The organism is Streptomyces sp. NPDC029169, assembly GCF_055563935.1.
In genome coordinates, this window is sequence record NZ_JBVHXA010000002.1 from 111,183 (window position 1) to 166,702 (window position 55,520).

General features: G+C 70.5%; 55 protein-coding genes and 4 tRNA genes (2 of these 59 cut by a window edge). 23 read left to right on the forward strand and 36 right to left on the reverse strand.

What is annotated here, in order from left to right; genetic code table 11:
* From ACZ4VI_RS04225 to ACZ4VI_RS04265, 9 genes are all read left to right on the forward strand, one after another.
* Window positions 1–592 carry the end of a hypothetical protein gene (locus ACZ4VI_RS04225; RefSeq protein ID WP_467996455.1) on the forward strand. It extends 602 nt beyond the left edge of the window, so 592 of the gene's 1,194 nt are visible here — the last part of the coding sequence; the start codon falls outside the window, past its left edge; the stop codon is at window positions 590–592.
* A 31-nt stretch (window positions 593–623) separates the two neighbouring features.
* Window positions 624–1,811 (forward strand): hypothetical protein, encoded by a 1,188-nt coding sequence (locus ACZ4VI_RS04230; RefSeq protein WP_467996457.1) that lies wholly within the window; start codon window positions 624–626, stop codon window positions 1,809–1,811.
* Between the two features lie 24 nt (window positions 1,812–1,835).
* Window positions 1,836–2,978 carry a hypothetical protein gene (locus tag ACZ4VI_RS04235; protein WP_467996458.1) on the forward strand — a complete coding sequence of 381 codons (1,143 nt, stop codon included), beginning with the start codon at window positions 1,836–1,838 and terminating at the stop codon, window positions 2,976–2,978.
* Window positions 2,979–2,985: 7 nt separating this feature from the next.
* Window positions 2,986–4,089 carry a hypothetical protein gene (locus tag ACZ4VI_RS04240; protein WP_467996460.1) on the forward strand — a complete coding sequence of 368 codons (1,104 nt, stop codon included), beginning with the start codon at window positions 2,986–2,988 and terminating at the stop codon, window positions 4,087–4,089.
* On the forward strand, window positions 4,089–4,781 hold the full coding sequence (locus ACZ4VI_RS04245) for a hypothetical protein (protein WP_467996462.1): 693 nt from the start codon (window positions 4,089–4,091) through the stop codon (window positions 4,779–4,781). Before ACZ4VI_RS04240 ends, ACZ4VI_RS04245 begins: the two co-directional genes overlap by 1 nt.
* 24 nt (window positions 4,782–4,805) lie before the next feature.
* A complete protein-coding gene (locus ACZ4VI_RS04250) occupies window positions 4,806–5,177 on the forward strand; it encodes an ATP-binding protein (protein ID WP_467996463.1) in 372 nt (123 codons plus the stop codon).
* Window positions 5,178–5,246: 69 nt separating this feature from the next.
* A complete protein-coding gene (locus ACZ4VI_RS04255) occupies window positions 5,247–6,158 on the forward strand; it encodes a peptidoglycan-binding protein (protein WP_467996464.1) in 912 nt (303 codons plus the stop codon).
* Window positions 6,159–6,187: 29 nt separating this feature from the next.
* A complete protein-coding gene (locus tag ACZ4VI_RS04260) occupies window positions 6,188–6,421 on the forward strand; it encodes a hypothetical protein (protein WP_467996466.1) in 234 nt (77 codons plus the stop codon).
* Window positions 6,408–6,671 (forward strand): hypothetical protein, encoded by a 264-nt coding sequence (locus ACZ4VI_RS04265; RefSeq protein ID WP_467996468.1) that lies wholly within the window; start codon window positions 6,408–6,410, stop codon window positions 6,669–6,671. The genes ACZ4VI_RS04260 and ACZ4VI_RS04265 overlap by 14 nt, the downstream gene beginning before the upstream one ends.
* Window positions 6,672–6,724: 53 nt before the next feature.
* Here the strand turns inward: ACZ4VI_RS04265 and ACZ4VI_RS04270 are convergent, their stop codons facing one another.
* The 10 genes from ACZ4VI_RS04270 to ACZ4VI_RS04315 form a co-directional block, all read right to left on the reverse strand.
* Window positions 6,725–10,624, reverse strand: a complete 3,900-nt coding sequence (locus tag ACZ4VI_RS04270) for a DNA-directed RNA polymerase subunit beta' (RefSeq protein WP_467996469.1) — start codon at window positions 10,622–10,624, stop codon at window positions 6,725–6,727.
* A gap of 97 nt (window positions 10,625–10,721) precedes the next feature.
* Complete coding sequence (gene rpoB / locus ACZ4VI_RS04275) at window positions 10,722–14,204, reverse strand: DNA-directed RNA polymerase subunit beta (RefSeq protein ID WP_467996471.1); 3,483 nt, start codon at window positions 14,202–14,204, stop codon at window positions 10,722–10,724.
* Between the two features lie 542 nt (window positions 14,205–14,746).
* Window positions 14,747–15,130 (reverse strand): 50S ribosomal protein L7/L12, encoded by a 384-nt coding sequence (gene rplL, locus ACZ4VI_RS04280; protein ID WP_329117219.1) that lies wholly within the window; start codon window positions 15,128–15,130, stop codon window positions 14,747–14,749.
* Window positions 15,131–15,241: 111 nt separating this feature from the next.
* The gene (gene rplJ, locus ACZ4VI_RS04285) at window positions 15,242–15,772 is read right to left on the reverse strand and encodes a 50S ribosomal protein L10 (RefSeq protein WP_403287872.1); all 531 of its coding nucleotides are present in this window, start codon (window positions 15,770–15,772) and stop codon (window positions 15,242–15,244) included.
* Between the two features lie 275 nt (window positions 15,773–16,047).
* Window positions 16,048–17,001, reverse strand: coding sequence for an SCO4651 family lipoprotein (locus tag ACZ4VI_RS04290; RefSeq protein ID WP_467996474.1), 954 nt, complete (start codon window positions 16,999–17,001; stop codon window positions 16,048–16,050).
* Between the two features lie 152 nt (window positions 17,002–17,153).
* The gene (rplA, locus tag ACZ4VI_RS04295) at window positions 17,154–17,882 is read right to left on the reverse strand and encodes a 50S ribosomal protein L1 (protein ID WP_467996475.1); all 729 of its coding nucleotides are present in this window, start codon (window positions 17,880–17,882) and stop codon (window positions 17,154–17,156) included.
* Window positions 17,883–17,964: 82 nt separating this feature from the next.
* Window positions 17,965–18,399: a 50S ribosomal protein L11 gene (rplK, locus tag ACZ4VI_RS04300; RefSeq protein WP_137993976.1), complete on the reverse strand. Its 435-nt coding sequence runs from the start codon at window positions 18,397–18,399 to the stop codon at window positions 17,965–17,967.
* Window positions 18,400–18,557: 158 nt separating this feature from the next.
* The gene (gene nusG / locus ACZ4VI_RS04305; protein WP_467996476.1) at window positions 18,558–19,457 is read right to left on the reverse strand and encodes a transcription termination/antitermination protein NusG; all 900 of its coding nucleotides are present in this window, start codon (window positions 19,455–19,457) and stop codon (window positions 18,558–18,560) included.
* A 43-nt stretch (window positions 19,458–19,500) separates the two neighbouring features.
* The gene (secE, locus tag ACZ4VI_RS04310) at window positions 19,501–19,788 is read right to left on the reverse strand and encodes a preprotein translocase subunit SecE (RefSeq protein ID WP_137993978.1); all 288 of its coding nucleotides are present in this window, start codon (window positions 19,786–19,788) and stop codon (window positions 19,501–19,503) included.
* Between the two features lie 103 nt (window positions 19,789–19,891).
* A tRNA-Trp gene (locus tag ACZ4VI_RS04315) sits at window positions 19,892–19,964 on the reverse strand.
* A gap of 203 nt (window positions 19,965–20,167) precedes the next feature.
* Here ACZ4VI_RS04315 and ACZ4VI_RS04320 point away from each other — a divergent pair.
* Both ACZ4VI_RS04320 and ACZ4VI_RS04325 read left to right on the forward strand, forming a co-directional pair.
* Window positions 20,168–21,394 carry a pyridoxal phosphate-dependent aminotransferase gene (locus ACZ4VI_RS04320; RefSeq protein ID WP_467996478.1) on the forward strand — a complete coding sequence of 409 codons (1,227 nt, stop codon included), beginning with the start codon at window positions 20,168–20,170 and terminating at the stop codon, window positions 21,392–21,394.
* A 138-nt stretch (window positions 21,395–21,532) separates the two neighbouring features.
* Window positions 21,533–22,597: an adenosine deaminase gene (locus tag ACZ4VI_RS04325; protein ID WP_467996479.1), complete on the forward strand. Its 1,065-nt coding sequence runs from the start codon at window positions 21,533–21,535 to the stop codon at window positions 22,595–22,597.
* Here the strand turns inward: ACZ4VI_RS04325 and ACZ4VI_RS04330 are convergent.
* The gene (locus ACZ4VI_RS04330; RefSeq protein ID WP_467996481.1) at window positions 22,594–23,193 is read right to left on the reverse strand and encodes a TetR/AcrR family transcriptional regulator; all 600 of its coding nucleotides are present in this window, start codon (window positions 23,191–23,193) and stop codon (window positions 22,594–22,596) included. The genes ACZ4VI_RS04325 and ACZ4VI_RS04330 overlap by 4 nt on opposite strands.
* A 97-nt stretch (window positions 23,194–23,290) precedes the next feature.
* Here ACZ4VI_RS04330 and ACZ4VI_RS04335 point away from each other — a divergent pair, with 97 nt between their 5' ends.
* Window positions 23,291–23,923: an NAD(P)-dependent oxidoreductase gene (locus ACZ4VI_RS04335; protein ID WP_467996482.1), complete on the forward strand. Its 633-nt coding sequence runs from the start codon at window positions 23,291–23,293 to the stop codon at window positions 23,921–23,923.
* Here ACZ4VI_RS04335 and ACZ4VI_RS04340 read toward each other — a convergent pair.
* The 8 genes from ACZ4VI_RS04340 to ACZ4VI_RS04375 form a co-directional block, all read right to left on the reverse strand.
* Window positions 23,920–24,825 (reverse strand): hypothetical protein, encoded by a 906-nt coding sequence (locus ACZ4VI_RS04340; RefSeq protein WP_467996483.1) that lies wholly within the window; start codon window positions 24,823–24,825, stop codon window positions 23,920–23,922. The two genes, ACZ4VI_RS04335 and ACZ4VI_RS04340, sit on opposite strands and share 4 nt — an antisense overlap.
* Window positions 24,825–25,361 (reverse strand): SigE family RNA polymerase sigma factor, encoded by a 537-nt coding sequence (locus ACZ4VI_RS04345; RefSeq protein WP_467996485.1) that lies wholly within the window; start codon window positions 25,359–25,361, stop codon window positions 24,825–24,827. The genes ACZ4VI_RS04340 and ACZ4VI_RS04345 overlap by 1 nt, the downstream gene beginning before the upstream one ends.
* Before the next feature lie 84 nt (window positions 25,362–25,445).
* Window positions 25,446–26,543, reverse strand: a complete 1,098-nt coding sequence (locus tag ACZ4VI_RS04350; protein ID WP_467996486.1) for a UDP-N-acetylmuramate dehydrogenase — start codon at window positions 26,541–26,543, stop codon at window positions 25,446–25,448.
* A 134-nt stretch (window positions 26,544–26,677) separates the two neighbouring features.
* Window positions 26,678–27,106, reverse strand: a complete 429-nt coding sequence (locus ACZ4VI_RS04355) for a MaoC family dehydratase (protein WP_467996488.1) — start codon at window positions 27,104–27,106, stop codon at window positions 26,678–26,680.
* A 2-nt stretch (window positions 27,107–27,108) separates the two neighbouring features.
* The gene (locus tag ACZ4VI_RS04360) at window positions 27,109–27,561 is read right to left on the reverse strand and encodes an FAS1-like dehydratase domain-containing protein (protein WP_467996490.1); all 453 of its coding nucleotides are present in this window, start codon (window positions 27,559–27,561) and stop codon (window positions 27,109–27,111) included.
* A gap of 82 nt (window positions 27,562–27,643) precedes the next feature.
* Window positions 27,644–27,808 carry a 50S ribosomal protein L33 gene (gene rpmG / locus ACZ4VI_RS04365; protein ID WP_007265873.1) on the reverse strand — a complete coding sequence of 55 codons (165 nt, stop codon included), beginning with the start codon at window positions 27,806–27,808 and terminating at the stop codon, window positions 27,644–27,646.
* A gap of 89 nt (window positions 27,809–27,897) precedes the next feature.
* Window positions 27,898–27,970: transfer RNA gene (locus ACZ4VI_RS04370), tRNA-Met, on the reverse strand.
* Window positions 27,971–28,014: 44 nt separating this feature from the next.
* A tRNA-Thr gene (locus tag ACZ4VI_RS04375) sits at window positions 28,015–28,087 on the reverse strand.
* A 287-nt stretch (window positions 28,088–28,374) separates the two neighbouring features.
* Between ACZ4VI_RS04375 and ACZ4VI_RS04380 the strand changes: the two genes are divergently transcribed.
* Both ACZ4VI_RS04380 and ACZ4VI_RS04385 read left to right on the forward strand, forming a co-directional pair.
* Window positions 28,375–29,652, forward strand: a complete 1,278-nt coding sequence (locus ACZ4VI_RS04380) for an amidohydrolase family protein (protein ID WP_467996492.1) — start codon at window positions 28,375–28,377, stop codon at window positions 29,650–29,652.
* Between the two features lie 2 nt (window positions 29,653–29,654).
* Window positions 29,655–30,311 carry an SDR family oxidoreductase gene (locus ACZ4VI_RS04385; RefSeq protein ID WP_467996494.1) on the forward strand — a complete coding sequence of 219 codons (657 nt, stop codon included), beginning with the start codon at window positions 29,655–29,657 and terminating at the stop codon, window positions 30,309–30,311.
* 75 nt (window positions 30,312–30,386) lie between these two features.
* On the opposite strand, the gene ACZ4VI_RS04390 is transcribed toward ACZ4VI_RS04385, so the two are convergent.
* Window positions 30,387–30,468: transfer RNA gene (locus tag ACZ4VI_RS04390), tRNA-Tyr, on the reverse strand.
* Between the two features lie 181 nt (window positions 30,469–30,649).
* Here ACZ4VI_RS04390 and ACZ4VI_RS04395 point away from each other — a divergent pair.
* The 3 genes from ACZ4VI_RS04395 to ACZ4VI_RS04405 all read left to right on the forward strand — a co-directional run bounded on the left by ACZ4VI_RS04395 (window position 30,650) and on the right by ACZ4VI_RS04405 (window position 32,354).
* A complete protein-coding gene (locus ACZ4VI_RS04395) occupies window positions 30,650–31,138 on the forward strand; it encodes a YajQ family cyclic di-GMP-binding protein (protein WP_389169189.1) in 489 nt (162 codons plus the stop codon).
* A gap of 89 nt (window positions 31,139–31,227) precedes the next feature.
* Window positions 31,228–31,728, forward strand: a complete 501-nt coding sequence (locus tag ACZ4VI_RS04400; RefSeq protein ID WP_467996496.1) for a methylated-DNA--[protein]-cysteine S-methyltransferase — start codon at window positions 31,228–31,230, stop codon at window positions 31,726–31,728.
* Window positions 31,728–32,354 (forward strand): alpha-ketoglutarate-dependent dioxygenase AlkB family protein, encoded by a 627-nt coding sequence (locus ACZ4VI_RS04405; RefSeq protein WP_467997251.1) that lies wholly within the window; start codon window positions 31,728–31,730, stop codon window positions 32,352–32,354. Before ACZ4VI_RS04400 ends, ACZ4VI_RS04405 begins: the two co-directional genes overlap by 1 nt.
* Here ACZ4VI_RS04405 and ACZ4VI_RS04410 read toward each other — a convergent pair.
* Complete coding sequence (locus ACZ4VI_RS04410; protein ID WP_467996498.1) at window positions 32,351–32,620, reverse strand: GlsB/YeaQ/YmgE family stress response membrane protein; 270 nt, start codon at window positions 32,618–32,620, stop codon at window positions 32,351–32,353. The two genes, ACZ4VI_RS04405 and ACZ4VI_RS04410, sit on opposite strands and share 4 nt — an antisense overlap.
* Window positions 32,621–32,677: 57 nt before the next feature.
* Between ACZ4VI_RS04410 and ACZ4VI_RS04415 the strand changes: the two genes are divergently transcribed.
* Window positions 32,678–33,964: an APC family permease gene (locus ACZ4VI_RS04415; protein WP_467996499.1), complete on the forward strand. Its 1,287-nt coding sequence runs from the start codon at window positions 32,678–32,680 to the stop codon at window positions 33,962–33,964.
* A 4-nt stretch (window positions 33,965–33,968) separates the two neighbouring features.
* On the opposite strand, the gene ACZ4VI_RS04420 is transcribed toward ACZ4VI_RS04415, so the two are convergent.
* The 13 genes from ACZ4VI_RS04420 to ACZ4VI_RS04480 form a co-directional block, all read right to left on the reverse strand.
* Entirely contained in the window at window positions 33,969–34,367 is a 399-nt protein-coding gene (locus ACZ4VI_RS04420) for a YccF domain-containing protein (protein WP_467996500.1), read from the reverse strand.
* Window positions 34,364–35,227, reverse strand: a complete 864-nt coding sequence (gene htpX / locus ACZ4VI_RS04425; RefSeq protein ID WP_467996502.1) for a zinc metalloprotease HtpX — start codon at window positions 35,225–35,227, stop codon at window positions 34,364–34,366. The genes ACZ4VI_RS04420 and htpX overlap by 4 nt, the downstream gene beginning before the upstream one ends.
* 146 nt (window positions 35,228–35,373) lie before the next feature.
* Window positions 35,374–35,835, reverse strand: a complete 462-nt coding sequence (gene mscL / locus ACZ4VI_RS04430) for a large conductance mechanosensitive channel protein MscL (protein WP_467996503.1) — start codon at window positions 35,833–35,835, stop codon at window positions 35,374–35,376.
* 43 nt (window positions 35,836–35,878) lie between these two features.
* On the reverse strand, window positions 35,879–37,378 hold the full coding sequence (locus tag ACZ4VI_RS04435) for an NADH-quinone oxidoreductase subunit N (protein ID WP_467996505.1): 1,500 nt from the start codon (window positions 37,376–37,378) through the stop codon (window positions 35,879–35,881).
* Window positions 37,375–38,928, reverse strand: a complete 1,554-nt coding sequence (locus tag ACZ4VI_RS04440; RefSeq protein WP_467997252.1) for a complex I subunit 4 family protein — start codon at window positions 38,926–38,928, stop codon at window positions 37,375–37,377. The genes ACZ4VI_RS04435 and ACZ4VI_RS04440 overlap by 4 nt, the downstream gene beginning before the upstream one ends.
* Before the next feature lie 27 nt (window positions 38,929–38,955).
* Entirely contained in the window at window positions 38,956–40,929 is a 1,974-nt protein-coding gene (locus tag ACZ4VI_RS04445) for an NADH-quinone oxidoreductase subunit 5 family protein (RefSeq protein WP_467996507.1), read from the reverse strand.
* Window positions 40,926–41,270, reverse strand: a complete 345-nt coding sequence (gene nuoK / locus ACZ4VI_RS04450) for an NADH-quinone oxidoreductase subunit NuoK (RefSeq protein ID WP_467996509.1) — start codon at window positions 41,268–41,270, stop codon at window positions 40,926–40,928. The genes ACZ4VI_RS04445 and nuoK overlap by 4 nt, the downstream gene beginning before the upstream one ends.
* Complete coding sequence (locus ACZ4VI_RS04455) at window positions 41,270–41,833, reverse strand: NADH-quinone oxidoreductase subunit J family protein (RefSeq protein ID WP_467996510.1); 564 nt, start codon at window positions 41,831–41,833, stop codon at window positions 41,270–41,272. Before ACZ4VI_RS04455 ends, nuoK begins: the two co-directional genes overlap by 1 nt.
* Window positions 41,830–42,393 carry a NuoI/complex I 23 kDa subunit family protein gene (locus ACZ4VI_RS04460; RefSeq protein ID WP_467996512.1) on the reverse strand — a complete coding sequence of 188 codons (564 nt, stop codon included), beginning with the start codon at window positions 42,391–42,393 and terminating at the stop codon, window positions 41,830–41,832. The genes ACZ4VI_RS04455 and ACZ4VI_RS04460 overlap by 4 nt, the downstream gene beginning before the upstream one ends.
* A complete protein-coding gene (locus tag ACZ4VI_RS04465; RefSeq protein WP_467996514.1) occupies window positions 42,393–43,361 on the reverse strand; it encodes a complex I subunit 1/NuoH family protein in 969 nt (322 codons plus the stop codon). Before ACZ4VI_RS04465 ends, ACZ4VI_RS04460 begins: the two co-directional genes overlap by 1 nt.
* Window positions 43,358–44,764 (reverse strand): NADH-quinone oxidoreductase subunit C, encoded by a 1,407-nt coding sequence (locus ACZ4VI_RS04470; protein WP_467996516.1) that lies wholly within the window; start codon window positions 44,762–44,764, stop codon window positions 43,358–43,360. Before ACZ4VI_RS04470 ends, ACZ4VI_RS04465 begins: the two co-directional genes overlap by 4 nt.
* Window positions 44,761–45,348 (reverse strand): NADH-quinone oxidoreductase subunit B, encoded by a 588-nt coding sequence (locus ACZ4VI_RS04475; RefSeq protein WP_467996518.1) that lies wholly within the window; start codon window positions 45,346–45,348, stop codon window positions 44,761–44,763. Before ACZ4VI_RS04475 ends, ACZ4VI_RS04470 begins: the two co-directional genes overlap by 4 nt.
* On the reverse strand, window positions 45,339–45,746 hold the full coding sequence (locus tag ACZ4VI_RS04480; RefSeq protein WP_467996519.1) for an NADH-quinone oxidoreductase subunit A: 408 nt from the start codon (window positions 45,744–45,746) through the stop codon (window positions 45,339–45,341). Before ACZ4VI_RS04480 ends, ACZ4VI_RS04475 begins: the two co-directional genes overlap by 10 nt.
* 182 nt (window positions 45,747–45,928) lie before the next feature.
* Here ACZ4VI_RS04480 and ACZ4VI_RS04485 point away from each other — a divergent pair, with 182 nt between their 5' ends.
* From ACZ4VI_RS04485 to ACZ4VI_RS04505, 5 genes are all read left to right on the forward strand, one after another.
* Window positions 45,929–47,086, forward strand: coding sequence for a sensor histidine kinase (locus ACZ4VI_RS04485; RefSeq protein WP_467996521.1), 1,158 nt, complete (start codon window positions 45,929–45,931; stop codon window positions 47,084–47,086).
* 144 nt (window positions 47,087–47,230) lie between these two features.
* A complete protein-coding gene (locus ACZ4VI_RS04490; protein WP_467996523.1) occupies window positions 47,231–48,520 on the forward strand; it encodes a sensor histidine kinase in 1,290 nt (429 codons plus the stop codon).
* A 158-nt stretch (window positions 48,521–48,678) separates the two neighbouring features.
* Window positions 48,679–49,338 carry a LuxR C-terminal-related transcriptional regulator gene (locus tag ACZ4VI_RS04495; RefSeq protein ID WP_467997254.1) on the forward strand — a complete coding sequence of 220 codons (660 nt, stop codon included), beginning with the start codon at window positions 48,679–48,681 and terminating at the stop codon, window positions 49,336–49,338.
* Between the two features lie 243 nt (window positions 49,339–49,581).
* The gene (locus tag ACZ4VI_RS04500) at window positions 49,582–51,519 is read left to right on the forward strand and encodes a 2-oxoacid:acceptor oxidoreductase subunit alpha (RefSeq protein WP_467996525.1); all 1,938 of its coding nucleotides are present in this window, start codon (window positions 49,582–49,584) and stop codon (window positions 51,517–51,519) included.
* The gene (locus ACZ4VI_RS04505) at window positions 51,512–52,564 is read left to right on the forward strand and encodes a 2-oxoacid:ferredoxin oxidoreductase subunit beta (protein ID WP_467996527.1); all 1,053 of its coding nucleotides are present in this window, start codon (window positions 51,512–51,514) and stop codon (window positions 52,562–52,564) included. Before ACZ4VI_RS04500 ends, ACZ4VI_RS04505 begins: the two co-directional genes overlap by 8 nt.
* 49 nt (window positions 52,565–52,613) lie before the next feature.
* On the opposite strand, the gene ACZ4VI_RS04510 is transcribed toward ACZ4VI_RS04505, so the two are convergent.
* Both ACZ4VI_RS04510 and ACZ4VI_RS04515 read right to left on the reverse strand, forming a co-directional pair.
* On the reverse strand, window positions 52,614–54,833 hold the full coding sequence (locus tag ACZ4VI_RS04510; RefSeq protein ID WP_467996529.1) for a bifunctional serine/threonine-protein kinase/ABC transporter substrate-binding protein: 2,220 nt from the start codon (window positions 54,831–54,833) through the stop codon (window positions 52,614–52,616).
* 3 nt (window positions 54,834–54,836) lie between these two features.
* Window positions 54,837–55,520, reverse strand: partial view of a protein kinase domain-containing protein gene (locus tag ACZ4VI_RS04515; RefSeq protein WP_467996531.1) — the 3' end only. 1,791 nt of this gene lie beyond the right edge of the window; only the last 684 of its 2,475 coding nucleotides appear in the window; the start codon falls outside the window, past its right edge — the gene reads right to left on this strand; the stop codon is at window positions 54,837–54,839.

Genomic DNA, 55,520 nt, shown 5'->3' on the forward strand with positions numbered 1-55,520 from the left:
CTTCCTCCAGCGCTGGGACGGCACGACCTGGGTCTCGTACCCCAAGGCGCTCGGCGGCATCGCGCCCAGCACCGTCTCGACCGGCAGTTACGCCGGCCAGTACCGCGACGACTCCGGGACGCTGCAACGCTGGGACGGCTCGGCCTGGCAGTACGCCGAGGGCAGGGCGAAGATCCTTTTCGCCGCCACGCAGTGGATTTCCGGCCAGGCGCAGAGCGTCGAGCCGAACACGTGGACCGTGCTCAACCTGCCGACCGTCGAGGTCGACGACTCCAGCGGCTGGAACGGAACCACGTACGTCGTGCCGCGCGCCGGCTGGTGGCGGGTCTCCGCGCACGCCACGTGGGCCAACGAAGCCCAGACCGGTATGCGCGGCGCCCGTGTCCTGGCCGGCGGCGTCGGGCAGTCCCGGATGACCTGGCTCACCCCCGCCGGCAACGGCGCCATCAGCGTCGGCGGCTCGGGCCTGATCCAGCTCAGCGCCGGCACCACGCTCCAGCTGGCCGGCTTCCACAACCACACCGCGGCGATCAAGACCCTCGGCGGCTCGGGCTACGCCTGCACCCTCACCGCCGAGTGGATCAAGTCCTGAACCCCGCACAGCTTCCCGATTGGAGAACCCCATGAACCTGCGCAGCAGCTGGGTCGCCGAGACCGGCCAGACCCGTGAGGACACCCGCCTCAACCAGATCGGCGCGACCACCCCGGTCAACCCCGTCCAGGTCCGCTCCGGCATCCTGCCGGGCTCCTACGACGGCCAGTTCCGGCTGTCGGGCTTCTGGATGTTCGGCTCCGCCGCCATGTCGGCGACCGTCTCCGAGGGCCGGGCCCTCATCCAAGGCTCGATCTCCCAGGGCGTGTACCCGGTGGCCCTGCCGGCAGCCGAGGTAGTCACCTTCGCCGCGGGCGACGCCCAGTACGGCCGCGTCGACCTGGTCGTCGCCAAGGTCTACGACAACCTGTACGACTCCTCGGGCCGCAACGAGGCGAAGATCGAGATCGTGCAGGGTGTCCCGGGCCAGACCCCGCAGGCCCCCGCCGTTCCGGAGCGCAGTCTCCCGCTGTACGAGGTGACGGTCCCGGCCGGCGCCAGCGCCGGCAACGGCGGCATCCCGTGGAACACCGCCCTGAAGGACCTGCGCACCCCGGTCGTCTCCGTCGGCGGCATCCTCCCGGTCGAGGGCCAGTCCTTCCCGGGCGCCTACCCGGGCCAGTACCAGGACTCCGGCGGCGCGCTCCAGCGCTGGGACGGCGGCGCGTGGGTGCCCTACCCGTCGGCGCTCGGCGGGATCATCCCGAACAGCGCGAGCACACTGACGGCCAGCTACACGGGCCAGTACCGGGACACGGCGGGCGGCCAGCTCCAGCGCTGGAACGGTTCGGCGTGGATGCCGGCGGTGCCGGGGCCGGTCTTCGTCGACAACTCCGACTTCGGCGACACCCCGTCGAGCACGTACACCTCGACGCTCGACGCCCGTACGACGAACCCGCTCCAGCTCACCTTCACCGCCCCGCCGTCGAAGGCGGTGCTCGTCAGCTTCGGCGCCCGGATGAAGTCCCGCTCCGACCACTACGCGTACATGGCGCTCAAGCTCACCCAGGGCACCACGGTGATCCAGGACCTCAACGACGAGTGGGCGGCGGTCTGCGCGAGCGACCACCAGATCTCCACCGCCAGCATGCGACGCATTTCGGGTCTGACGCCTGGCGCGAGCTACACGCTCACGGCCTACTTCCGGGTCGTCGCCAACACCCTCGGCATCAAGGGCGGGTTCGACAACACCTTCATCCGCGTCGACCCGCAGGCGTAACCCCACCGACCCAGGAGACAGACCATGGCTCTGCGCAACGGCTGGCTCGCCCCCACCGGGCAAACCCGCCTAGACACCCGCCACACCGCCCTCGGCGCCACCACGCCCGCCGGCCCGTTCGCCTCCCGCTCGGGCATCCTGCCCGGCACCTACGACGGCAAGTACCGCGTCGGCGGCCTGTGGATGAGCTCCAGCGGCCCCATGACGGCCACGGTCTACCACGGCCGGGCCGTCATCCAGGGCGCGGTGGCCCACGGCGCGTACCCCGTCGCCCTCGACTCGGACACCGTCATCACCTTCGCCGACGGCGACCCGCTCAACCCGCGTATCGACCTCGTCGTCCTGCGCGTGTACGACGACCAGTTCGACGGCTCCACGAAGAGCGAAACAGCCCTGGAGATCATCAAGGGCACCCCGGCCGCCACCCCGGTGGCCCCGGCCGCGCCCGCCGTCTCGCTGACGCTGTTCTCCGTCAAGGTCCCCGCCGGGACCTCCGCCGGTACGGGCGGAATCCCCTGGTCCACCGCCGGGACCGTCACCGACCTGCGCGTCACGCTCGTCGGCGTCGGCGGCATCCTGCCCGTCTACAACAACGGGGCCGTCCCGGGCGCCTACCCGGGCCAGTACCAGGACAACGACAACTCGCACTTCCTCCAGCGCTGGGACGGCACCGCCTGGGTCGCGTACCCGAAGGAGATCGGCGGCATCGCGCCCACCGGCATGGTGTCCACGGGCAGTTACGCCGGCCAGTATCGGGACGCGAACGGCACGCTCCAGCGCTGGAACGGCACCGCCTGGGTGAACTACCAGCCGCCGGTCGAGGTGGAGACGACCAACACCGGGGCGGCCGCGGCCACCGGCTGGACACTGCTGGGCTTCGCGGGGCGCAGGACCCGAGGTGTGTGCACCGTGTCCGTGACGCTGACCCGCAGCGGCGCCGACCTCACCGCCACCACCGCCGGCAACCTCAGCCCCGACGAGCTGGTGTGCACCCTGCCGGCCGGCTGGCGCCCCGCGCTCGACTACGAGGCCACCGGCACCGACTTCTACGGCTCCGGCGCCTTCACCTTCTCGACCAGCGGGACGGTCCATGTGCGTACCTGGTCCGGCAACGGCGTCCTGACCGCCGGCCGGAACATCCGCATCACCGCCACCTTCGTCCAGTGAGGTCCCGATGACACTCGAAACGCCCTACCGGGCGATCTTCTGCGACCTGCGCTCCGACCAGACCATCGACATCCTGCCGCTGCGGGACGTCCAGTTCGACGACTACATCGGCAAGGCCGGCTCGCTGTCCGGCACCATCCCCATCCCCGACCAGGCCATCGCCGCGCGCGCCCGCCAGGTCGAGGAGGGCCGCACCGCGATCTACCTGGAGCGCGGCGGGGACCTGTGGTGGGGCGGCATCATCTGGACGAGCACCCTGCAGAGCAGCGCGCGCGGGGTGCTGACCCTGGGCATCCAGGCCGCCACCTTCGACTCGTACGCGGCCCGCCGCCGCATTCGCAAGGACATCACGCTCCCCTCGGAGACCGACCAGCTGGCGCTCGCGCGGATCCTGTGGCAGGAGCTCCAGAAGGAACCCGGCGGCAACATCAACGTGACGTACGGACAGGAGGTCTCCGAAGTCACCCGGGAGGTGTCCTGGCGGAACGGGAACGAAACCCTCTACTCCGAGGCGCTGGACCAGCTCGCCGCCCTCGAGAACGGCTTCGAGCACCAGATCATGGTCTACCGGGACCCAGTCACCGGAGAGCGGATCCGCCGGCTGCGGCTCGGCTTCCCCAAGATCCGCACCGGCGCCACCGACCTGGTCTTCGACCGCCCCGGCACGATCCTGTCGTACTCCTTCCCCCGCGACGCGACCCGTGGCGGCACCACCGCCGTGGCCCGTGGCGCGTCCGTCAACAACAACGCCGCCGCCGAGTCCCGGCCGCTGTACTCCGCCGAGGCGGTGGCGCAGGACCTGATCGACGGCGGCTGGCCGCGCATCGACCTGTCCTCGGACCACAACGAGATCACGAGCAAGGGCACCCTGAACTCGCTGGCCGCCTCGAACCTCGCCCAGACCCGCGGCGCCGTGCTGATCCCCGCGATCAGCATCCGCCTCGGCGGGGTCGTCCCGCCGGCGCTCCTCGGCCGCTCGGCCCGGATCCGGATCACCGACGAGTGGCACCCCCAGGGCCTCGACGCCCGCTACCGGATCATCGGCGTCAAGGTCAGTCCGCCGGAGCGCGGCCGCCCCGACACCGCCGAGCTCTACCTTGAGGAGGCCTGATGCCGCAGCTGCCCGAGGACATCATCGACCGGCTCACCCAGATGGAGCGCCGGATTCAGGCGCTGTCCACCGCGGTCAACACCCGTCCCGCGCTCAACGAGATCAGCGACGGCGCGCTCACCGTGAAGCGGCCCAACGGCACCGTCGTCCTCCAGGCCGGTCGGTGGAACGGCGCCGAGTACGGCCTCACCGTGAACCGTCAGACCGGCGAGCAGGCGCTGGCCCTGTACAACGGCAACGGCTCGGACACCTCCAAGCAGGTGCTGCGGATCAGCGACGCCTACGGCCACGAGATCTTCTCCGACGACATCGGCGCCGGCGGGCTCGCCCGGCCCTGGCTGCAGATGCTGCCGCCGCAGGACCTGGCCTCGGCGAACTGGCCGGCGACCTCGGCGACGGCATGGACCACCATCGCCCGGTCCCACAACCCGATCTGGCAGCCGCGCATGCGCCTGGGCGTGTACACGCGCTTCTCCTCCGGGGCCACCGGCCAGGTGAAGGTCCTGGTCGACGGCGCCCAGTGGGGCCCGACCGTCAACGCGGGCACGACCTTCGACCACACGGCCGCGGTCGTCACGGACATCGCCACCCGCTTCGGCACAACCGTGAACGTGGAGATCCAGGCCATCGTCACCACCGCGAGCGGCACCGTGTACGCCAAGCCGTACGTCATGTACGGCCTCCAGAGCTGACGTCCCCCGAAAAAGGAGCGCATCGTGATCATCGACCCTGCCCAGCCATGGGGTGTGGCCATCGACTACGCCGGCCGCGCCGCCGTGAGCGAGAACGGCCACACGGTCAACATCCGTGTCTACGACAACACCTTCGACGGCGTCCTCAGGCCCGACCCGCTCACCGGCGAGTACCCGCCGGTGTACGTCACCGCCCAGTTGGAGGAGTACGGCGAGGAGGGCGCGGCCCTGCGCGGCAGCGGCCTCGTGATCGTCAATCCCAGTGGCGGTACGCCGGTCACGCCCGAACCCACCGCCGTCCAGCAGGCCGTGGCGGCCGCCCTCGCCGACTTCGAGCGGCGCCGCGCCGCCCACGCCGCCCTGTGCGCGACCTGGGCCCCGCCCGCGGCTCCGTAAGCACACGCCCCACCCGTACGCCCGCCCCCGCGCGGGCTTTTTTCATGCCCGCAAGCCTGGAGGTCACCCATGGCCACTCCCCTCACCGCGGACCGGCTCGTCGCCGCGCTCCGCGCCGAAGGCGTCAAGGTCGTCGAGCACGACGGCTGGCGCACCCACCACCGCAACCAGGCAGGAGCCTGGGGCCCCGTCGTCGGCGTGATGATCCACCACACCGTCTCCAGCGGCACCGCCTCGTCGGTCGAGCTCTGCTACAACGGCTACGCCGGACTGCCGGGCCCGCTCTGCCACGGCGTGATCGCCAAGGACGGCACGGTCCATCTCGTCGCCAACGGCCGCGCCAACCACGCGGGCGGCGGCGATCCCTCGGTCCTCCAGGCCGTGATCACCGAGACCTACGGGACCCGGCCGCCCGCCCCCCGCGAGCACCAGGGCAGCTCCGGCGCCGTCGACGGCAACTCCCGCTTCTACGGCTTCGAGTGCGTCAACCTCGGAAACGGCAACGACCCCTGGCCGGCCGCCCAGCTCGACGCCATCGAGCGGACGTCCGCCGCGCTCTGCCGGGCCCACGGCTGGGGCGCCAAGTCCGTCATCGGACACCTGGAGTGGTCCGACTGGAAGAGCGACCCGCGCGGCTTCGCGATGCCGGGCATGCGCGACCGGGTCCAGAAGCGGCTCGGCGCGGCCCCCGCGACGCAGCCCCCGGCCCCGCCGAAGCCGGCCGCCCCGCGCTACCAGCCCTTCCCCGGCACGTCGTTCTTCAAGAACAACCCCAGCTCGCCGATCGTCACCGCGATGGGCCGCCGGCTGGTCGCCGAAGGCTGCTCCGCGTACACCGTCGGCCCGTCCCCCCGCTGGGGCGAGGCGGACCGGCGCAGTTACGCGAAGTGGCAGCGCAAGCTCGGCTTCAGCGGCTCCGACGCCGACGGCTGGCCGGGCGTCATGTCCTGGAACGCGCTCAAGGTCCCGTACACGAAGTAGGTCCCGTACACGAAGTAAGGAGCACCACCATGTCCGAAGCCGCCAAGCGCACGGCCCGTACCGTCCTGCAGTCGGCCGTCGCCCTCGCCGTCGTCCTCCCCGCGATCGTCGACGCCTCCGGCATCCCTGCGACCCTCCCCTGGGTCGCCGCGGCGCTCGCCGCCGCCGGCGCGCTCACCCGGGTGATGGCGGTTCCGGCCGTGCAGAACCTGCTGCCCTCCTGGCTGCGTACCACCCCGGGGGCTGCCGATGACCGAGTCTGAACAGCACGACCCGGTCACCGTCGCCGTCGAACTGGAACGGCTCCGGGGCACGCTCGAGGCGGGCTTCGCCCGCGTCGACGGCTCGCTCGCGCTGCTCGTGCAGCGCAGTGACCAGACCGACAAGCAGCTCGCCGACATGGAGTCCCGGCTCGACGCCCTGGAACGCGCCCGCTGGCCGCTGACCAGCATCGCGGCGCTGACGGCGAGCGCGGGCCTGATGCTCGCGGTCTGGGAGCTGGCGGGCCGCTGAAACGCCGAGAGGCGGCCACCCCCAGGGGGTGGCCGCCTCTCGTTTCGATCTACTTACTGGTTGTACGGACCGTAGTCGTAGTCCTCCAGCGGAACGGCCTGGCCGGAGCCGGTGCCGAACGGCGAGTAGTCGATGTCGTCGTAGCCGACGGCCGAGTACATCGCGGCCTTGGCCTCCTCGGTCGGCTCGACCCGGATGTTGCGGTAGCGGGACAGACCCGTACCGGCCGGGATGAGCTTACCGATGATGACGTTCTCCTTGAGGCCGATGAGGCTGTCGGACTTGGCGTTGATCGCCGCATCCGTCAGGACTCGGGTCGTCTCCTGGAAGGAGGCGGCCGACAGCCAGGACTCCGTCGCCAGCGAGGCCTTGGTGATACCCATCAGCTGCGGACGGCCGGAGGCGGGGTGACCGCCCTCGGTGACCACACGACGGTTCTCGGTCTCGAACTTCGAGCGCTCGACGAGCTCGCCCGGCAGCAGCTCCGCGTCGCCGGACTCGATGATCGTCACGCGGCGCAGCATCTGCCGGATGATGATCTCGATGTGCTTGTCGTGGATCGACACACCCTGCGAGTTGTAGACCTTCTGGACCTCGCCGACCAGGTGGACCTGGACCGCGCGCTGACCGAGGATCCGCAGCACGTCGTGCGGGTTGGTGGCACCCACGGTGAGCTTCTGGCCCACCTCGACGTGGTCGCCCTCGCTCACCAGCAGACGGGCACGCTTCGAGATCGGGAACGCCGTCTCGTCGCTGCCGTCGTCCGGAGTGACGACGATCTTCTTGGTCTTCTCGGTCTCCTCGATACGGACGCGGCCGGCCGCCTCCGAGATCGGGGCGACACCCTTGGGCTGCCGGGCCTCGAAGAGCTCGACAACACGGGGCAGACCCTGGGTGATGTCGTCACCGGCCACACCACCGGTGTGGAAGGTACGCATCGTCAGCTGGGTACCGGGCTCACCGATGGACTGGGCGGCGATGATGCCGACGGCCTCACCGATGTCGACCAGCTTGCCGGTGGCCAGGGAGCGGCCGTAGCAGAAGGCACACGTGCCGACCGCGGACTCACAGGTCAGGACCGAACGGGTCTTGACCTCCTCGACACCCGCGTTGACCAGGGCGTCGATGAGCACGTCACCCAGGTCGACGTTGGCCGGCGCGATGACCTTGCCGTCCACGACGACGTCCTCGGCGAGCATCCGCGCGTACACGGAGGTCTCGACGTCGTCCGTCTTCCGCAGGACGCCATCGGCACCCCGCTCGGCGATCCGCAGCTTCAGACCGCGCTCGGTGCCACAGTCCTCCTCGCGGATGATCACGTCCTGCGAGACGTCCACCAGACGACGGGTCAGGTAACCCGAGTCGGCGGTACGCAGGGCGGTGTCGGCCAGACCCTTACGGGCACCGTGCGTCGAGATGAAGTACTCGAGGACGGAGAGACCCTCACGGAAGGACGCCTTGATGGGACGAGGAATCGTCTCATTCTTGGCGTTCGACACCAGACCACGCATACCGGCGATCTGCCGCATCTGCATCATGTTTCCTCGGGCACCCGAGTCAACCATCATGAAGATGGGGTTCGTCTTGGGGAAGTTCGCGTTCATCGCCTCGGCAACCTCGTTGGTCGCCTTGGTCCAGATCGCGATGAGCTCCTGAGTGCGCTCTTCCTTGGTGATCAGACCGCGCTCGTACTGCTTCTGGACCTTCTCGTCCTGCGCCTCGTAGCCCTTGACGATCTCCTTCTTCGCCTCGGGAACGACGACGTCGGAGATGGCCACGGTGACGCCGGAACGGGTCGCCCAGTAGAAGCCCGCCGCCTTCAGGTTGTCGAGCGTCGCCGCCACGATGACCTTGGGGTAGCGCTCGGCGAGGTCGTTGACGATCTCGGAGAGCTGCTTCTTGCCGACCGAGTAGTCGACGAAGGGGTAGTCCTCGGGCAGCAGCTCGTTGAAGAGCGCGCGACCCAGGGACGTACGCAGGCGGAACGAGTCACCCTGCTGCCACTCCGGCTCGCCCTCCTCGGCAACCGGGGGAACCCAGCCGCGCGGCGGAACGGTGCCGATCGGGAAGCGGATGTCGATCTGCGACTGCAGCGCGAGCTCGCCGGCGTCGAACGCCATGATCGCCTCGGCCGTGGAGCCGAACGCGCGGCCCTCGCCCTTGGTGTCACGAAGCTCACCGTCGGTGGTCAGGAAGAACAGACCGAGGACCATGTCCTGGGTCGGCATCGTGACCGGACGGCCGTCGGCCGGCTTGAGGATGTTGTTCGAGGACAGCATCAGGATGCGGGCCTCGGCCTGCGCCTCCGCGGAGAGCGGCAGGTGCACGGCCATCTGGTCACCGTCGAAGTCCGCGTTGAACGCGGTGCAGACGAGCGGGTGGATCTGGATGGCCTTGCCCTCGACCAGCTGGGGCTCGAAGGCCTGGATGCCGAGGCGGTGCAGCGTGGGCGCACGGTTCAGCAGAACCGGGTGCTCGGCGATGACCTCTTCGAGGACGTCGTACACGACCGTGCGGCCGCGCTCGACCATCCGCTTGGCGGACTTGATGTTCTGCGCGTGGTTCAGGTCGACCAGGCGCTTCATCACGAACGGCTTGAAGAGCTCGAGCGCCATGGCCTTCGGCAGACCGCACTGGTGCAGCTTGAGCTGCGGGCCGACGACGATGACGGAACGCGCGGAGTAGTCCACACGCTTGCCGAGCAGGTTCTGACGGAATCGACCCTGCTTGCCCTTCAGCATGTCGCTGAGGGACTTCAGCGGACGGTTACCGGGGCCCGTGACCGGGCGACCACGACGGCCGTTGTCGAAGAGGGCGTCGACCGCCTCCTGGAGCATCCGCTTCTCGTTGTTCACGATGATCTCGGGGGCACCGAGGTCGAGCAGACGCTTCAGACGGTTGTTGCGGTTGATCACACGGCGGTACAGGTCGTTCAGGTCGGAGGTCGCGAAGCGGCCACCGTCCAGCTGCACCATCGGACGCAGGTCCGGCGGGATCACCGGCACGCAGTCGAGAACCATGCCCTTGGGGCTGTTCGCGGTCTGCAGGAACGCGGAGACGACCTTGAGGCGCTTGAGCGCACGGGTCTTCTTCTGGCCCTTGCCGGTACGGATGATCTCGCGGAGGCGCTCGGCCTCCTCCTCGAGGTCGAACGACTCGAGACGCTTCTGCAGAGCAGCCGCACCCATCGAACCGTCGAAGTACGTGCCGAAACGGTCACGCAGCTCGCGGTAGAGGAGCTCGTCGCCCTCCAGGTCCTGGACCTTGAGGTTCTTGAAGCGGCTCCAGACCTCGTCGAGACGGTCGATCTCGCGCTGCGCACGGTCGCGCAGCTGCTTCATCTCACGCTCGGCACCCTCGCGCACCTTGCGGCGCACGTCGGCCTTGGCACCCTCGGCCTCGAGCTCGGCCAGGTCGGTCTCGAGCTTCTTGGCGCGGGCCTCCAGGTCGGAGTCGCGGCGGTTCTCGATCTGCTGACGCTCGACGGAGACGTGCGCCTCCAGCGACGGGAGGTCGCGGGTGCGGCGCTCGTCGTCGACGAACGTGATCATGTACGCGGCGAAGTAGATGACCTTCTCGAGGTCCTTCGGCGCGAGGTCGAGCAGGTATCCGAGGCGCGAAGGAACGCCCTTGAAGTACCAGATGTGGGTGACGGGCGCGGCGAGCTCGATGTGGCCCATCCGCTCACGGCGCACCTTGGCGCGGGTGACCTCGACGCCACACCGCTCACAGATGATGCCCTTGAAGCGGACACGCTTGTACTTGCCGCAGTAGCACTCCCAGTCCCGGGTCGGACCGAAGATCTTCTCGCAGAAGAGTCCGTCCTTCTCAGGCTTCAGGGTGCGGTAGTTGATGGTCTCGGGCTTCTTGACCTCGCCGTGGCTCCACTGACGGATGTCGTCAGCGGTAGCCAGACCGATCCGGAGCTCATCGAAGAAGTTGACGTCGAGCACTATGCGTCAATCCCTCTCAGGGTTGTAAGTCTTGGGGTCTGAAACGGGGGTCCTGGGGCCGGCGGACCTTGATCGCTCAAGGTCCGCCGGACTCCCGTCAGACCTCTTCGACGCTGCTCGGCTCGCGCCGGGACAGGTCGATACCGAGCTCCTCCGCTGCGCGGAAGACGTCCTCGTCGGTGTCGCGCATCTCGATGGACATGCCGTCCGAGGACAGCACCTCCACGTTGAGGCACAGGGACTGCATCTCCTTGATGAGCACCTTGAAGGACTCGGGGATGCCGGGCTCAGGGATGTTCTCGCCCTTGACGATGGCCTCGTAGACCTTCACGCGGCCGGTGACGTCGTCGGACTTGATCGTCAGCAGCTCCTGGAGGGCGTACGCGGCGCCATAAGCCTCCAGCGCCCACACCTCCATCTCACCGAAGCGCTGGCCACCGAACTGGGCCTTACCACCCAGCGGCTGCTGGGTGATCATCGAGTACGGACCGGTCGACCGGGCGTGCAGCTTGTCGTCGACCAGGTGGTGGAGCTTGAGGATGTACATGTACCCGACCGAGATCGGGTCCGGGAACGGCTCGCCGGAGCGGCCGTCGAACAGACGCGCCTTGCCGGAGGGGAGCACCATGCGCTCGCCGTCGCGGTTCGGGATCGTGTGCTGGAGCAGACCCGCGAGCTCGTCCTCACGCGCACCGTCGAAGACGGGGGTGGCGACGTTGGTGCCCGGGGCGACCTGGTCGGCGCCGATCGCCTGGAGGCGCTCGGCCCACTCGTCCGCGAGGCCGGAGACGTCCCAGCCGCGGCTGGCGAGCCAGCCGAGGTGGATCTCCAGGACCTGTCCCGGGTTCATTCGGGACGGGACACCCAGCGGGTTGAGGATGATGTCGACCGGAGTTCCGTCCTCGAGGAACGGCATGTCCTCGATCGGAAGGATCTTCGAGATGACACCCTTGTTGCCGTGACGGCCGGCGAGCTTGTCACCATCGGTGATCTTGCGCTTCTGCGCGACGTACACCCGCACGAGCTGGTTGACGCCGGGCGGAAGCTCGTCGCCCTCCTCGCGGTCGAAGACGCGCACGCCGATGACCTTGCCGGTCTCGCCGTGCGGCACCTTCAGCGAGGTGTCACGGACCTCACGCGCCTTCTCACCGAAGATCGCGCGGAGCAGGCGCTCCTCCGGGGTCAGCTCGGTCTCACCCTTGGGCGTGACCTTGCCGACGAGGATGTCGCCGGCGACGACCTCGGCACCGATACGGATGATGCCGCGCTCGTCGAGGTCGGCGAGGACCTCCTCGGAGACGTTCGGGATGTCCCGGGTGATCTCCTCCGGGCCGAGCTTGGTGTCACGGGCGTCGACCTCGTGCTCCTCGATGTGGATCGAGGAGAGGACGTCGTCCTGCACGAGGCGCTGCGACAGGATGATCGCGTCCTCGTAGTTGTGACCCTCCCACGGCATGAACGCCACGAGCAGGTTCTTGCCGAGCGCCATCTCACCGTTCTCGGTGGCCGGACCGTCGGCGAGGACCTGGCCCTCGACGACCCGGTCGCCCTCGGAGACGACGACCTTCTGGTTGACCGAGGTGCCCTGGTTCGAGCGCGAGAACTTCGCGACGCGGTACGTGGTGTACGTGCCGTCGTCGTTGGTGACGGTGACGTAGTCGGCCGAGACCTCCTGGATCACACCGTCCTTCTCGGCCTTGATGACGTCACCGGCGTCGGTGGCACAGCGGTACTCCATGCCGGTACCGACGAGCGGGGCCTCGGACTTGATCAGCGGCACCGCCTGCCGCATCATGTTCGCGCCCATGAGGGCACGGTTGGCGTCGTCGTGCTCGAGGAAGGGGATCATGGCCGTCGCGACCGACACCATCTGGCGCGGCGAGACGTCCATGTAGTCGACCTCGGTCGGCGGGACGTAGTCGACCTCACCGCCACGGCGGCGGACCAGGACGCGCGGCTCGGTGAAGCGCAGCTCGTCGCTCAGGGTCGCGTTCGCCTGGGCGATGACGTACCGGTCCTCCTCGTCGGCCGTGATGTAGTCGACCTCGTCGGTGACCTGACCGTCGACGACCTTGCGGTACGGCGTCTCGATGAAGCCGAACGCGTTGACGCGGCCGTACGAGGCGAGCGAACCGATCAGACCGATGTTCGGGCCTTCGGGGGTCTCGATCGGGCACATGCGTCCGTAGTGGGACGGGTGCACGTCTCGGACCTCGAAGCCGGCCCGCTCACGGGACAGACCACCCGGACCGAGCGCCGAGAGACGACGCTTGTGCGTCAGACCCGACAGCGGGTTGTTCTGGTCCATGAACTGCGACAGCTGGCTGGTGCCGAAGAACTCCTTGATGGAGGCGACGACCGGCCGGATGTTGATCAGGGTCTGCGGCGTGATCGCCTCGACGTCCTGGGTGGTCATGCGCTCACGCACGACGCGCTCCATACGAGCCAGACCCGTACGGACCTGGTTCTGGATGAGCTCGCCGACGTTACGCAGACGACGGTTGCCGAAGTGGTCGATGTCGTCGGTCTCGACGACGATGTCCCGGCCCGACTCGCCGATCGTCTCGGTCTCGCCCGCGTGAAGCTTCACGAGGTACTTGATCGTGGCGATGATGTCGTCGGTGGTCAGGACACCGGCGTCCAGCGGCTCGTCCGCGCCGAGCTTCTTGTTCACCTTGTAGCGGCCGACCTTGGCGAGGTCGTAGCGCTTCGGGTTGAAGTAGAGGTTCTCGAGCAGCGTCTGAGCGGCCTCACGGGTCGGCGGCTCGCCCGGACGGAGCTTGCGGTAGATGTCGAGCAGCGCGTCGTCCTGGCCCTGGGTGTGGTCCTTCTCCAGGGTGGCGCGCATGGACTCGTACTCGCCGAACTCCTGCAGGATCTGCTCGGTGGTCCAGCCGAGCGCCTTCAGGAGGACGGTCACGGACTGCTTGCGCTTGCGGTCGATGCGGACACCGACCATGTCGCGCTTGTCGATCTCCATCTCCAGCCAGGCACCCCGGGACGGGATGATCTTGGCGGAGAAAATGTCCTTGTCGGACGTCTTGTCGATCGAGGAGTCGAAGTAGACGCCCGGCGAACGGACAAGCTGCGAGACCACGACACGCTCGGTGCCGTTGATGACGAAGGTGCCCTTGTTCGTCATGAGCGGGAAGTCGCCCATGAAGACCGTCTGGGACTTGATCTCGCCGGTCTCGTTGTTGGTGAACTCGGCCGTGACGAAGAGCGGGGCGCCGTACGTGAAGTCACGGTCCTTGCACTCGTCGATCGAGTTCTTCGGGGGCTCGAAGCGGTGGTCGCGGAAGGTCAGCGACATCGACCCGGAGAAGTCCTCGATCGGGGAGATCTCCTCGAAGATCTCTTCCAGACCCGACTTCCTGGGGACGTCCTGTCCCGACTCGAGAGCTGCCTCGACGCGAGCCTTCCAGGCGGCATTGCCGAGCAGCCAGTCAAAGCTCTCGGTCTGCAGCGCGAGGAGGTTCGGAACCTCGAGGGGCTCCTTGATCTTTGCAAAGGAGATGCGCAGCGGGGCGGTGCTGGCGCCGTTGTTCGTATTGGTCGAGGCGTTGCGCGAGGCGGCCAAGAGGGGGTCCTTCCGAGGGCTCGGACTCACTACGCGCGTACCGGTCCCCAGCGATACAGAGGGACAGACAATTCCCGATATGGCCAAAAGTCCAGGTCAGGTCAGGTCTGCCGACAATGCTCTCGCGAGAGTATGCCCCTAGTGACGGGCAGGGGGCAGCTAACAGGCAGCGCAAAGGGTCAGTGTAGCCACTTGGCCCACTGATGTCCAGGGCGAGTAATTCGCGACCCTCGTTGTTCTCAACTCCGCGGTACCTCGCGCCGTGCGGCGCACCTCGATACTGCCCGTTCCGTCGTCGATCCATGCCTCGGATACGGATCGTTGTGACGACGCGTCCTGAGAATTGCGCGCTGCGTGCGGTTCGTCAAGGCCCCCCGGTCAGCGGGGGCGCACGGCGAAGATCACCATACTCCGCCCTCCACGGCTCGCACGACCCTCGCCACGCCCGTCCGGGGTACGCCGAAGGGCGACCACCCGGATGGGTGATCGCCCTTGGGAGGCGCCTGAGCGGCGCCTGAGCGAGTCGTGAGACTCGCGAGGTCTTACTTGACCGTGACGGAGGCGCCGGCAGCCTTGAGGGACTCGGCAGCCTTCTCCGCGGCCTCCTTGGCGACCTTCTCGAGGACCGGCTTCGGGGTGCCGTCGACGAGGTCCTTGGCCTCCTTCAGGCCCAGGGAGGTGAGCTCACGCACGACCTTGATGACCTGGATCTTCTTCTCGCCCGCACCCTCGAGGATGACGTCGAACTCGTCCTGCTCGGCCTCGGCCTCGGCCGGGGCGCCCGCAGCGGCGGGGCCGGCGACGGCGACGGCCGCGGCGGCGGTGACGTCGAACTTCTCCTCGAAGGCCTTCACGAACTCGGAGAGCTCGATGAGGGTCATCTCCTCGAACTGCGCGAGCAGGTCGTCCTGGGACAGCTTCGCCATGATGGCGTCCTTCCACTAATTCGGCAGGTGCCGGATGTACATGTAGGCGGGCGTACGTTCGGCCCGCTGCGACCGTCGCCCTAGTGGGCGGCGATCATTGCGCGAGCCGAGTTACTCGGCACCGCCCTGCTCGGCGAGCTTGACGCGAAGCGCCTCCGCGGTGCGGACGAACTTCGACGGCAGCGCCTGGAGGAGCGAGGCAGTCTGGGACTGCTTGCCCTTGAACGCGCCGGCCAGCTTGCTGAGCAGAACCTCGCGGGACTCGAGGTCCGCAAGCTTCTTGAACTCGTCGGCGGACAGCGCCTTGCCATCAAGGACACCGCCCTTGATGACGAGGTTCGGGTTGTCCTTGGCGAAGTCACGCAGAGCCTTCGCCGACTCCACCGGGTCACCGGTGACGAAGGCGGCCGCGGTCGAACCAGCAAGCTGGTCGTCCAGCGCGGCGATCCCGGCCTGGTTGGCCGCAATCTTGGTCAGCGTGTTCTTCACCACGGCGTACTGGGCGTTCTCACCGAGCGAACGACGCAGCGTCTTGAGCTGCGCCACGGTGAGCCCCGTGTACGAGGTCAGCACGACGGCGTTCGAGCTGCGGAACTTGTCCTCCAGCTCGGCTACCGCGGCAGCCTTGTCGGGCCTTGCCATAGAGCGTCGGCCTCCTTCCGGGTGATGAGGACCGCTCAGAAGGGGCTGAACAAAGAGAAACGCCCCGGCGCAGGCGCACGGGGCTCAGCTCGACCGGCTCGGAACGAACCGGGAACTCTTCCACGATCACCTGCGCGGGCCGTTCGCAACTCAGCGAACCTTCGGCCACCGGACCTCTTACGAGGGCACGGCAACGACCAGCGGTCTTTGGCTTCTGTGGAAGAGTACGCGACGGTCCCGGCGGGGAGCAAATCCGCCCGTACGGCTCAGTCGGCTCAGGCCTGGCCGCCGGTCGCGCCGGCGTCCGCGCCGAGCCCCTTCAGCATCTCGAAGAGGTCGACGGTGTCCTTGGCCGGCGGGGCCTGGACGGTCGCCTTCGCGCCGTACTCGGAGTAGTGGGCGGCCAGCTTGACCGTGCCCTGGGGCGTCTTCATGCCGACGTCCATCTTCACCGGGTAGCCGTCACCGTTCACCCACACCTCGGTGTCGTACCCCGTGATGCCGGACTTCTTGACGTTGGCGATCAGGTCCTTGCGCTCCTGCTCGGAGAGCACGTCGAGGGACTTGTTCGTGGCGACCATCTGCTCCAGGGTCAGCGAACCCTTGTAGTGCTGCGTCTCCACGCCGTCGACGTTCTCCGGGCCCACGTGCTTGAGGTCCGGCGAGTCGAGCATCAGCGCGATCTGCTTGGCCGGGTCCTGGTTCATGTTCTCCAGGCCACCGGTCATCGACTTCTCGAGGTTCTTGTCCCCGGACATCTCCGCGGCGGCCTTGAGGTCGAGCTTCATCCAGCGCTTGCCGCCCATCTCGGCGGCGGCCGTCTTCGTGCCGAGGTCCATGTACATCGCGCCGTCGAGCATGATCACGCGCATCTGCTCGGGGCCATCGGGGTTCTCGGGGTTCCCCGCCGCGAACATGGAGCCCTTCATGGTGATGTCCATCACCGCGGGGTCCCACCCCTGGACGCCGGTCATCTCCATGGTGCCGCCGCCCTCCAGGCCGGCCGGCATCGTCATGGTCATCCGGATCTTCGCGGACTTGGCAGCCGAGGTCTTCTCGTACGCGGCCTGGATGACCTTGGTGACGGCCCCCTGCGTCTGGAGCTGCGGCTTCGCGGGCGCGTCCGCGGCCTTCTTCCCCCCGTCGCCGTCCTGACAACCCGCCACACCGGCCACGACGGCCGCGGCGACCAGCGAGACGCCTGCGCGCTTCCACGCGGTCCTGCTCATGAGTCCCCACCCTTGTTCTTCAGTTGCTCGTTCGACTGCACGGTAACCCACCGCGCCGACAGCGTCGTACGAAAAAAACCGGCCCCCGGCCCCTCCGGAGAGGGGCTGGGGGCCGGCTTGACCACTCAGTGAGCCTGTGGGGCTCGGCCCGGTCAGACAGCTGCCGGGTCCTCCTCGACGAGGAGGTTGCGGGTGCGGTTGGAGTCCAGCGGGATGCCGGGGCCCATCGTCGTCGTCAGGGTCGCCTTCTTGATGTAGCGGCCCTTGGCGGCGGACGGCTTCAGACGGAGGATCTCCTCCAGAGCCGCGGCGTAGTTCTCGACCAGCTTCGTCTCGTCGAAGGAGACCTTGCCGATGATGAAGTGGAGGTTCGAGTGCTTGTCGACGCGGAACTCGATCTTGCCGCCCTTGATGTCGTTGACAGCCTTCGCGACATCGGGGGTGACGGTGCCGGTCTTCGGGTTCGGCATGAGACCACGCGGGCCGAGGACACGGCCCAGGCGGCCGACCTTGCCCATGAGGTCCGGGGTGGCCACAACGGCGTCGAACTCGTTCAGGCGGTTGCCCTTGGAGATCTCGTCGATGAGCTCGTCGGAGCCGACGATGTCGGCGCCCGCGGCGATCGCGGCCTCGGCACGGTCACCGGTCGCGAAGACCAGGACCCGGGCGGTCTTACCGGTGCCGTGCGGGAGGTTCACGGTGCCACGGACCATCTGGTCGGCCTTGCGCGGGTCAACGCCCAGGCGGAAGGCGACCTCGACGGTGCCGTCGAACTTGGTGGCGGCGGTGTCCTTGGCGAGACGGACGGCCTCGAGGGGGGCGTAGTTCCGCTCCCGGTCGATCTTGGCGTCCGCGCTGCGGAGAGCCTTGCTGCGCTTCACTTCTTCTCCTGTTGGTTCAGGTATGGAGTCGTGGTCCGGGCCAGCGCTGGCCCTACCACTGAGAGGTCGAACGGGGGGGTGATCAGCCCTCGACCGTGATGCCCATGGAACGGGCGGTGCCAGCGATGATCTTGGACGCGGCGTCCAGGTCGTTGGCGTTCAGGTCGGGGAGCTTGACCGTGGCGATCTCGCGGACCTGGGCGGCCGTCAGCTTGGCGACCTTGGTCTTGTGAGGCTCGCCGGAGCCCTTCTCCACACCCGCGGCCTTGAGGATCAGCTTGGCGGCCGGCGGAGTCTTGGTGATGAAGGTGAAGGAGCGGTCCTCGTAGACCGTGATCTCCACCGGCACGACCATGCCACGCTGCGACTCGGTCGCGGCGTTGTAGGCCTTGCAGAACTCCATGATGTTGACGCCGTGCTGACCGAGCGCGGGGCCGACCGGCGGGGCCGGGTTGGCCGCACCGGCGTTGATCTGGAGCTTGATAAGCCCCGTGACCTTCTTCTTCTTGGGAGGCATTGCTCTCTCCGGGTCCTAGTGAGAGTGTTCAGCCCGCCATCCGGTCATCCGGATGGAGGCATACCGCACAACGATAACGGGTATACACGCGCGGCTAAAAACCGAGCAGGTCAGAGCGGCTGTGAGAGCCACTCTGACCTGGTCGGAAACCTATGAGGCTAGTTCTTCTGGATCTGGTCGAAGCTGAGCTCGACCGGGGTCTCGCGACCGAAGATCTCGACGAGGCCCTTGACCTTCTTCGAGTCGGCGTTGATCTCGTTGATCGTCGCCTGGAGGGTCGCGAAGGGGCCGTCGGTGACGGTGACCGAGTCGCCGACCTCGAAGTCGAGCACCTGGACCTCGACCTTGCGGGCCGGAGCCGGCTTGCCCTCGGCCTCGGCGGCCTCGCGGGCGGCCTTCTCCTCGGCCTCGGGGGCGAGCATCTTGACGATCTCGTCCAGGGTCAGCGGGTACGGGTCGTAGGCGTTGCCCACGAAGCCGGTGACGCCGGGGGTGTTGCGGACGACGCCCCAGGACTCGTTCGTCAGATCCATGCGGACGAGCACGTAGCCGGGCAGCTTGTTCTGCCGGACGTTCTTGCGCTCGCCGTTCTTGATCTGGACGATCTCTTCCTCGGGCACCTCGGCCTGGTAGATGAACTCCTCGACGTTCAGCGAGACGGCACGCTGCTCGAGGTTGGCCTTCACGCGCTTCTCGTAGCCCGCGTAGGTGTGGATCACGTACCACTCGCCGGGCAGGCCGCGGAGCTCGTCACGCAGGGCCTGGACAGGGTCGACGGGAGCAGCGGGCTCCTCCTCGGCCTCCTCGGCTTCCTCAGCCTCGGCCTCTGCGGCCTCCTCGGCCTCTTCGAGCTCGCCCTCGTCCTCGACGGACTCGGCGTCCTCGTCGGACAGCTCGGCGTCGGTGTCCTCGTCGGACTCGTCCTTGATGGACATGGCGGCCTCTTCGGCGGCCTCGCCCGCAGCGGCGTCAGCAGCCTCAGCCTGGTCCTCGTCGGCCGCCTCGAGGATGTCGAGCTCGTCCTCGGAAACAGACTCGTTCAGGTTCGGGTCAGACACGGTGGCTGCTTCTTCCTGGATACAGATGGGGTGGAACAAGAAGTCAGCCGAAGACGTACTTGACTGCTTCCTGGAAGCCATAGTCAATCACGGTCACAAGGCCGATCATGATGACAACGAAGACAATCACTACCGTGGTGTACGTCGTCAGCTGGCTACGAGTGGGCCAGACGACCTTGCGAAGCTCCGCGACGATCTGGCGGTAGAAGAGCGCGAGACGGCCCAGCGGGCCCTTCTTGCCGCGCTTGCCGCCCTTGCGGGCCTTCTTCTTCGAGTCCGGAGCCTCGTCCTCGGCATCAGGCATGTCGATGGAGCCCACGGCGTCCGTCACGCTACTCACCTGGTCCCGGGTCATGGCAGTGCCGTGCCGGGTGAATCCGCACGGCGGTGCATTGAAGTACGTACATGCGCACACATCCTGGCGGTGTGTGTAGCAGGGCCGGAGGGACTTGAACCCCCAACCGCCGGTTTTGGAGACCGGTGCTCTACCAATTGAGCTACGACCCTATATGGCTCCCCCAACGTACCGCATCGTGAGATGTGGTCGGTGAGGGCCAACGAGCAGTGAGTGTACGTGTTCATGAGCCCGACGTCGAACAGAAAGCACATGGCAGCCCCCGCCGACCCTCGTACGACCAGGAATGACCGTTCCTGTCCGCTCCCTGAAACCTGTGTGCCGGGCGGGAAGCGGGTCTGGGAGCATGGGCCGCATGAGCGCTGCTACCCCTCCGACCGAGCGCCGGGTCTCCGCCCGCGTCGGTGCGATCTCCGAGTCCGCGACCCTCGCCGTCGACGCCAAGGCCAAGGCTCTCAAGGCCGCCGGGCGCCCGGTGATCGGGTTCGGCGCGGGTGAGCCCGACTTTCCGACCCCGGACTACATCGTCGACGCCGCCATCGAGGCGTGCAAGAACCCGAAGTACCACCGCTACACGCCGGCCGGCGGTCTGCCCGAGCTGAAGGCCGCGATCGCCGCCAAGACGCTCCGCGACTCCGGCTACGAGATCGACGCCTCCCAGGTCCTGGTGACCAACGGCGGCAAGCAGGCGATCTACGAGGCCTTCGCCGCGATCCTCGACCCGGGCGACGAGGTCATCGTTCCGGCCCCGTACTGGACGACGTACCCCGAGTCGATCCGGCTCGCGGGCGGTGTCCCGGTCGAGGTCGTCGCCGACGAGACCACCGGCTACCGCGTGAGCGTGGAGCAGCTGGAGGCGGCGCGCACGGAGAACACCAAGGTCGTCCTCTTCGTCTCCCCGTCGAACCCGACCGGCGCCGTTTACAGCGAGTCCGAGACCGAGGCGATCGGCCGGTGGGCCATCGAGCACGGCCTGTGGGTGCTGACGGACGAGATCTACGAGCACCTGGTCTACGGCGGCGCGTCCGCGGCCTCCCTGCCTGCGGTACTGCCGGAGCTGCGCGACAAGTGCATCGTGGTCAACGGTGTCGCCAAGACGTACGCGATGACCGGCTGGCGCGTCGGGTGGATCATCGGCCCGAAGGACGTCGTGAAGGCCGCGACGAACCTGCAGTCGCACGCCACGTCGAACGTGAGCAACGTGGCGCAGGTCGCCGCGCTCGCCGCCGTCTCGGGCAACCTGGACGCGGTCGCGGAGATGGGGCGCGCCTTCGACCGGCGCCGCCAGACGATCGTGCGGATGCTCAACGAGATCGAGGGCGTCCTGTGCCCGACCCCCGAGGGCGCGTTCTACGTGTACCCGTCGGTGAAGGCGCTGCTCGGCAAGGAGATCCGCGGCAGGCGCCCGCAGACCTCGGTCGAGCTGGCCGCGCTGATCCTGGACGAGGCCGAGGTCGCGGTCGTCCCGGGCGAGGCCTTCGGCACCCCCGGCTACCTGCGTCTTTCGTACGCGCTCGGTGACGAGGACCTGGTGGAGGGCGTGTCCCGGATGCAGAAGCTGCTGGCGGAAGCGCGCGACTGATCACCTCCTGCTTGTCGTAGGCGGGCCCCTGGCTCTCCGGAACCTCTCCGGGACCGGGGGCCCGCTTTTGCGTTCTAGCAAGGTCCCGATCGGGGAAAGGGACTGTCCTCGTCCATTCGGGTGCGGCAAGATCCCCCAATGCTGGCCTTTTCAGGGGGACACCCCCCGAACCCCCCGTACGTCGCACGCGACATCACCCTGCTGCCCAAGGCGCATCTGCATCTGCACTTCACCGGTTCGATGCGGCCCACGACGCTCATCGAGCTGGCGGACAAGTACGGCGTCCATCTCCCGGAGGCGTTGAGCAGCGGCACACCGCCGAAGCTGCGTGCCACCGACGAGCGTGGCTGGTTCCGCTTCCAGCGCCTGTACGACATCGCCCGGTCCTGCCTGCGGGAGCCCGCGGACATCCAGCGCCTGGTCCGCGAGGCGGCCCAGGAGGACGTGAGGGACGGTTCGGGGTGGCTGGAGATCCAGGTCGACCCGACCTCGTACGCCCCGCTGCTCGGCGGTCTGATCCCGGCCATGGAGATCATCCTGGACGCGGTCGACTCGGCCGCGCGGGAGACCGGTCTCGGGATGCGGGTCCTGGTGGCCGCGAACCGGATGAAGCACCCGCTGGAGGCCCGTACGCTCGCCCGGCTCGCGGTGCGGTACGCGGACCGGGGCGTGGTCGGCTTCGGGCTCTCCAACGACGAGCGCCGGGGCATGGCCCGTGACTTCGACCGCGCGTTCGCCATCGCCCGCGAGGGCGGCCTGCTGGCGGCCCCGCACGGCGGCGAGCTGACGGGCCCCTCGTCCGTACGGGACTGCCTGGACGACCTCCGGGCGGCGCGGATCGGGCACGGGGTGCGGGCGGCGGAGGACCCCCGGGTGCTGCGCAAGCTCGCCGACAAGGGCGTGACGTGCGAGGTCTGCCCGGCCTCCAACGTGGCGCTCGGGGTCTACGAGAAGCACGAGGACGTCCCGCTGCGCACGCTCTTCGAGGCCGGCGTGCCGATGGCCCTGGGCGCGGACGACCCGCTCCTCTTCGGCTCCCGCCTGGCGGCCCAGTACGAGATCGCCCGCCGCCACCACACCTTCACGGACCCGGAGCTGGCCGCCCTGGCCCGCCAGTCGATCCACGCCTCGGCGGCCCCGGAGGACATCCGCCGGAAGCTGCTGGACGGCGTCGACGACTGGCTGGCCGCGCCGGCGCTTTAGGCCGCGAGACCGGCCATCAGGGTGCGGGCGAGGCTCGCCGCGAAGGTGTCGAGGTCCTGCGGGGGCTTCCCGCTCGCGGTCATCTCCCAGGCGAAGGCGCGCTGGACGCAGGCGCCCAGGAGCAGGGAGGCGGCGGCCAGGGGGTCGGCGGTGGGGCTGATGCGGCCGTGCTGCTGTTCGGCGCGGAGGTAGGCGCCCAGGCCCTCGATGGGGCGGTGGGGGCCGACGCCGAGTTCGCGCATGACGTCGTCGTGGCGGCGCTTGAGCCGGGGTTCGGCGTAGAGCGAGGCGGCGATCGGAAAGGTCTGCTCGTAGAAGAGCGCGGCCTGGCGGGCGATCTCGGTGAGGTTCTCCTCGACGCCGCGCCCGCCGGGGTCGGTGACGAGGGTGCCGAGCAGCCCGCCCAGCTGGGGCAGTCGCTCGTTGAGGACGGTGACGAACAGGTCTTCCTTGCTCGGGAAGTACTTGTAGAGCGCCGCCTCGGAGCAGCCCGCCTCCTTGGCGATCTCCTTCGTCGTCGTGCGGGCCAGTCCTGCCGTGCGCATGAGGCCGTGGGCGGCGTCGATGATCCGGACGCGGGTCGGCTTCTGGTCCATGCATGCTCCAACCACGCTTGACGAAGGGGTGAGTACGCACTCACCCTAAGGGTGAGTGAACACTCACCCACCCAATCCCACCCCAGGAGGGTGCGACATGAAGCTCACCGTCTTCGGAGCGACCGGCGGCATCGGCCAGGAGATCGTCCGGCAGGCACTGGCCGGCGGCCACGACGTCACGGCCGTCGTACGGGACCCGGCGCGGTTCGCCCTCACCGGCGAGCGCCTGGAGGTCCACCGCGCCGACCTCACGGACCCCGACACGCTGCGCGGCGCGGTCGCCGGCAAGGACGCGGTGCTCTCGGGCCTCGGCGCGCGCAGCCGCGCGGACGCCGGGATCGCCGCCCAACTGACCCGCTCGGTCCTCGCCGCGATGGACGCGGAGGGCGTCCGGCGCCTCCTCGTGGTCAGCGCCGCCCCGCTCGGCCCCGTCCCGGACGGCCAGACCGTCCTCGACAAGGCCGTGCTCGCGGTCATCAACTCCGTCCTGAAGGACATCTACGACGACCTGCGTGTGATGGAGGGCGACCTGGCGGCCAGCGCCACGGACTGGACGTCCGTACGCCCGCCCAAGCTGACGAACAAGCCCGTCACCGGCCGCTACCGCTCGGTCGTCGGCGGCAACCCGCCCCGTGGCCGCACCCTCGCCCGCGCCGACGTCGCCCACGCCATGCTGGCGATGATCGACGACCAGGCGACGGTCAGGCAGGGCGTGGGCGTGGCGTACTAGGGCTGTGCGCAGTCGGCGTCCCGCACCCACACCGGACGGTACGTCGTCGTCCGCGGGGTCTCCCCGGACGCGCCCGGCCACTCCAGGACGGCGGTCCCCTCCGAGGTCAGGGTCATGAAGCCGGCCAGCGGAAGGTCGTTCACCCAGTCGATGGCCGTCTGCGTCCGCCCGTCGCCGTCGGCGCGCCAGAGGCGGCCTGCGAAGACCGCGTAGCGCATGTCGCACTCCTTGGTCATGTCGTACGGGTACCGGACCCCCCGTTCCGGGCGCTGCGGGCCGAGCGTGGCGGCCGGCGCGTCCCGGTAGCGCCGCTCGGGCTCCCGGCCGAGGCACTCCGGCGCGGGCCCGGCCAGCAGGCGGAAGCGGAGCGCGGGCAGGGCGGCGGGCGTATCCGTCTCGAAGACGGCCGTGTCCGGTTCGGTACGGGAGCGCAGCCCGTCCGTCCAGCTCATGTAGCCCCTCATACGGTCCGCCGCCCACCGCACCGTGGCCGACTCACCGCCGTCGGCCCGCTCCCAGACCCGCCCCCCGAAGACGGCGTACCGCAGATCGCAGACGGCGGAGAGGTCGTAGCGGTAGCGCACGTTCTCCACGGGCGTCCTCGGCCCGGTGTCCAGCGGGTCTCCGGGCCGGGAGGGCTGCTGGGGCGGGTACTTCCCCTCGTACAGGTACGAGGGCGTGGCAGTGGCCGGCCCGGCGGGCGGGGGCGGCTGGTCCGTCCAGCGCACGCCGAGGACCGAGCCCCCCGCGACCACCAGCGTCGCCGCCCCCGCCGCGAGCGAACGCCGTACGTGCCGGATCCGCCGCCCACGCGCCACGACCGCGCCGACAGGCGCCGGTCCCGCGTCCCCGTCAGCCAGATCGCGCAGCCCCCGCCGCAGGGAGTCCTGGGAGTCGTCCATCACGCGCCCCTTCCCGTACCCGGCGTACCCGCCGTACCCGCGTATCCGGCGAGCGCGCCCCCGGCGCGCAGCCGTTCCAAGGCCCTGTTGGTCCGGCTCTTGACCGTCCCGGGCGAGCAGCCGAGCAGCTCGGCCGTCTGTTCCACGGAGAGGTCCTCGTAGAAGCGGAGCACCACCACCGCGCGCTGCGCGCGGGGCAGGGCGGCGAGCGCGCGGGCCAGTTCGAGGCGCGCGTCGGCGCCACCGGCCATGTCGTGGGCGTCGGGCGCGCTGTCGTGCTCGGGGCGCACGACCTCGGTGTGCCAGCGGCGCCGGCGCCAGGTCGCGTAGAGATTGACGACGACCTTGCGGGCGTACGCCTGGGGCGAGTCCCAGCCGGCCGAGCCGCCCCAGCGCAGGTAGACCTTGACCAGCGCGGTCTGGACGAGGTCCTCGGCGGCGTGCGGGTCGCCGGTCAGGAGCCGGGCGGTGCGCAGCAATGAGGCGTACGCCGACTCCGCGAACGCGGCGAACTCCGGTGGGCCCGTCCCCTCCACGGCTCCCCCCTCGACGAGTGTGCGGCCCCGCTTCTGGGGAGCCTGTCACCCACTCGACAACCTGGGGGACCGGGAGGGTTCCACTCAGATACTGACGCCGACGGTCACCGGCTCGTTGACGAGCGTGATCCCGAAGGCGTCGCGCACACCGGCGACGACCTCGCGGGCGAGCGCGAGGAGGTCCTCGGTGGTGGCCTCGCCGCGATTGGTAAGCGCGAGGGTGTGCTTGGTGGAGATACGGGCGGGGCCGGAGCCGTACCCCTTGGTGAAGCCGGCCTTGTCGATCAGCCAGGCCGCGGAGGTCTTGACGGCGCCGTCGTCCCCGGTGGGGAAGGCCGGCGGGGTCACGTCGTCGCCGAGGCGCGCGGCGACGCGCGTGAGGAAGGTCTTGTACTCCCCCGCCGTCAGGATCGGGTTGGTGAAGAAGGAGCCGGCGGACCAGGTGTCGTGGTCGGCGGGGTCCAGGACCATGCCCTTCCCGGCGCGCAGCTTCAGGACGGTCTCGCGGGCCTGCGCGAGCGGGACGCGGTCACCGGCCTCGACGCCGACGGCGCGGGCGGTCTCGGCGTACTTGATCGGCGCGGAGAGCCCCGCCGCGTCCTCCAGCTCGAAGCGGACGCGGAGCACGACGTAGCGGTCCGGGTCGGCCTTGAAGCGGCTGTGGCGGTACGAGAAGACGCACTCGGCGTTGGTGAGGGTGACCGTCTCGTCGGCCCGGCGGTCGTAGGCGACGACCTCCGTGATGGTGGCGGAGACCTCCTGGCCGTACGCGCCGACGTTCTGGATCGGCGTCGCGCCCGCGGATCCAGGGATCCCGGCCAGGCACTCGATCCCGGCGAGCCCGGCCTCGACCGTGCGCGCGACGGCGTCCGTCCAGACCTCGCCGGCGGCCAGCTCCAGCCGCGTGCCGTCCAGCACGAACCCGGTGGTGGCGATGCGCAGGGCCGTCCCGTCGAAGCCCTTGTCGCCGATGACCAGGTTGGATCCGCCACCGATGACGAGCAGCGGGGTGCCCGCCGCGTCCGCCTCACGGACGGCGGCGACCACCTCGTCGTCGGTGGTGGCCGTGACGAGCCGGACGGCGGGTCCGCCGAGCCGGAAGGTGGTCAGGGGGGCGAGGGGGGCGTCGTGAAGTTCCTGCACCCGCACAAGACTACGGGCCCGCCCCGACCGCCCCGGCACGGCGGGCGAGCCAGGCTGTGGGCGGGCCTCCCCAGAGGGGCGGGCCTCCCAGGGGCGGGCCTCCCAGGGGCGGGCCCCCAGAGGCGGGCCTCCTCAGAGGCGGCCCGTCACGGGAAGGCCCGCCCCTCCACCCGCTACGCCAGCCTGACCACGGCCCGGGACATGCCCAGGACCTTCTGGCCCGCCGAGACCGCGGTCAGGTCCACCCGGACCAGCCCGTCGTCCAGCTTCGCCGCGACCTTGGCGCCGACCTCGATCAGCGCGCCCTCGTCGTCGTTGGGCACGACCACCGGCTTGGTGAAGCGCACGCCGTACTCGACGACGGCCGCCGGGTCACCGGCCCAGTCCGTCACGACCCGGATCGCCTCGGCCATGGTGAACATGCCGTGCGCGATGACGTCCGGCAGACCGACCTCGCGGGCGAACTTCTCGTTCCAGTGGATCGGGTTGAAGTCCCCGGAGGCGCCCGCGTACCGCACGAGTGTGGCGCGTGTCACCGGGAAGGACTGCGCCGGCAGCTCCGTGCCGACCTCGACCTCGTCGTAAGCGATCTTCGCAGCCATGCTCAGGCCTCCTCGGGCGCGCGCGAGACGAGCTTGGTCCAGGCGGTCACGACGTGCTCGCCGGTCTCGTCGTGGACCTCGCCGCGGATGTCCAGGATGTCGTTGCCCGCCATCGACTTGATCGCCTCGATGGTCGAGGTGACCGACAGCCGGTCCCCCGCCCGCACCGGGCGGGTGTACGCGAACTTCTGGTCGCCGTGCACGACGCGGCTGTAGTCCAGACCCAGCTGCGGGTCCTCGATGACCTGCCCGGCGGCCTTGAACGTGATCGCGAACACGAAAGTCGGCGGAGCGATCACATCGGGGTGGCCGAGGGCCTTCGCCGCTTCCTGGTCGGTGTAGGCGGGATTCGCGTCGCCGATCGCCTCGGCGAACTCGCGGATCTTCTCGCGACCGACCTCGTACGGCGGAGTGGGCGGATAGGTCCGGCCCACGAAGGACTGGTCGAGCGCCATGGACTCGATACCTCCTGGATTTGATGCCGACAAACGACACGAGGCCGCCCCCTGGTGGGGACGGCCTCGTGTACGAGCCTGATTAGCGCGTCTCGCGGTGCGCCGTGTGCGAGTTGCAGCGAGGGCAGTGCTTCTTCATCTCCATGCGATCCGGGTTGTTACGCCGGTTCTTCTTGGTGATGTAGTTCCGCTCCTTGCACTCCACGCAGGCCAGCGTGATCTTCGGGCGGACGTCGGTGGCAGCCACGTGAGTGCTCCTTGGACGGACGGATGGACGGATGAACGCATAGAAGAGTAGCCGATCGAAGGACCGACCCCACAATCGGCTACTGTGTGTAGCGGTGACCGGACTTGAACCGGTGACACAGCGATTATGAGCCGCTTGCTCTACCGACTGAGCTACACCGCTTTGATGATCTGGTTCCCGCCCGAAGGCGGGTTCCTTCTCACCAGAGCCCCAATACGGAATCGAACCGTAGACCTTCTCCTTACCATGGAGACGCTCTACCGACTGAGCTATTGGGGCGAGCGATGAAGACATTACACGGTCCTCCGCCGATCGCCCAAATCCGTTTCCCGGCCCCCGCGGACGGGCACGCGCGCGTGCCCCTCACGCCCGCGCCGCACCCGCGCTACGCCCCCGCCACGCCCGTCCCGTACGCCACACGTGGCCTCGCCAGTACGACTATTGCCCACCTCCTCGAAGGGCGGCCGGAGCGCCCCTAGGCTCGGCCCCACGCTGCGTGATCTTGATCTTGAGCTTGAACGTGAGCTTGAACGTGACCGTGAGCTCGAGGAGCCTTGAGGAGGCCGATGTCAGCCGACAGCAAGCAGCCCCAGCCGCCCGACGACCGGTCCGCCGCCACCGCCGACTCCACCTCGCTCCTGCTCTCCAACGCCCGCCTCACCGACGGGCGGACGGTCGACGTCCGGCTGGTCGGCGGCCGCATCGAGGCCGTCGGCACCGCGGGCAGCCTCACCGCCGTCGGCGCCCGCGTCGACCTCGCCGGCTATCTGCTGCTCCCCGCCCCCGCCGAACCGCACGCCCACGCCGACACCGCGCTCAGCGCGGACACCCCTGGCCCCGTCTCGTACGCCCCCGAGGAGGTTCAGCGGCGGGCCACCGAGGCCGCGCTGCTCCAGCTCGGCCACGGCGCCACCGCGCAGCGCGCGCACGTCCGGATCGGCGACGTCCACGGGCTCGGCCCGCTCGAAGCCGTCCTCCAGGCCCGGCGCTCGCTGCGCGGGCTCGTGGACCTGACCACGGTCGCGGTGCCCCGGCTGCTCACCGGCGCGGCGGGCGCGGACGGGCTCGCGATGCTGCGGGACGCGGTGAAGATGGGCGCCGGCGTGGTGGGCGGCTGCCCAGACCTGGACCCCGACCCGGCCGGGTACGTGGAGGCGGTCCTGGACGTGGCGGCCGAGCAGGGCTGCCCGGTCGACCTGCACACCGACGCGGACGACCCGGCGCGGCTCGCCCGGTTCGCGGCCATGGCCGGCGGGCTGCGGCCCGGCGTGACGATCGGGCCCTGCGCGGGGCTCTCCCGGCTCCCCTCGGACGCGGCACGGCGCGCGGCGGACCAGCTGGCCGCGGCCGGCGTGACGGTGGTCTGCCTGCCGCAGGGCGGCTGTGAGGCGACGGAGACGCGCGGCACCGCGCCGGTCCGCCTGCTGCGGGCCGCCGGCGTGCGGCTGGCGGCCGGCAGCGGGGCACTGCGGGACGTCGCCAACCCGGTGGGGCGCGGGGACCCGCTGGAGGCCGCGTATCTGCTGGCCTCGCTCGGCGGGCTGCCGGCCGAGGACGCGTACGGGGCGGTGAGCGGGGCGGCGCGTACGGCGATGGGGCTCGCCGAGGTACGGGTCGAGGCCGGGTTCCCCGCCGAGCTGCTCGCGGTGCGCGGCGAACGCCTCTCGGGCGTGCTGTCCCTCGCGTACAGCCGGATCGTCGTGCACCGGGGGCGGGTGGTGGCCCGGACGAGCGCGGTCCGCGAGTACTGCGACTCGGCGGCGGCGCTCGACCTCCCACGTCAGGCACGCCCGGAACGTCCGGATCCGGGAAGCCCTCCGGCCGGTCCCGTCGTACGGTCGTGAGTATGCGCATTGTCATCGCTGGAGGACATGGTCAGATCGCCCTGCGTCTGGAGCGGCTGCTCTCGGCGGCGGGGCACGAGCCCGCGGGGATCATCCGCGACCCGGACCAGGCCAACGACCTGCGCGCGGTGGGCGCGGAGCCGGTCGTCCTGGACCTGGAGTCGGCCACGGTGGAGATGGTCGCGGCGGTCCTGACGGGCGCCGACGCGGCGGTCTTCGCGGCGGGCGCGGGCCCGGGCAGCGGCGCGGCCCGCAAGGAGACCGTGGACCGCGGCGCCGCGGTCCTCTTCGCCGACGCGGCGGAACGGGCGGGCGTACGCCGCTTCCTCGTCGTCTCGTCGATGGGCGCCCAGTCGGGCCAGGAGGGCGACGCGGTCTTCGACGCCTACCTGCGCGCCAAGGGCGCGGCGGACGACGACATCCGCGCCCGCAAGGGCCTGGACTGGACGATCCTGCGCCCCGGCACGCTGACGAACGACGCGGGCACGGGCCTGATCCGCCTGGAGGCCTCGACGGGCCAGGGCCCGATCCCGCGCGACGACGTGGCGGCGGTCCTGGCCGAACTCCTGGAAACCCCGGCGACGGCCGGCCTGACCCTGGAAGTGATCAGCGGCTCGATCCCGGTGGACGTGGCGGTGAAGGCCGTGGCGGGCGAATAGACCATCAGGCCCCCGACCGAGGCCCGACAACGAAGAAGGTCCCCGGCGCGAGCACCGGGGACCTTCTCTATCGCGTGGCGGCGCCAGGATTCGAACCTGGGTAGGCTAAGCCGACGGATTTACAGTCCGCTCCCATTGGCCACTCGGGCACACCGCCATGGGATGTCGCTGCTCGGAGCCGCTTTCGGCGGTGCTCCGTGGCAACGACGTAAACGATACCTGATCCTCAGGGGTGCTTCGCCACCGGATTGATCAGCGGTTCGGGCGTGATCGGATGACTAGGCTTGGCGGCGTACGCCAACGCAACCGCATCGCATTCGAGCAAGGAGCCACACGTCATGGCCGACTCCAGTTTCGACATCGTCTCCAAGGTCGAGCGGCAGGAGGTCGACAACGCCCTCAACCAGGCCGCGAAGGAGATCTCGCAGCGCTACGACTTCAAGGGCACCGACGCCTCGATCTCCTGGTCGGGCGAGAAGATCCTGATGCAGGCGAACGGCGAGGAGCGCGTGAAGGCGATCCTCGACATCTTCGAGACCAAGCTGATCAAGCGCGGGATCTCGCTGAAGTCGCTGGACGCGGGCGAGCCGCAGCTGTCCGGCAAGGAGTACAAGATCTTCGCCACGATCGAGGAGGGCATCTCCCAGGAGAACGCCAAGAAGGTCTCCAAGGTCATCCGCGACGAGGGCCCCAAGGGCGTCAAGGCGCAGGTCCAGGGTGACGAGCTGCGGGTCAGCTCGAAGAGCCGGGACGACCTGCAGGCCGTGCAGGCGCTGCTCAAGGGCAAGGACTTCGACTTCGCGATCCAGTTCGTGAACTACCGCTAGCCACGAACTGCGTGTCCGAAAACCGCCAGCTCCCGCCTCGGCAGGCCTCGCACACTGGGCTTGAAGTGAGTGCGAGGAGAGGAACCGCCATGACGGTGTACGCGTACGTCGACGGGCCCCTGGGCCGGATGCTGCTCGTCGGGCGGTGCGCAGGCGAGGGCGGGCCGACCGCGCTCGTCTCGCTGTCGCTGCCCGGGCAGAAGGGCGGTGCCGCCGTCGAGGACGGCTGGCGGCACGCGCCCGAGGCCTTCGAGGGGATCGCCGGGCAGCTCGACGAGTACTTCGCGGGGCGCCGGGAGCGGTTCGACATCCCGTTCGCGGACCGCGGTACGGACTTCCAGCGGCGCGTCTGGCAGGCCCTGGAGGAGATCCCGTACGGCGCCACCGTCTCGTACGGGGACATCGCCCGGACGGTGGGGTCCTCCGGGGCCGGGGTGCGGGCCATCGGCACCGCCATCGGGCGTAATCCGCTGCTCGTGGTGCGGCCCTGCCATCGGGTCGTGGGCGCCGACGGCGCGCTGCGCGGCTACGCGGCCGGCCTGGAGCGCAAGGAGCGGCTGCTCGGACTTGAAGGCGCCCTGGCGGTGTGATGGACGCGCTCTTTCCGCGCGAGCGGGCCGTCGTCGCCCCCGGCGCCGTGCACGTGCCGGGGTGGCTCTCCCTCGACCGGCAGCGGGAGTTGGTGGCCGCCTGCCGGGAGTGGGGGCGCGGGCCCGTTCCGTACCGGCACACCGTGCTGCCGGGCGGTGGGGTGATGTCCGTGCGGTCGCTCTGCCTGGGGCGGCGCTGGGTTCCGTACCGGTATCTCGACGCGGTGGGTCTCGAACTGCCCGGGTGGCTGGGTGACTTGGGGCGGGCGGCCGTTCGTGAGGTTTATGGGGAGGACGTCAACTTCAGCCCCGACACCGCTCTCGTCAACTTTTACGACGCCGGCGCCCGGATGGGGCTGCACCAGGACAAGGAGGAGCGGTCCGGCGCGCCGGTGGTGTCGCTGAGCCTCGGTGACCGTTGCGTGTTCCGGTTCGGGAACACCGAGACCCGGGGGAAGCCGTACACGGATGTGGAGTTGGCGTCCGGGGATCTCTTCGTGTTCGGCGGGCCTTCGCGCTTCGCGTACCACGGTGTGCCGAAGGTGTACGCGGGGACGGGTGATCCGGCCCTTGGGCTGACGGGGCGGCTGAACATCACCCTGCGCGAGACGGGGCTCCAGCTTTAGCGCGAGCGTGAGTGGCCGAACAGGATCCGGTATGCGATGAGCAGCACCAGCGCGCCGCCGATGGCCGAGAGCCAGGTGGCGGTGTCGTAGAAGCCGGTGGTGATCGGGCGGTCCAGGAGCGTGGACGAGAGCCAGCCGCCGACGAAGGCGCCGGCGATGCCGATGACGGTCGTGCCGATGAGCCCGCCCGGGTCTCGGCCGGGGAGCAGGATCTTGGCTATGACGCCCGCGAGGAGGCCCAGGACGATCCAGCTGAGGATGTTCATGCAGGGGAAGACGCGGGGGTGTCGGGTGCGGTTGCGGAGCACCGTAATGTGCGGGGCATGACACAGGAACTGCGACGCTCCCTCGGGGTCTTCGACGCCGTCGTCATCGGGCTCGGCTCGATGCTGGGTGCCGGGATCTTCGTCGCGCTCGGCCCGGCGGCGGGGGCGGCGGGCGCGGGGCTGCTGCCGGCGCTCGGGGTCGCCGCGGTCGTCGCGTACTGCAATGCCATGGCCTCGGCCCGGCTGGCCGCGCTGTACCCGGCCTCGGGCGGTACCTATGTGTACGGTCGCGAACGTCTCGGGCCGTTCTGGGGGTACTTGGCCGGCTGGGCGTTCGTCGTCGGCAAGACGGCCTCGTGCGCGGCGATGGCGCTGACGGTCGGGGCGTATCTGTGGCCGGGGCAGGCGCATGCGGTGGCGGTCGCGGCCGTGGTGGCGCTGACAGCCGTGAACTACGGCGGTGTGCAGAAGTCCGCCCTGCTGACGCGGGTGATCGTGGCGCTGGTCCTGGCCGTCCTGGCCGCCGTGATCGTCACCTCGCTGAGCACCGGCGAGGCGGACTTCGGGCGGCTCGCGCTCGACGCGGAGGTGACGGCGGGCGGGGTGCTCCAGGCGGCGGGGCTGCTGTTCTTCGCGTTCGCGGGGTACGCGCGGATCGCGACGCTCGGCGAGGAGGTGCGCGATCCGGCCCGGACCATCCCGCGGGCCGTGCCGCTCGCCCTCGGGATCACGCTGGCCGTCTACGCGGCGGTGGCGGTGTGCGTCCTGGCCGTCCTGGGGCCGCAGGCCCTGGCGGCCTCCGCCGCCCCGCTGGTCGACGCGGCGCGGGCGGCCGACGCCGGGTGGCTGGTCCCGGTCGTCACGGTCGGCGCGGCGGTCGCGGCGCTGGGCTCGCTGCTCTCGCTGATCCTCGGGGTGTCCCGTACGACGCTGGCGATGGCCCGGGACCGGCATCTGCCGTCGGCGCTCGCCGCCGTGCATCCCCGCTTCCAGGTGCCGCACCGGGCGGAGCTAGCGGTGGGCGCGGTGGTGGCCGTGGTGGCGGGCACGGCAGACGTGCGGGGCGCGATCGGGTTCTCGTCGTTCGGCGTGCTCGTCTACTACGGCATCGCCAACGCCTCCGCGTGGACGCTGGGCGGGTCGGGCCGCTCGGACGAGTCGGGCGGGTCGGGCCACTCGCGCCGCTCGGGCCTTGCGCAGCGGGTCCTGGCGGCGATCGGTCTGGCCGGCTGCGGGGCGCTGGCGTTCGCGCTGCCTCTCGGCTCGGTACTGGCCGGGGTCGGGGTCCTCGCGGCGGGCACGGTCGCGTACGCGGTGAGCCAGGGGCGGCACACGGGTACGTGAGGGGCTAGTGGACCCCGTATCCGTACGCCTGGTCCGTGCGGACGATCTCCTTGCCCAGGGGCAGCAGCGAGACCGGGATCAGCTTGAAGTTCGCGATGCCCAGCGGGATGCCGATGATCGTGACGCAGAGGACGATGCCGGTGGCGATGTGGCCCAGCGCGAGCCACCAGCCCGCGAGGATCAGCCACAGCACGTTGCCCACGCAGGAGGGCGCGCCCGCGTCGCGGCGGTCCACGACGGTGTAGCCGAACGGCCAGAGGGCGTAGAGCCCGATCCGGAACGCGGCGAGCCCGAAGGGGATGCCGATGATCGTGATGCACAGCAGGATGCCGGCCAGTACGTAGCCGAGGAACATCCAGAAGCCGCACAGGATCAGCCAGATGACGTTGAGGATTGTCTTCACGAGCGGCGACCTGCCATCTGTTCGAGTCTGGCGATGCGCTCCGCCATCGGCGGGTGCGTCGAGAACATCTTCGAAAACCCTCTGCCCGCTCCGAAGGGGTTCGCAATCATCATGTGGCTCGCTGTCTCGATCTTCGGCTCGGGCGGGAGGGGCAGCTGCTTCGTGCCGGCGTCGAGCTTGCGCAGCGCGCTGGCCAGGGCCAGCGGGTCGCCGGTGAGCGAGGCGCCGGAGGCGTCCGCCTCGTACTCGCGGGAGCGGCTGATGGCGAGCTGGATGACGGACGCGGCGATCGGGCCGAGGATCATGATCAGCAGCATGCCGAGCAGACCCGGGCCCTCGTCGTCGTCCGAGCGTCCGATCGGGATCAGCCAGGCGAAGTTGACCAGGAAGAGGATCACGGAGGCGAGCGCTCCGGCGACCGAGGAGATCAGGATGTCCCGGTTGTAGACATGGCTCAGCTCGTGGCCGATGACGCCGCGCAGCTCGCGCTCGTCGAGGATCGCGAGGATGCCCTCGGTGCAGCAGACGGCGGCGTTCCGCGGGTTCCGGCCGGTGGCGAAGGCGTTGGGCGCCTGGGTGGGGGAGATGTAGAGCCGGGGCATCGGCTGGCGGGCCTGGGTGGAGAGGTCCCGCACCATCTTGTAGAGCCCGGGGGCCTCGAACTCGCTCACCGGGCGGGCGCGCATGGCCCGCAGGGCCAGCTTGTCGCTGTTCCAGTAGGCGTACGCGTTCGTGCCGAGCGCCACGAAGACCGCGACGATCAGCCCTGTCCGGCCGAAGAAGCTGCCGATGACGATGATGAGGGCCGAGAGCCCTCCGAGGAGTACGGCGGTCCTCAGCCCGTTGTGCCGGCGGTGCACGGTACGCCCTCCAAGTGGTGCGGCAGGGGAACCCTTTGCTCAGTGGTGGTCCACTCGTCCAGTGGACCCTCCCGTACTGGTCAACGCCAGGCGGGAGGTACGGGTTCCCCGGCCCCCGCAGGGGGCGGTGTGGGCCGTACGGGTGATCAGCGGGGCGTGGGCAGGGCGGCCTTCCCCAGCTTCTCCAGCGCGGCGGCGACGGGCTCGACCTCGCTGGTGCAGTGGGCGCAGCGGGAGGCGATGGCGGGGATCTCGGTGAAGCAGCGGGGGCAGTCGCGCTTCTCGGACTTCGCGTCGGCCTCCTCCTTGGCGAACTTCTCCTGGATCTTCGTCATGGGGACGACGATGAAGAAGTAGAGAACGGCGGCCGTGATCACGAAGGCGATGGCGGCGGCGATGGCCAGGCCGTACGGGAACTCCGTACCGCGGATCTTGAAGCTGGCCTCGCTGAAGTCGCCGACCGAGCCGGTGGCCAGACCGATGAGCGGGGTGATGAACGCCTTGCTGAAGCCGGTCACGACCGCGGTGAACGCCGATCCGACGGCCAGACCGATGGCCATCGAGATGATGTTGCCGCGGAGGATGAAGTCCTTGAAACCGTTCAGCACGGGTGACGCTCCTTGATGCTCTTCTGTGTGGGGGGTCCTGGGGTCAGAACAGGCTGCGCGCCGCGAAGCTCAGCGCGAACTGCGGGTAGCCCGACAGCACGACGCCGACGACGGCCGCCAGCGCGATCGCCAGGCTGATCGGGGCGGGCACGCGCGCGTGGGCCCGCTCCCCCACCGGCGCGCGGAAGAGCAGCCCCGTCCAGCGCAGGTAGTAGTAGAGGCCGATCACGACGTTGATGCCCATGATCACGGCCAGCCAGCCGAGACCGGCGTCGACCGCGGCCGAGAAGACGGTCACCTTGGCGAAGAGGCCGATGATACCGGGGGGCAGCCCGGCCAGATTGAGCAGGAAGAAGCCCATGGTGAGCGCGAGGAGCGGACTGGCGGCGTAGAGGCCGCGGTAGTCGGCGATCCGGTTCTCGGGGTGCGTACGGGCGACCAGGGCGGCGACCGCGAAGGCGCCGAGGTTCACGACGGCGTACATCAGGGCGTACGCGACGGTGGCGCCGATCTGGTCGTCGCTGGAGTACGCGGCGGCGGCGATCGGGACGAGGAGGTAGCCGGCCTGGGCGACGGAGGACCAGGCGAGCAGCCGGACGGCGCTCCACGCGCGCGTGGAGACCTGGCGCAGGGCGGCCACGTTGCCGACGGTCATGGTGAGCGCGGCGAGGACGGCGAGGGCCGGGCCCCAGACGTCGGCGTACGAGGGGAAGGCGACGACCGTGACCAGGATGAGGCCGGTGAAGCCGACGGCCTTGCCGACCACCGAGAGGTAGCCGGCGACGGGCAGCGGGGCGCCGATGTAGGTGTCGGGGACCCAGAAGTGGAAGGGGACGGCGGCCGTCTTGAAGGCGAAGCCGACGAGGGTGAGGGCCACGCCCGCCTGGGCGAGGGTCTCCAGCTGGCCCGGGACGTCCTCGAGGCGCTGGGCGACCTCGGTGAGGTGGAGGGTGCCGGTCGCGCCGTACACGAAGCTGACGCCGAGCAGGGTCACGGCGGTCGCGGTGACCGAGGAGAGGAAGAACTTCAGTGCCGCCTCGCTGGACTGGCGGTCGCCGCGGCGCATGCCGACGAGCGCGAAGGCGGGCAGCGAGGCCACTTCGAGGGCGACGACGAGGGTCGCGAGGTCGCGGGAGGCGGGCAGCAGGGCGGCGCCGGCGGCCGAGGAGAGCAGCAGGAACCAGAACTCTCCGGCGGGGAGCTTGTCGCGTGTGTCGGCGAGGGAGAGCAGGGCGGCGAGCAGCGCGCCGCCGAACACCAGGAACTGGATGACGAGGGTGAAGCGGTCGACGGTGTAGCTGCACGCGGCGGTCGCGGCCGGTTCGGTGGTGAGGCAGAAGGTCGAGCGGTCGCCGGCGCGCAGCGGGACGAGCAGGGCGATCGAGGCGACGAGGCCGCCGATCGCGGTCCAGCCGAGGAGCTGCTTGTGCCGCTCGGGGACGAAGAGGTCGGCGATGAGCACGGCCAGGGCGACCACGGCGGCGAGGGTGGGCGGCGCGATCGCGAGCCAGTCGACGGACTGGACGAGGGTCGTGAGGGTCACGAGTTTCCTCCCGCGAGGAGCTGCTGCACGGCCGGGTCGGTGAGGCCGAGGAGAACCGCGGGCCAGAGTCCGGCGAGGACGGTGAGGGCGACGAGCGGGGTCCAGGCGGCGAACTCGTACCCCTGGACGTCGGCGATCGCGCTCTCCCCGCTCGGGCGGGGGCCGCCCATGCAGACCCGGCGGACGACGACGAGGAGGTACGCGGCGGTGAGGAGGGTGCCGAGGCCGCCGATGACCATGAAGGTGAGGAAGGCGGGGCGGCTGAGGCCCGCGGCCGGTTCGAAGGCACCGAACAGGGCGAGCATCTCGCCCCAGAAGCCGGCCAGTCCTGGCAGGCCGAGGGAGGCGACGGCGGCGAAGGCGAGCAGTCCGCCCAGGCGCGGGGCGCGACCGTAGAGCGCGGCGCCGGTGGCGCCGGCGAGGGTGTCGAGGTCGGCGGTGCCGTACCGGTCCTTCAGCGCCCCGACGAGGAAGAACAGCAGGCCGGTGATGAGGCCGTGGGCGATGTTGGCGAAGAGCGCGCCGTTGACGCCGGTCGGGGTCATGGTGGCGATGCCGAGGAGGACGAAGCCCATGTGGCCGACGGAGGAGTACGCGATCAGCCGCTTGAGGTCGCCGTTGATGCCGGGGCGTGTGAGGGCGAGGCAGGCGAGGGATCCGTAGACGATGCCGACGGCGGCGAAGGCGGCGAGGTAGGGCGCGAAGATCCGCATGCCGTCGGGGGTGATCGGCAGGAGGATCCGGACGAACCCGTACGTACCCATCTTCAGCAGGACGCCGGCGAGGAGGACCGAGCCGACCGTGGGGGCGGCGGTGTGGGCGTCCGGGAGCCAGCTGTGCAGCGGCCACATCGGGGTCTTCACGGCGAGCCCGATCCCGATCGCGAGAACGGCGATGACCTGCACGGATGTGGTCAGTCCACGGCCGTTGTCAGTGGCGAGTGCCACCATGTCGAACGTGCCCGCCTTCACGCCGATGAGGAGCAGGCCGAGCAGCATGACGACCGAGCCGAGCAGCGTGAAGAGGATGAACTTCCAGGCGGCGGGCCCCCGGCCCTCGCCGCCCCAGCGGGCGATGAGGAAGTACATCGGGATGAGGACCATCTCGAAGGCCAGGAAGAACAGGACGAGGTCGAGGACGGCGAAGGTCGCGAGGGTGCCGGACTCGAGGACGAGGAGGAGAGCGACGAAGCCCTTGGGGGAAGGGCCCGCAGGCATCTTGAAGTAGCTGTAGAGCGCGCAGAGGAAGGTCAGGAGCGCGGTCATGACCAGGAGGGGGAGGGAAATGCCGTCGACACCGAGGTGGAGGCGCACGTCGAGTGCGGGGATCCACTTGATGTCCGTGCTGGCCTGGATCTTCGACGGCTGGTCGTGGTCGAAGCCGAGGGTGAGGACGATCGCGGCGGCGAGGATCACGCCGGTGACGACGACGCCGTGGCGGAGCACGGCCTGGTCGGGGGACTTCCCCTTCAGCCCCGGAGGGGCCGGGAGGAGAGCGGCGGCGGCGCCGATGAGCGGGCCGGCGACGATCAACGCAAGAAGGAACTGCATCACGGATTCGCTGATATCGATCACGTCTCACGCTCCGGCGGCGACGAGTACGGCGGCGATCGCCAGGACGACGGAGCCGGCGAGCAGGGCGCTCAGGTAGGTCTGCACGTTGCCGGTCTGGGCGCGGCGGACGAGCCAGCCGAGCCACTTGGTGCCGGTGCCCGCGCCGTTCACATAGGTGTCGACGACCTCGCGGTCCAGGAAGCGGACCAGGGAGGCCGCGGCGAGGACGGGGCGGACGAACACGGTGGCGTAGAGGGCGTCCAGGTGGAAGCCGGCGGCCGCGGGGCGGTGCAGGGGGCCGAGCAGGGCGCGGCCGGGGTCGGTCGGGTCCTCGGCGGGGTGCGGCAGGTGCAGGGCCTCGGCCTCGACCTGGCCCGCCTCGGCGTCGGGGTGGGCGACATGCGCGGTGACCGGTTCGCGGGCGGGGGCCCTGGTGGCGAGGGTGCGCCAGACGGCGTAAGTGACGGCCGCGCCGATAACGGCGATGCCCGTGCCGAGGACGGCGGTGGTGACGGTCGGGGTGAGGGCGTGGCCGTCGAACCAGTCGTCGAGGTACGTGACGGTCAGACCGAAGCCGAGGGAGGGGACGGCGAGCACCCACAGGACGGTGGTCATGGCGAGCGGCTGGCGGCCGTGGTCCGGGGCTGCGGCGCCGCGGCCGCGGAAGGCGAGCAGCCACAGGCGGGTCGCGTAGGCGGCGGTGAGGAGGGCGGTGAGCAGGCCCGCGACGAGGACGGTCCAGCCGGCCCCGGCGGGGGCGACGGTCCGCTCGCCGAGGGCGGTGTGCTCGGCGGCCACGAGGACGGCTTCCTTGGAGAAGAAGCCGGCGAACGGTGGCAGGGCGGCGAGCGCGAGGAGGGCGACGGTCATCGTCCAGTACGCGTCGGGGATCCGCTTCGTCAGGCTGCTCATGCGGGACATGGCCGAGAGCGAGTTCGTACCGGCGGCGTGGATGACCGCGCCGGCGGCGAGGAAGAGGAGGGCTTTGAAGGCGCCGTGCGCCATGAGGTGGAAGACGGCGGCCCCGCGGTCGCCGACGGCCAGGGCGCCGGCCATGTAGCCGAGCTGGCCGATGGTCGAGTAGGCGAGGACGCGCTTGATGTCGTCCTGGGCGAGCGCGGCGAGCGCCGAGCCGACCATCGTGACGGCGGCCATCACGGCGAGCAGGGTCAGCGCGGCGGCGGACGCGGCGAAGACGGGCAGCAGGCGTGCGACGAAGTAGATGCCGGCGGCGACCATCGTCGCCGCGTGGATGAGCGCGGAGACGGGGGTGGGGCCGGCCATCGCGTCGGGGAGCCAGGTGTGCAGCGGGAACTGCGCGGACTTGCCCGCGACGCCGGCGAGGAGCAGCAGCGCGACGATCGTGGGGTGGTCGAGGCCGCCCGCGGCGACGGCGCCGAGGATCCCGCGGATCTGGAACGTGCCCGCGTCCGTGGCGAGCGCGAAGAGCCCGAACAGGAAGGGGATGTCGCCGAGCTTGGTGACCAGGAAGGCCTTGAGCGAGGCGGCCCGCGCCTCGGGGATCTCCCAGTAGTGGCCGACGAGGAAGTACGAGCAGATGCCCATGATCTCCCAGCCGACCAGGAGCACCATCAGGTCGCCGGAGTAGACGACGAGCAGCATCGCGGAGGTGAAGAGGGAGACGAGCGCGGCGTACGAGGGGTAGCGCGGGTCGTCGCGGAGGTACCCGGTCGAGTAGATCTGCACGCAGGTGGCGACCACGCCGACGAGGACGGCGACGAGGGCGGCGAAGCCGTCGATGTACAGGGACAGGTCGACGGGGACCGAGCCGGTGGGGGTGAGCTGGGTGGCGGCCGTGATCGTCTTCCCGCCGCCCTGCCGGACGGCGACCAGGACGGCCAGGACGGCGGCCGCGAGCGTCGGCAGGACCGCGAGGGGGCGGACGAAGCCGGGCGCGGTCCGGCCGAGGAGCAGGCCGGCGGCGGAGCCGAGGAAGGGAAGGAGGGGGACGAGGAAGGCGAGGGTCGTGGTGGTCACGCGGTGGCCTCGGCCTTCTCGTCGGCGTCGGTGGGTGTCTCCTTGGTGTCGCGGAGGCGGTCGACGTCCGAGGTGCCGCGGTTGCGGTAGACCATCAGGACGATCGCGAGACCGATGCCGATCTCGGCGGCGGCGATGGCGATGGTGAAGAGGGTGAGCGCCTGGCCGGCGTGCAGGGCGTCGCGGAGCCAGATGTCGAAGGCGACCAGGTTGAGGTTGACGGCGTTGAGCATCAGCTCGACGGACATCAGGACCAGGATCGCGTTGCGGCGTGCGAGGACGCCGTAGAGGCCGACGCAGAAGAGCAGGGCGGCGAGGACGGCGGGGTAGGCGAGATGCATCAGTCCCGGGCCTCCGTGGCGTTCTTGCGGGACAGGACGATCGCGCCGACCAGCGCGGCGAGGAGGAGGACGGAGAGCGCCTCGAAGGGCAGCACCCAGTGCCGGAAGAGGATCTCGCCGGACACCGTGGTGGAGCCCTGGGCCGGTCCGTCCAGGTCGATCCAGGTGGTACGGAAGGCGTCGACGACCACCCAGACGAGGGCGGCGGCCGCGGCGAGCGCGACCGCGAGGGCGACGGGGCGGTTGCCCGAGTCGGCGTCCGGGGAGCGGCCGATGGGGGCCTTGGTGAGCATGAGACCGAAGAGGAGGAGGACGACGACGGAACCGACGTAGATCAGTACCTGGACCCAGGCGATGAACTCGGCGGTGAGGAGGAGGTACTCGACGGCGAGCCCGCCGAGGGTCACGACCAGCCAGAGCGCGGCGTGCACGAGCTGGCGGGTGGTGACGGTGACGGCGGCGGCGCCGAGGGTGGCGAGGCCGACGAGGAGGAAGGCGATCTCGACGCCGGTGGGCGAGAGGAAGCCGGGGGTGGCTGCGGCGAGTGCTGCGGCGAGGTTCACTCCTGGCCCTCCTCGGTCTGGGCGGCGGCCTCGGCGGCGGCCTGGGCGGCGGCCTTCTCCGCCGCCTTGCGGGCCGCGGCGAGCTCCTTCGGCTCCTCGGCGCGCGGGTCGAGCGCGGGCGGTTCCGGAACCGTCCACATCCACTCGCGGAGCTTGTCGCGCTCGTGGGTGAGGTCGTGGATGTCGGTCTCCGCGTACTCGAACTCGGGCGACCAGAACAGCGCGTCGAAGGGGCAGACCTCGATGCAGATACCGCAGTACATGCAGAGGGCGAAGTCGATCGCGAAGCGGTCGAGGACGTTGCGGCTGCGCTCGCGGCCGCCGGGGGTGGCGGCCGGCACCGTCTCCTTGTGGGAGTCGATGTAGATGCACCAGTCGGGGCACTCGCGGGCGCAGAGCATGCAGACCGTGCAGTTCTCCTCGAAGAGCCCGATGACGCCGCGGGTGCGGGGCGGGAGTTCGGGCTGCTTGTCCGGGTACTGCGCGGTGTGGGCGCGCTTCGTCATGGTGCGGAGCGTGACGGCGAGGCCCTTGGCCAGGCCGGAACCGGGGATGGGCATTACTGGATCGCCACCTTCACGATGCCGGTGAGCGCGATCTGCGCGAGGGCGAGCGGGACGAGCGTCGTCCAGGCGAGCTTCTGGAGCTGGTCCTCGCGGAGCCGGGGGTAGGACACCCGCAGCCAGATGACGAGGAAGGCGAGGATCGCGATCTTGAGGAGGGTCCAGACCCAGCCGAGGCCGTCGGCGCCGAAGGGGCCGTGCCAGCCGCCGAGGAAGAGGACGGTGGTGAGGGCGCAGAGGACGACGATGCCGGCGTACTCGGCGAGCAGGAAGAGCGCGAAGCGGAGGCCGGTGTACTCGGTGTACGCGCCGAAGATGATCTCGGAGTCGGCGACGGGCATGTCGAACGGCGGGCGCTGCAGCTCGGCGAGGCCGGCGACGAAGAAGACGAGGGCGCCGACGATCTGCCAGGGCAGCCACCACCACTCGAAGGCGTTGAGGATGCCGGGGAGGGAGACGGTGCCGGCGGCCATCGCGACGGAGGCGGCGGTGAGCAGCATCGGGAGCTCGTAGGCGAGCAGCTGGGCGGCGGTGCGGAGCCCTCCCAAAAGGGAGAACTTGTTCGCGGACGCCCAGCCGGCCATGAGGCTGCCGAGGACGCCGACGCCCATGGCGGCGAGGACGAAGAAGATGCCGGCGTCGACGATCACGCCGACGGCGCCTTCGCTCGGGCCGATGGGGATGGCGACGAGGACGAGGAGGTACGGGAGGAGGGCGACGGCGGGGGCGAGCTGGAAGACACGGCGGTCGGCGTCGGCCGGAACCACGTCCTCCTTCTGCGCGAACTTGACCCCGTCGGCGACGAGCTGGGCCCACCCGTGGAATCCACCGGCGTACATGGGCCCGAGGCGGCCCTGCATGTGGGCCATGACCTTGTGCTCGGTCTGCCCGACGACGAGGGGCAGCACGAGAAACACGCCGAAGACGACGAGCAGCCGCAGGGCGACGTCGAGTGCGTCGTTCACGCGGGTTCGCCTCCGTCGGGGTCGGTGGGGTCGGGGGTGGGGTTCTGGTCGGGCCGGGGGGCGGAGCCCGTTTCGGGGGCGGGCACCGCGTCGGGGGCCGAGGCCGCGTCGGGGGCGGGCTCGGCCTCGGGGGCGGGTTCCGTGTCCGGGGCGGGCTCGGCCTCGGGGGCGGCGGCCGACTCCGGGGCCGGTTCCGCGTCGGGGGCGGGCTCGGCCTCGGGGGCGGGTTCCGTGTCCGGGGCGGGCTCGGCCTGGGGGGCCGGTGCCGCCTCGGGGGCGGGCTCGGGCTTCGGGGCCGGGGCCGCCTCAGTGGCGGGTTCCGCCTCGGGGGGCGTGGTGGCCTGGTCCTCGAACGCCGGGCGGGCGTGGTGCCAGGGGGCATCCGAGCTGCGGGTTCGCGGCGGCGCAGGCTCGGCGGGCGCGGCCGCCTGGCTCGCGGAGCCGTCAGCGGCGCTGCGCGAGCGGCGGGGCGGGCGCGTGGGCGTGCCGGCACCCGGCTCAGGGGCAGCCGGGCCGGCATCGGCACCGCCCGCTCCGGCGGGCGGAACCGCGCCCAGCTCCGTCGCGGGCGCGGCCGCCTGGCTCGCGGAGCCCTCCGCCGCGCTGCGGGCACGGCGCGGCGGGCGCGGGGGCGCGCCGGCACCCGGCTCAGGGGCGGCCGGGGCTGCATCGGTGCTGCCCGCTGCGGCGGGCGGAACCGCGCCCGGCTCCGTCGCGGGCGCCGCCGCCTGGGTAGCGGAGCCCTCTGCTGTCGTGCGGGTGCGGCGTGGGGGGCGGTCGGCGGTGGCGGTGGCGCGGGTGGGGCGGGTCGGGGCAGGGGGGAGCTGGCCCTTCAGGGGGCCCCAGTCGTTGGGGTCGGGGACGCCCGGGGGAAGCATCTGGCGGCGCTTGGGGCCGCCGTGCTCCGATTCACCCGGTTCCTTCGCTCCCGGCCACGCCTTCACGACGCGCGCCGCCAGGACGAAGTCCTTCCGCAGCGGATGCCCCTCGAAGTTCTCCGGCAGGAGCAGCGGGACGAGGTTCGGGTGGTCCGTGAACTCGACGCCGAACATCTCGTGCGTCTCCCGTTCGTGCCACTCCGCGCCCGCGTAGACAGGGACCGCCGAAGCCAGCACGGGAGACTCGTGCGGCACCGTCGTGCGCAGCAGCAGGCGACGTACCGCGCCGCCCTCCAGTGCCACCACGTGCGCGCAGACCCGGAAGCCCACGCCCGGCTCGTCCACCGCGCTCAGCCAGTCGAAGTACGTGCAGCCCAGCTTGTCCCGCGCGATCTCCAGCGCGGCGATCCACGAGCCGACCGGCACGTCCACCGTAAGGAGCTCGTACGCCCGCTCCGCCGTCGCCTCCTCGCCGAAGACCTCGGTCACGCCCTCCGGGAGGGAGTCGTACGCGTTCGCGTTCACTGGTCATCACCGCCCGGCTTCGGCGGGGACACCAGGCTGCTCGTCAGCTGGCCCACCGACGGGCCCGAGTACCGCGCCGCCAGCGACTCCCGCGCGATCTTCTCCTGGAGCTTCAGAATCCCCTGAAGCAGCGCCTCCGGACGCGGCGGGCACCCCGGCACGTACACGTCGACGGGGATGATCTGGTCGACGCCCTTCGTCACCGAGTACGAGTCCCAGTACGGCCCGCCGCAGTTCGAGCAGGCGCCGAAGGAGATGACGTACTTGGGCTCCGGCATCTGCTCGTACAGCCGCTTGACCGCCGGCGCCATCTTGTCCGTCACCGTGCCGGAGACGATCATGAGGTCGGCCTGGCGCGGCCCCGGCGCGAACGGGATCACGCCGAGCCGGATGAAGTCGTGGCGGGCCATCGACGCGGCGATGAACTCGATCGCGCAGCAGGCGAGGCCGAAGTTGAAGACCCAGAGGCTGTAGCGGCGGCCCCAGTTCAGGACCACCTTCATCGGCTCCGGCGCCAGGCGGGCGAGAGGGCCGAGCGTCGGGGTGGGAAGCGGGGTGGGGGCCGGAGTCGGGGTCACGTCCATGTCAGGACCCCCTTCTTGTACGCGTAGAGCAGTCCCACGGCCAGGAAGCCGAGGAAGATGAACATCTCGACCAGCGTCGTCGCGCCGTAGCCGGCCGCGGCGAACACGGTCGCCCAGGGGAAGAGGAAGATCGAGTCGACGGCGAAGATGACGTAGAGGAAGGCGTAGACGTAGTAGCGGACCTGGGTGTGTGCCCAGCCCTCGCCCACCGGGTCGACACCGCACTCGTACGTCAGCAGCTTCTCCCGCGTCGGGACGACGGGCCGCAGCAGCCTGCCCGCGCCGAACGCGACGGCGACGAAGAGCACGCCGATCGCGGCCATCAGTCCGACGACGGAGTACGACTGGAAGTAGTCCGCCGCGAGTCCGATGCCCGCCCGCACGGTCGGATCCGGCACGTCCACCCCTCGCTTCCTGCCCGTTTCGACGATCCGTTTCGACGATCCTTCGCACGCGAGTCTAGGCCCTGCTAAAGATCCGGTAAGCGGTGTGTCACAGACTGAGCGGTGGGGATATCCCTACTCCCCTTCACCTACGAACCCCATGGCGTGCCGAGCCCCCCGACCGGCACGCTTGGCGCATGAGCGTCGACACCGAGACCCCCCTGCCGCCCGCGCGCTTCGCATACGGCCGGCACACGTGGAAGGAGATCTCCTTCCTCCTCACCAACCTGCCCGCCGCCCTGGTCGGCTTCGTGTACGTGGTGGTGTCGGTCGCCGTCGGTGTGGGTCTGGCCGTCACGGTGGTCGGCCTGCCGCTGCTCGCCCTCGCTCTCGCCGGGGCGCGGGGGATCGGCCGGAGCGAGCGGGCGAGGGCCCGGGTGCTGCTCGGCGTACGGGTGGAGGAGCCGAGCCCGCTCCCCCGTCGGCACGGCTTCTTCCCCTGGCTGTGGACGGCGCTGAAGGACCCGGTGGCGTGGCGGACGATGCTGTACAGCTTCATCCGGCTGCCCTGGGGGATCGTGACGTTCACCGTCACCCTGGTCTCGCTGATCGTGCTCTGGCCCGTGCTGCCGTTCGTCGCCCGTGGGCTGTCCACCGCCGACCGGGCCATGGTCCGCGGGCTGCTCTCGCCCTCGGACGAGCTGGAGCGGCGGATCGCCGAGCTGGAGACGGACCGGGGTGTGGTCGTGGACACCGCCGCGGCCGATCTGCGCCGGATCGAGCGCGATCTGCACGACGGCGCGCAGGCCCGGCTCGTCGCGCTCGCCATGGACCTGGGTCTGGCGAAGGAGAAGCTGCTGGAGGACCCGGAGGCGGCCGCCGCGATGGTCGACGAGGCGCACGGCGAGGTGAAGCTGGCGCTCCAGGAGCTGCGCGATCTGGCCCGGGGCATCCACCCGGCGGTCCTGACCGACCGGGGGCTCGATGCCGCGCTGTCGTCGATCGCCGCGCGGTGCACGGTCCCGGTGAAGGTGACGGTCGATCTGGCAGAACGGCCGGCCGAGGCCATCGAGGGCATCGCGTACTTCACCGTGTCCGAGCTGCTCCAGAACGTCTCCAAGCACGCGCGGGCCCGCTCCGCCTCCGTGGACGTGTGGCGGCGGGACGACCGGCTGCTGCTTCAGGTACGGGACGACGGGCGCGGCGGGGCCCGGCTGGACGGCGGGACGGGGATGGCGGGGCTCGCGGAGCGCCTGGGGGCGGTCGACGGCCTGTTCGTCCTCGACTCGCCGGAGGGCGGCCCGACGACGGTCACGGCGGAGCTGCCGTGGCGGGGGCGGTCGGCTTCGGCGTGAGCCGAGCCGGGGCTCTCGGGGGCTCCCCGAGCCCCCAGGTAGGGAAAACCCCCCGGTGGAGACGCCGACCTTCCTCATGGTCCGGGGCGCGCCCGCACGGAAGCCTTGAGACATCACCTTCCCGAGCAGAAACGGACACCAGCGATGGCCGCCTCCACCCGCCTCCCCGCCGCGATCCGCGCGCCGTTCGAGGCCCGCACCTGGCGCGAGTTCGGCTATCTGGTGCTCGGGCTTCCGCTGAGCTGCGTCTACTTCGCCCTCTCCATCGCCCTCGTCTCGGCCGGCGCGGGGCTCCTCGTCACCTTCCTCGGCATCCCGGTCCTGGCCGGCGCCCTCGCCCTGTGCCGCGGCTTCGGCGCCGTGGAGCGGGCGCGGGCGCGCGGGCTGCTCGGCCTGGACGTGGCGCCGCCCGAGCCGGCCCGGGGCCGTACCGGCGGGGCCATGTCGTGGATGGGGGCGACGCTGAAGAGCGGCGCGTCCTGGCGCCACCTGCTGTACGCGCTCCTGCACATGCCCTGGGCGATCTTCGCCTTCTCGGTCTCGGTGGCCTTCTGGGCGTACGGCTGGGCGCTCTTCACGTACCCGCTGTGGCAGTGGGTCTTCCCGATGTACGCGGGGCAGGACGGCCTTCAGCTGTACGGCGACGGGACCCACAACTTCTACCTGGACTCCCCCTTCGAGATCGCCGTCACCAGCGTCATCGGCCTCCTCTTCGTGCTCGTCGGGCCGTGGATCATCCGGTCACTGGCGGCTGTGGACCGGCTGATGGTCTCGGGCCTGCTCGGCCCGTCGCGGCTCGCGACCCGCGTCACGGAGCTGGAGTCGGACCGGGGCGTGGTCGTGGACACCGCTGCCGCCGATCTGCGCCGGATCGAGCGCGATCTGCACGACGGTGCGCAGGCGCGGCTCGTCGCGCTCGCCATGGATCTGGGTCTGGCGAAGGAGAAGCTGGCGGAGGACCCGAAGGCGGCGGCGCGGATGGTCGAGGAGGCGCACGGCGAGGTGAAGACCGCGCTTCAGGAGCTGCGGGACCTGGCCCGGGGCATCCACCCGGCGGTCCTGACCGACCGCGGTCTGGACGCGGCGCTGTCGGCGGTCGCCTCGCGGTGTGCGGTTCCGGTGTCGGTGGAGGTCGATCTGCCGGCGCGGCCGGTGCCCGCGATCGAGGGCATCGCGTACTTCACCGTCTCCGAGCTGCTCCAGAACGTGTCCAAGCACGCGGAGGCGCGGCGCGCGTGGGTGGACGTGTGGCGGGCGGGCGACCGGCTGCTGCTGCAGGTACGGGACGACGGGCGGGGCGGGGCGGACGTGGGGGCGGGGCGGGGGCTTGCGGGGCTCACGGAGCGGTTGGACGCGGTGGACGGGGTCCTGGCGGTGGACTCGCCGGCGGGCGGCCCGACGACGATCACGGCGGAGCTGCCCTGGAGGGCGTGAGCCCCCCGTTGTGGGCCTTCGCCCCGCCCGTTGTGGGCATTCGTTCCGCTGGGGCGGAACGGGTGGGCACACGGGGGGTGGCGAGGGGTGCGATGCTGAGAGGCGCATCGATCATCGACACATGGGGGCTCAGGGTCGTGGAAGACGTGGCGGGCAGGGTGCGGGTGGTCATTGCCGAGGATTCGGTGCTGCTCCGCGAGGGGCTGACCCGGCTGCTGACCGACCGGGGGCACGACGTCGTCGCCGGCGTCGGTGACGGGGAGGCCCTCGTCAAGACCGTGGCCGAGCTCGCCGCCGACGACGCGCTGCCCGACGTCGTGGTGGCGGACGTACGGATGCCCCCCACCCACACGGACGAGGGCGTCCGGGCGGCGGTGCGGCTGCGCAAGGAGTACCCCGGGGTCGGGGTCCTGGTCCTCTCGCAGTACGTGGAGGAGCGGTACGCCACCGAACTCCTGGCCGGGTCCAGCCGGGGCGTCGGGTACCTCCTGAAGGACCGGGTCGCCGAGGTCCGCGAGTTCGTGGACGCCGTGGTCCGGGTGGCCGGGGGCGGTACGGCCCTCGACCCGGAGGTCGTGCAGCAGCTGCTCGGCCGGAGCCGTAAGCAGGACGTCCTGGCGAACCTGACCCCGCGCGAGCGCGAGGTCCTCGGCCTGATGGCCGAGGGGCGGACCAATTCGGCCATCGCGAAGCAGCTCGTGGTGAGCGACGGCGCGGTGGAGAAGCACATCAGCAACATCTTCCTGAAGCTGGGCCTGTCACCGAGTGAGGGCGATCATCGGCGGGTACTCGCCGTACTGACCTACCTGAATTCTTGATCAGCTGACACCCTGTCAGATGTTGGGGATTCGAACCTTGGATCGCTATGGGGGGCAACAGAACGTGACGATTCACAGCAAAAAGGCATCTCAAAACGAGGTCCGCGATGCGAGAAGTCCAGGGAAGGGCGCCCTCACCGTCGTAGGGTGGGCCACGGGGCCGGCGCGGTTTCGCCGTCCGTGCCCCGAGACTTCTCCCGCCTCCGGCGGAGAGAACCCTTGCCGCGAGGGAGGTCCAGTTCAGTGACCAGCCAGGTCAGTAGCGAGGCCGGTGAGGCCCTGGTCGGGGAGCAGCGCAGCGCCCCGGCGGCGCCCCACCACGGCGACGAGAAGGAAGTCCGCAAGCTCGATCGGGTGATCATCCGATTCGCCGGTGACTCCGGTGACGGGATGCAGCTGACGGGTGACCGGTTCACCTCCGAGACGGCGACCTTCGGGAACGACCTCTCGACGCTGCCGAACTTCCCGGCCGAGATCCGGGCCCCCGCGGGAACCCTGCCGGGCGTCTCGTCCTTCCAGCTGCACTTCGCCGACCACGACATCCTGACGCCGGGCGATGCACCGAATGTGCTGGTCGCGATGAACCCCGCCGCGCTGAAGGCCAACGTCGGGGATGTGCCGCGTGGTGGCGAGATCATCGTCAACACCGATGAATTCGCCAAGCGGGCGATGGCGAAGGTGGGGTACGCGACCTCGCCGCTGGAGGACGGTTCGCTGGAGGGCTACCGGGTGCACCCGGTGCCGCTGACGACGCTGACGATCGAGGCCCTGAAGGACTTCGGCCTGTCCCGGAAGGAGGCCGAGCGGAGCAAGAACATGTTCGCGCTCGGGCTGCTGTCCTGGATGTATCACCGGCCCACGGAGGGTACCGAGAGGTTCCTGCGGCAGAAGTTCGCGAAGAGGCCGCAGATCGCCGAGGCGAACGTGGCTGCGTTCCGGGCGGGCTGGAACTTCGGCGAGACGACGGAGGACTTCGCCGTCTCCTACGAGGTGGCCCCGGCCACGAAGGCGTTCCCGACGGGGACGTACCGGAACATCTCCGGGAACCTGGCCCTGTCGTACGGGCTGATCGCCGCCTCCCGCCAGGCCGATCTGCCGCTGTACCTGGGCTCGTATCCGATCACGCCGGCCTCGGACATCCTGCACGAGCTCAGCCGGCACAAGAACTTCGGTGTCCGCACCTTCCAGGCCGAGGACGAGATCGCCGGTATCGGCGCGGCGCTCGGCGCGGCCTTCGGCGGCTCGCTGGCCGTCACCACCACCTCCGGGCCCGGTGTGGCGCTGAAGTCGGAGACGATCGGTCTTGCGGTCTCCCTGGAGCTGCCGCTGCTCGTCGTGGACATCCAGCGCGGCGGCCCGTCGACCGGTCTGCCCACCAAGACCGAGCAGGCCGATCTGCTCCAGGCGATGTACGGCAGGAACGGCGAGGCCCCGGTGCCGGTCGTGGCGCCGCGGACGCCCGCCGACTGCTTCGACGCGGCCATCGAGGCCGCCCGGATCGCGCTCACCTACCGCACGCCGGTCTTCCTGCTCTCCGACGGCTACCTCGCCAACGGCTCCGAGCCCTGGCGCATCCCGGACCTGGAGGACCTGCCCGACCTGCGGGTCCAGTTCGCCACCGGGACCAACCACGAGCTGGCGGACGGCACCGAGGTGTTCTGGCCGTACAAGCGCGACCCGCAGACCCTGGCCCGCCCGTGGGCGCTGCCCGGCACGCCCGGTCTCGAGCACCGTATCGGCGGCATCGAGAAGCAGGACGGCACCGGCAACATCAGCTACGACCCGGCCAACCACGAGTTCATGGTCCGCACCCGGCAGGCCAAGATCGACGGCATCGACGTCCCGGACATCGAGGTCGACGACCCGGACGGCGCCCGCACCCTGGTCCTCGGCTGGGGTTCCACCTACGGGCCGATCACCGCCGCCGTCCGCCGCATCCGGCGCGAGGGCGGCCACATCGCCCAGGCCCACCTGCGACACCTCAACCCCTTCCCGAGGAATCTGGGAGAGGTCCTGAAGCGTTACGACAAGGTGGTGGTTCCCGAGATGAACCTCGGCCAGCTCGCCACCCTCGTCCGGGCGAAGTACCTCGTCGACGCCCGCAGCCACACCCAGGTCAACGGCATGCCGTTCAAGGCCGAGCAGCTCGCCTCGGCGCTCAAGGAGGCCATCGATGAGTGAGTCGCTCCTGAACCTCGTGCCCAAGGCCGAAGCAGCCCAGTCGATGAAGGACTTCAAGTCCGACCAGGAGGTCCGCTGGTGCCCCGGCTGCGGCGACTACGCCGTCCTGGCCGCCGTGCAGGGCTTCATGCCCGAACTCGGCCTGGCGAAGGAGAACATCGTCTTCGTCTCCGGCATCGGCTGCTCCTCCCGCTTCCCGTACTACATGAACACCTACGGGATGCACTCCATCCACGGCCGCGCCCCCGCCATCGCCACCGGCCTTGCCACCTCGCGCCGCGACCTGTCCGTCTGGGTCGTCACGGGCGACGGCGACGCACTCTCCATCGGCGGCAACCACCTCATCCACGCCCTGCGCCGCAACGTCAACCTCAAGATCCTGCTGTTCAACAACCGGATCTACGGGCTGACCAAGGGCCAGTACAGCCCCACCAGCGAACTCGGCAAGATCACCAAGTCCACGCCCATGGGCTCCCTCGACGCCCCGTTCAACCCCGTCTCGCTCGCGCTGGGCGCGGAGGCCTCCTTCGTGGCCCGTACGGTCGACTCCGACCGCAAGCACCTCACCGAGGTACTGCGGCAGGCCGCCGACCACCCCGGCACCGCGCTCGTGGAGATCTACCAGAACTGCAACATCTTCAACGACGGCGCCTTCGAGGTCCTCAAGGACAAGGACCAGGCCCAGGAAGCCGTCATCCGCCTCGAGCACGGACAGCCGATCCGCTTCGGCACCGCCCTCGACAAGGGCGTCGTCCGCGACCCGGCCACCGGCGACCTGAAGGTCGTCACAGTGACACCTAAGAACGAGGCCCAGGTCCTGGTCCACGACGCCCACACGGCCTCCCCGACCACCGCCTTCGCGCTCTCCCGGCTCGCCGACCCCGACACCCTGCACCAGACCCCGATCGGGGTGTTCCGGTCCGTGCGGCGCCCGGTGTACGACACGCTCATGGCTGACCAGCTGGACACGGCGATCGAGCAGCACGGCAAGGGTGACCTGGGGCAGCTGCTCGCGGGGAACGACACCTGGACCGTCGTCGGCTGACGGAAGCGATACGGAAGTGAGGGGCGCGGCCACGCGAGGGCCGCGCCCCTCACCCTTTCCCGAGCCGCTTCTTCTCGTCGGCCACCGCCTTCTCGAACTGGCCGAGGAAGCGCGGGACGCCCTTCTCGATCCGGTGCAGGAACAGCTCCTTGGGGTACGAGAACATCATCACGTTCTGTTCCTCGAAGCCGTACTTCTTCGCGAGCCCCTGGTACGTGAACGTCCGCATCGCCCCTCGCAGGGCGACCCTTGAGACGGCCAGCTGCTGGCTCGACACCAGGCCCCTCATGCGCTCGGCCACGACCGTCACCGCGTCGTACGCCTCCACCGCGAACCGGTCGACGGGCGCCGTGCCCGGCAGCCCCCAGCGCTTGCGGTAGGCGGTCGTGAACGCCCCGGCCGCGGGCATCCGCGCCGGATCGACGTAGGTGGTGCCGAAGTACCAGCCCTCGGCCGCCGCCGGGCCCGCGACGGAGAGGAACTCCGGACCCAGCGCGTACTCGACGCCGCCGCGCAGCCCGCCGTAGCCCTGCTGCTCCAGCGCCTTGGCGCACAGTCCGGCGCGGCGCGGGGAGACGCCCGCGTAGAGCACGGCGTCGGGGCGGGTGGCGAGGGCCTCGCGCACCGCCGGTCCGAAGTCCTCACTCGCAGCAGCCATCTGATGCAGCGTCACCGCCTCCCCCTCCGCGCTCATGGTGGTCTTCACGGAGTTCGCCGTACGCCAGCTGAAGTCGCCCGCCGCCCGGTCGTCCACCACGGCCGTCCGCTTGGCACCCCGCACAATGGCGATGCTGGTGAAGGGAAGTTGCAGCATGTCGTGGTGGACGCGCAGCTCCCGGTAGGTGGGGTTGAGCGACTGGAAGGCGACGTCGCCCTGGTCGACTCCGACGGCGACGGTCGTGCACACCAGCACGCTCTTGTCGTACGTCCCGGCGACGGCGACGACGGTTTCCCGTGTGGTGGGGCCCACCACGGCCATGACGCCCGCGTCCTTCACGAACTCCTTCGCCACGGCGACGGCCCGGCGCGGGTCTCCCCCGTCGTCGCGTACCTTCACCGCCAGGTCGAAGGGCCGGTCGGGGCGTGCGTTGAAGGTCTCGACGGCCAGCCTCGCCCCGCGCTCCTGGGCGCGTCCGTCCGCCCTGCGCGGGCCGCTCAGATCTGTCTGGACACCGATCGTGTACGTGGGCAGGGCCGTGGGCGGTCCGCCGGAGCCCGTGCCCGTGCCCGTGCCGCCGGGTGTGCGGTTCACGAGCCAGGCCGTCAGCCCGCCGGCCCCGGCGACGGCGGCCGCGGAGCCGAGAGCCAGGAAGCGCCGCCGTGTGGGCGAGGTGCGGGCCGGTTCGGCGGCGGGCACCACGACGGTCGGCTCCGCCACGGGCAGGTCGAGGACGCGCGCGGAGCGCTCGGCGATCAGCGCGGGCAGCCCGGGCGGCAGCCAGTCGCCCGCCGGCCCGTCGGCGGGCCCGAGCCGCGCTCGTACCTCCGCCGCCGTCGGCCGGTCCGCGGGGTCCTTGGCCAGACAGGCGGTCACCAGCGGCAGCAGCGCCTCCGGTACGCCGTCGAGGTCGGGCTCCTCGTGGACGGTGCGGTACACGACCGCGGCCACCGTTCCCGTACCGAAGGGGCGGCGGCCGGTCGTCGCGTACGCGAGCACGCATCCGAGCGAGAACACGTCGCTCGGCGGGCCCACTTCGCCCGCGCCGGCCGCGCGGGCCTGCTCGGGGGCGAGGAAGCCGGGCGTGCCGATCATCGCGTCGGTGGCGGTGAGGGCGGTGGCCCCGGCCGACCGGGCGATGCCGAAGTCGATCAGGCGCGGTCCGTCGAGGGCGAGGAGGACGTTGCCGGGTTTGACGTCCCGGTGGACGAGACCGGCCTCGTGCATGTCGGTGAGCGCGTCGGCGAGCCGGGCGCCCAGGGCTCGTACCGTCGGCTCGTTCGGCAGGGCGCCGTGCAGGCCGACGGCCTCGGCGAGCGAGGGCCCTGGCACGAACTCGGTGGCCAGCCAGGGCTCCCGGGCCTCCGGGTCGGAGCCGAGGACCCGGACCACCCAGCGGCCGGTGATCCGCTCGGCGACCCGGGCCTCACGGCGGAACCGCTCCCGGAAGCCGGGGTCGGCGGCGTGCTCGGCCAGGATCAGCTTGAGCGCGGCGAGCGCGCCGCCGCCGGACCGGGCGAGGTAGACCACGCCCATGCCGCCGGCGCCGAGCCGGCCGAGCAGGCGGTATCCGGCGATCGTCGAGGGATCGGCGGGGCGGAGGGGCCGCACGTCTCAGATCCGTCTGTTCTTCGGCGGCCCGGCGGGCGCGAACTCCAGGGGTTTGTAGCGGCCGTTCTCGACCACGTACATGAAGGTGCCGACCGCGTCCGAGCGCAGCTGGCCGGTCTGGGGATCGAAGAGATAGCTGCCCATGACGCCCTGGTACTGCACCTTGCGCAGAAGGGTCGCGAGGGTGGTGCGGTCGGGACGCTTCCCGGCCTTGGCGATCTTCTCCACCTCCTGGAGCAGAAGGTTGACCACGTCGAAGGACTCGCCCGTGTAGAAGGCGGGGGCCGCGCCGTACCGCTTGCGGTGCGCGGCGACGAAGGGCGAGGCCTCCTTGACGGTCGTGGGGTCGACGACCGGGGCGCCGAGCACCCAGCCCTCCGCGGCGGCCCCTGCCTCGGCCAGGAACCGGGGCTCGAACACGTGCTGGCCGGTGATCTTCATGCCGGTGAAGCCGAGTTCGTCGAGCGCCCGGGCGGCGAGGACGGCGCTCGGGGTGAGGCCGCAGTGGACGTACGCGTCCATGCCCTCCGCCATCATGGCGCCGAGTACACGCTTGTAGTCGGTGGTGCTCGCGGGCACGACGCGGGGAACGAGGCGGACTTTGACCCTCCGGAAGACGAAGTTCGCGCCGCCGATGTACTGCCAGGCGTAGGTGTCGTCGGTGCGTTCCTGGAGGAGGCCCGGCCG

Excerpts from the sequence above, each read along its gene's own strand:
- ACZ4VI_RS04230 (WP_467996457.1), top strand. The coding sequence starts at position 624 with ATGAACCTGCGCAGCAGCTGGGTCGCCGAGACCGGCCAGACCCGTGAG.
- ACZ4VI_RS04235 (WP_467996458.1), top strand. The coding sequence starts at position 1,836 with ATGGCTCTGCGCAACGGCTGGCTCGCCCCCACCGGGCAAACCCGCCTA.
- ACZ4VI_RS04240 (WP_467996460.1), top strand. The coding sequence starts at position 2,986 with ATGACACTCGAAACGCCCTACCGGGCGATCTTCTGCGACCTGCGCTCC.
- ACZ4VI_RS04245 (WP_467996462.1), top strand. The coding sequence starts at position 4,089 with ATGCCGCAGCTGCCCGAGGACATCATCGACCGGCTCACCCAGATGGAG.
- ACZ4VI_RS04255 (WP_467996464.1), top strand. The coding sequence starts at position 5,247 with ATGGCCACTCCCCTCACCGCGGACCGGCTCGTCGCCGCGCTCCGCGCC.
- ACZ4VI_RS04260 (WP_467996466.1), top strand. The coding sequence starts at position 6,188 with ATGTCCGAAGCCGCCAAGCGCACGGCCCGTACCGTCCTGCAGTCGGCC.
- ACZ4VI_RS04265 (WP_467996468.1), top strand. The coding sequence starts at position 6,408 with ATGACCGAGTCTGAACAGCACGACCCGGTCACCGTCGCCGTCGAACTG.
- rplL (WP_329117219.1), bottom strand. The coding sequence starts at position 15,130 with ATGGCGAAGCTGTCCCAGGACGACCTGCTCGCGCAGTTCGAGGAGATG.
- rplJ (WP_403287872.1), bottom strand. The coding sequence starts at position 15,772 with ATGGCAAGGCCCGACAAGGCTGCCGCGGTAGCCGAGCTGGAGGACAAG.
- ACZ4VI_RS04290 (WP_467996474.1), bottom strand. The coding sequence starts at position 17,001 with ATGAGCAGGACCGCGTGGAAGCGCGCAGGCGTCTCGCTGGTCGCCGCG.
- rplK (WP_137993976.1), bottom strand. The coding sequence starts at position 18,399 with ATGCCTCCCAAGAAGAAGAAGGTCACGGGGCTTATCAAGCTCCAGATC.
- ACZ4VI_RS04320 (WP_467996478.1), top strand. The coding sequence starts at position 20,168 with ATGAGCGCTGCTACCCCTCCGACCGAGCGCCGGGTCTCCGCCCGCGTC.
- ACZ4VI_RS04325 (WP_467996479.1), top strand. The coding sequence starts at position 21,533 with ATGCTGGCCTTTTCAGGGGGACACCCCCCGAACCCCCCGTACGTCGCA.
- ACZ4VI_RS04330 (WP_467996481.1), bottom strand. The coding sequence starts at position 23,193 with ATGGACCAGAAGCCGACCCGCGTCCGGATCATCGACGCCGCCCACGGC.
- ACZ4VI_RS04335 (WP_467996482.1), top strand. The coding sequence starts at position 23,291 with ATGAAGCTCACCGTCTTCGGAGCGACCGGCGGCATCGGCCAGGAGATC.
- ACZ4VI_RS04340 (WP_467996483.1), bottom strand. The coding sequence starts at position 24,825 with ATGGACGACTCCCAGGACTCCCTGCGGCGGGGGCTGCGCGATCTGGCT.
- ACZ4VI_RS04355 (WP_467996488.1), bottom strand. The coding sequence starts at position 27,106 with ATGGCTGCGAAGATCGCTTACGACGAGGTCGAGGTCGGCACGGAGCTG.
- ACZ4VI_RS04360 (WP_467996490.1), bottom strand. The coding sequence starts at position 27,561 with ATGGCGCTCGACCAGTCCTTCGTGGGCCGGACCTATCCGCCCACTCCG.
- ACZ4VI_RS04380 (WP_467996492.1), top strand. The coding sequence starts at position 28,375 with ATGTCAGCCGACAGCAAGCAGCCCCAGCCGCCCGACGACCGGTCCGCC.
- ACZ4VI_RS04385 (WP_467996494.1), top strand. The coding sequence starts at position 29,655 with ATGCGCATTGTCATCGCTGGAGGACATGGTCAGATCGCCCTGCGTCTG.
- ACZ4VI_RS04395 (WP_389169189.1), top strand. The coding sequence starts at position 30,650 with ATGGCCGACTCCAGTTTCGACATCGTCTCCAAGGTCGAGCGGCAGGAG.
- ACZ4VI_RS04400 (WP_467996496.1), top strand. The coding sequence starts at position 31,228 with ATGACGGTGTACGCGTACGTCGACGGGCCCCTGGGCCGGATGCTGCTC.
- ACZ4VI_RS04405 (WP_467997251.1), top strand. The coding sequence starts at position 31,728 with ATGGACGCGCTCTTTCCGCGCGAGCGGGCCGTCGTCGCCCCCGGCGCC.
- ACZ4VI_RS04410 (WP_467996498.1), bottom strand. The coding sequence starts at position 32,620 with ATGAACATCCTCAGCTGGATCGTCCTGGGCCTCCTCGCGGGCGTCATA.
- ACZ4VI_RS04415 (WP_467996499.1), top strand. The coding sequence starts at position 32,678 with ATGACACAGGAACTGCGACGCTCCCTCGGGGTCTTCGACGCCGTCGTC.
- ACZ4VI_RS04440 (WP_467997252.1), bottom strand. The coding sequence starts at position 38,928 with ATGCAGTTCCTTCTTGCGTTGATCGTCGCCGGCCCGCTCATCGGCGCC.
- nuoK (WP_467996509.1), bottom strand. The coding sequence starts at position 41,270 with ATGCATCTCGCCTACCCCGCCGTCCTCGCCGCCCTGCTCTTCTGCGTC.
- ACZ4VI_RS04460 (WP_467996512.1), bottom strand. The coding sequence starts at position 42,393 with ATGCCCATCCCCGGTTCCGGCCTGGCCAAGGGCCTCGCCGTCACGCTC.
- ACZ4VI_RS04475 (WP_467996518.1), bottom strand. The coding sequence starts at position 45,348 with ATGGACGTGACCCCGACTCCGGCCCCCACCCCGCTTCCCACCCCGACG.
- ACZ4VI_RS04485 (WP_467996521.1), top strand. The coding sequence starts at position 45,929 with ATGAGCGTCGACACCGAGACCCCCCTGCCGCCCGCGCGCTTCGCATAC.
- ACZ4VI_RS04490 (WP_467996523.1), top strand. The coding sequence starts at position 47,231 with ATGGCCGCCTCCACCCGCCTCCCCGCCGCGATCCGCGCGCCGTTCGAG.
- ACZ4VI_RS04505 (WP_467996527.1), top strand. The coding sequence starts at position 51,512 with ATGAGTGAGTCGCTCCTGAACCTCGTGCCCAAGGCCGAAGCAGCCCAG.